Annotated in this window: 54 protein-coding genes (2 of these 54 only partly in view); 29 read left to right on the top strand and 25 right to left on the bottom strand. The window is 64.8% G+C overall.

The window, feature by feature from the left end:
• The 4 genes in view from SM757_RS01840 to SM757_RS01825 are tightly spaced (at most 3 nt apart) and all read left to right on the top strand, a layout consistent with a single transcriptional unit that may run on beyond the window.
• Positions 1-871, top strand: the 3' portion of a protein-coding gene (locus SM757_RS01840; RefSeq protein WP_322464001.1) for a hypothetical protein. 629 nt of this gene lie to the left of the window's left edge; only the last 871 of its 1500 coding nucleotides appear in the window; the start codon falls outside the window, past its left edge; its stop codon occupies positions 869-871.
• On the top strand, positions 868-1584 hold the full coding sequence (locus tag SM757_RS01835) for a hypothetical protein (RefSeq protein ID WP_322464000.1): 717 nt from the start codon (positions 868-870) through the stop codon (positions 1582-1584). The genes SM757_RS01840 and SM757_RS01835 overlap by 4 nt, the downstream gene beginning before the upstream one ends.
• A gap of 3 nt (positions 1585-1587) precedes the next feature.
• Entirely contained in the window at positions 1588-5985 is a 4398-nt protein-coding gene (locus SM757_RS01830; RefSeq protein ID WP_322463999.1) for a coiled-coil domain-containing protein, read from the top strand.
• A complete protein-coding gene (locus SM757_RS01825) occupies positions 5985-7010 on the top strand; it encodes a Wadjet anti-phage system protein JetD domain-containing protein (RefSeq protein ID WP_322463998.1) in 1026 nt (341 codons plus the stop codon). The genes SM757_RS01830 and SM757_RS01825 overlap by 1 nt, the downstream gene beginning before the upstream one ends.
• A gap of 218 nt (positions 7011-7228) precedes the next feature.
• Here the strand turns inward: SM757_RS01825 and SM757_RS01820 are convergent, their stop codons facing one another.
• The 3 genes from SM757_RS01820 to relB form a co-directional block, all read right to left on the bottom strand.
• Positions 7229-7654 (bottom strand): HigA family addiction module antitoxin, encoded by a 426-nt coding sequence (locus SM757_RS01820; RefSeq protein ID WP_322463997.1) that lies wholly within the window; start codon positions 7652-7654, stop codon positions 7229-7231.
• Positions 7564-7845 carry a type II toxin-antitoxin system RelE/ParE family toxin gene (locus tag SM757_RS01815; RefSeq protein WP_322463996.1) on the bottom strand — a complete coding sequence of 94 codons (282 nt, stop codon included), beginning with the start codon at positions 7843-7845 and terminating at the stop codon, positions 7564-7566. The genes SM757_RS01820 and SM757_RS01815 overlap by 91 nt, the downstream gene beginning before the upstream one ends.
• A 119-nt stretch (positions 7846-7964) precedes the next feature.
• A complete protein-coding gene (gene relB, locus SM757_RS01810; RefSeq protein ID WP_322463995.1) occupies positions 7965-8192 on the bottom strand; it encodes a type II toxin-antitoxin system RelB family antitoxin in 228 nt (75 codons plus the stop codon).
• A gap of 626 nt (positions 8193-8818) precedes the next feature.
• Between relB and SM757_RS01805 the strand changes: the two genes are divergently transcribed.
• Positions 8819-9205: a hypothetical protein gene (locus tag SM757_RS01805; protein WP_322463994.1), complete on the top strand. Its 387-nt coding sequence runs from the start codon at positions 8819-8821 to the stop codon at positions 9203-9205.
• A gap of 257 nt (positions 9206-9462) precedes the next feature.
• Here the strand turns inward: SM757_RS01805 and SM757_RS01800 are convergent, their stop codons facing one another.
• The 4 genes from SM757_RS01800 to SM757_RS01785 all read right to left on the bottom strand — a co-directional run bounded on the left by SM757_RS01800 (position 9463) and on the right by SM757_RS01785 (position 15806).
• On the bottom strand, positions 9463-11349 hold the full coding sequence (locus SM757_RS01800) for a LeoA/HP0731 family dynamin-like GTPase (RefSeq protein ID WP_322463993.1): 1887 nt from the start codon (positions 11347-11349) through the stop codon (positions 9463-9465).
• Positions 11350-11360: 11 nt separating this feature from the next.
• A complete protein-coding gene (locus SM757_RS01795) occupies positions 11361-13622 on the bottom strand; it encodes an AAA family ATPase (protein ID WP_322463992.1) in 2262 nt (753 codons plus the stop codon).
• A gap of 330 nt (positions 13623-13952) precedes the next feature.
• Complete coding sequence (locus tag SM757_RS01790) at positions 13953-14855, bottom strand: helix-turn-helix transcriptional regulator (RefSeq protein WP_322463991.1); 903 nt, start codon at positions 14853-14855, stop codon at positions 13953-13955.
• Positions 14856-15125: 270 nt separating this feature from the next.
• On the bottom strand, positions 15126-15806 hold the full coding sequence (locus SM757_RS01785; RefSeq protein ID WP_322463990.1) for a sensor histidine kinase: 681 nt from the start codon (positions 15804-15806) through the stop codon (positions 15126-15128).
• Between the two features lie 863 nt (positions 15807-16669).
• Between SM757_RS01785 and istA (SM757_RS01780) the strand changes: the two genes are divergently transcribed.
• The 4 genes from istA (SM757_RS01780) to SM757_RS01765 all read left to right on the top strand — a co-directional run bounded on the left by istA (SM757_RS01780) (position 16670) and on the right by SM757_RS01765 (position 19535).
• The gene (gene istA, locus SM757_RS01780) at positions 16670-18193 is read left to right on the top strand and encodes an IS21 family transposase (RefSeq protein ID WP_322463989.1); all 1524 of its coding nucleotides are present in this window, start codon (positions 16670-16672) and stop codon (positions 18191-18193) included.
• Positions 18147-18989 (top strand): IS21-like element helper ATPase IstB, encoded by an 843-nt coding sequence (gene istB / locus SM757_RS01775; protein ID WP_322463988.1) that lies wholly within the window; start codon positions 18147-18149, stop codon positions 18987-18989. Before istA (SM757_RS01780) ends, istB (SM757_RS01775) begins: the two co-directional genes overlap by 47 nt.
• Positions 18986-19195, top strand: coding sequence for a hypothetical protein (locus SM757_RS01770; protein ID WP_322463987.1), 210 nt, complete (start codon positions 18986-18988; stop codon positions 19193-19195). Before istB (SM757_RS01775) ends, SM757_RS01770 begins: the two co-directional genes overlap by 4 nt.
• Positions 19196-19322: 127 nt before the next feature.
• On the top strand, positions 19323-19535 hold the full coding sequence (locus tag SM757_RS01765; protein ID WP_322463986.1) for a hypothetical protein: 213 nt from the start codon (positions 19323-19325) through the stop codon (positions 19533-19535).
• On the opposite strand, the gene SM757_RS01760 is transcribed toward SM757_RS01765, so the two are convergent.
• From SM757_RS01760 to SM757_RS01750, 3 genes are all read right to left on the bottom strand, one after another.
• Positions 19501-20703, bottom strand: a complete 1203-nt coding sequence (locus SM757_RS01760; RefSeq protein ID WP_322463985.1) for a PDC sensor domain-containing protein — start codon at positions 20701-20703, stop codon at positions 19501-19503. The two genes, SM757_RS01765 and SM757_RS01760, sit on opposite strands and share 35 nt — an antisense overlap.
• A 168-nt stretch (positions 20704-20871) precedes the next feature.
• Positions 20872-21414, bottom strand: coding sequence for a hypothetical protein (locus SM757_RS01755; RefSeq protein WP_322463984.1), 543 nt, complete (start codon positions 21412-21414; stop codon positions 20872-20874).
• Between the two features lie 570 nt (positions 21415-21984).
• Entirely contained in the window at positions 21985-22509 is a 525-nt protein-coding gene (locus tag SM757_RS01750; RefSeq protein ID WP_322463983.1) for an HD-GYP domain-containing protein, read from the bottom strand.
• Positions 22510-22618: 109 nt separating this feature from the next.
• On the opposite strand from SM757_RS01750, the gene tnpA reads away from it, so the two are divergent.
• The 3 genes from tnpA to tnpC all read left to right on the top strand — a co-directional run bounded on the left by tnpA (position 22619) and on the right by tnpC (position 25099).
• Positions 22619-23053 carry an IS66-like element accessory protein TnpA gene (gene tnpA / locus SM757_RS01745; RefSeq protein WP_322463982.1) on the top strand — a complete coding sequence of 145 codons (435 nt, stop codon included), beginning with the start codon at positions 22619-22621 and terminating at the stop codon, positions 23051-23053.
• Positions 23029-23379: an IS66 family insertion sequence element accessory protein TnpB gene (gene tnpB, locus SM757_RS01740; RefSeq protein WP_322463981.1), complete on the top strand. Its 351-nt coding sequence runs from the start codon at positions 23029-23031 to the stop codon at positions 23377-23379. The genes tnpA and tnpB overlap by 25 nt, the downstream gene beginning before the upstream one ends.
• Positions 23380-23491: 112 nt before the next feature.
• Positions 23492-25099 carry an IS66 family transposase gene (gene tnpC, locus SM757_RS01735; RefSeq protein ID WP_322463980.1) on the top strand — a complete coding sequence of 536 codons (1608 nt, stop codon included), beginning with the start codon at positions 23492-23494 and terminating at the stop codon, positions 25097-25099.
• Here tnpC and SM757_RS01730 read toward each other — a convergent pair.
• Both SM757_RS01730 and SM757_RS01725 read right to left on the bottom strand, forming a co-directional pair.
• Positions 25054-25845, bottom strand: coding sequence for an HD-GYP domain-containing protein (locus SM757_RS01730; RefSeq protein WP_322463979.1), 792 nt, complete (start codon positions 25843-25845; stop codon positions 25054-25056). The two genes, tnpC and SM757_RS01730, sit on opposite strands and share 46 nt — an antisense overlap.
• 644 nt (positions 25846-26489) lie before the next feature.
• On the bottom strand, positions 26490-26663 hold the full coding sequence (locus SM757_RS01725) for a hypothetical protein (protein WP_322463978.1): 174 nt from the start codon (positions 26661-26663) through the stop codon (positions 26490-26492).
• A gap of 323 nt (positions 26664-26986) precedes the next feature.
• On the opposite strand from SM757_RS01725, the gene istA (SM757_RS01720) reads away from it, so the two are divergent.
• The 3 genes from istA (SM757_RS01720) to SM757_RS01710 all read left to right on the top strand — a co-directional run bounded on the left by istA (SM757_RS01720) (position 26987) and on the right by SM757_RS01710 (position 31067).
• On the top strand, positions 26987-28543 hold the full coding sequence (gene istA / locus SM757_RS01720) for an IS21 family transposase (RefSeq protein WP_322463977.1): 1557 nt from the start codon (positions 26987-26989) through the stop codon (positions 28541-28543).
• A gap of 25 nt (positions 28544-28568) precedes the next feature.
• Positions 28569-29315, top strand: a complete 747-nt coding sequence (istB, locus tag SM757_RS01715; protein ID WP_322463976.1) for an IS21-like element helper ATPase IstB — start codon at positions 28569-28571, stop codon at positions 29313-29315.
• A gap of 559 nt (positions 29316-29874) precedes the next feature.
• Positions 29875-31067, top strand: a protein-coding gene (locus SM757_RS01710; protein ID WP_322463975.1) for an IS3 family transposase whose coding sequence is annotated in 2 segments (ribosomal slippage) — positions 29875-30133 and positions 30133-31067 — 1194 coding nt in all. Because the reading frame shifts where the segments join, the coding sequence is not laid out codon by codon here.
• A gap of 36 nt (positions 31068-31103) precedes the next feature.
• Here SM757_RS01710 and SM757_RS01705 read toward each other — a convergent pair.
• The 5 genes from SM757_RS01705 to SM757_RS01685 all read right to left on the bottom strand — a co-directional run bounded on the left by SM757_RS01705 (position 31104) and on the right by SM757_RS01685 (position 34978).
• Positions 31104-31268 carry a hypothetical protein gene (locus SM757_RS01705; RefSeq protein WP_322463974.1) on the bottom strand — a complete coding sequence of 55 codons (165 nt, stop codon included), beginning with the start codon at positions 31266-31268 and terminating at the stop codon, positions 31104-31106.
• Entirely contained in the window at positions 31265-32062 is a 798-nt protein-coding gene (locus SM757_RS01700) for an NUDIX domain-containing protein (RefSeq protein WP_322463973.1), read from the bottom strand. The genes SM757_RS01705 and SM757_RS01700 overlap by 4 nt, the downstream gene beginning before the upstream one ends.
• Before the next feature lie 249 nt (positions 32063-32311).
• Positions 32312-32953 carry a hypothetical protein gene (locus SM757_RS01695; protein WP_322463972.1) on the bottom strand — a complete coding sequence of 214 codons (642 nt, stop codon included), beginning with the start codon at positions 32951-32953 and terminating at the stop codon, positions 32312-32314.
• 1087 nt (positions 32954-34040) lie between these two features.
• The gene (locus SM757_RS01690; protein ID WP_322463971.1) at positions 34041-34172 is read right to left on the bottom strand and encodes a hypothetical protein; all 132 of its coding nucleotides are present in this window, start codon (positions 34170-34172) and stop codon (positions 34041-34043) included.
• Entirely contained in the window at positions 34169-34978 is an 810-nt protein-coding gene (locus tag SM757_RS01685) for an ADP-ribosylglycohydrolase family protein (RefSeq protein ID WP_322463970.1), read from the bottom strand. The genes SM757_RS01690 and SM757_RS01685 overlap by 4 nt, the downstream gene beginning before the upstream one ends.
• A 190-nt stretch (positions 34979-35168) precedes the next feature.
• Here SM757_RS01685 and SM757_RS01680 point away from each other — a divergent pair, with 190 nt between their 5' ends.
• The 4 genes from SM757_RS01680 to SM757_RS01665 all read left to right on the top strand — a co-directional run bounded on the left by SM757_RS01680 (position 35169) and on the right by SM757_RS01665 (position 40981).
• A complete protein-coding gene (locus tag SM757_RS01680) occupies positions 35169-35615 on the top strand; it encodes a MerR family transcriptional regulator (protein WP_322463969.1) in 447 nt (148 codons plus the stop codon).
• 8 nt (positions 35616-35623) lie between these two features.
• Positions 35624-37990, top strand: coding sequence for a VIT and VWA domain-containing protein (locus tag SM757_RS01675; RefSeq protein ID WP_322463968.1), 2367 nt, complete (start codon positions 35624-35626; stop codon positions 37988-37990).
• A 527-nt stretch (positions 37991-38517) separates the two neighbouring features.
• Complete coding sequence (locus SM757_RS01670) at positions 38518-39540, top strand: hypothetical protein (protein WP_322463967.1); 1023 nt, start codon at positions 38518-38520, stop codon at positions 39538-39540.
• 427 nt (positions 39541-39967) lie between these two features.
• Positions 39968-40981, top strand: a complete 1014-nt coding sequence (locus tag SM757_RS01665; protein WP_322463966.1) for an IS701 family transposase — start codon at positions 39968-39970, stop codon at positions 40979-40981.
• A gap of 202 nt (positions 40982-41183) precedes the next feature.
• Here the strand turns inward: SM757_RS01665 and SM757_RS01660 are convergent, their stop codons facing one another.
• From SM757_RS01660 to SM757_RS01650, 3 genes are all read right to left on the bottom strand, one after another.
• Positions 41184-42104 carry a hypothetical protein gene (locus SM757_RS01660; RefSeq protein ID WP_322463965.1) on the bottom strand — a complete coding sequence of 307 codons (921 nt, stop codon included), beginning with the start codon at positions 42102-42104 and terminating at the stop codon, positions 41184-41186.
• 21 nt (positions 42105-42125) lie between these two features.
• On the bottom strand, positions 42126-43157 hold the full coding sequence (locus SM757_RS01655) for a helix-turn-helix transcriptional regulator (RefSeq protein WP_322463964.1): 1032 nt from the start codon (positions 43155-43157) through the stop codon (positions 42126-42128).
• 90 nt (positions 43158-43247) lie between these two features.
• Positions 43248-44249 (bottom strand): metallophosphoesterase, encoded by a 1002-nt coding sequence (locus SM757_RS01650; protein WP_322463963.1) that lies wholly within the window; start codon positions 44247-44249, stop codon positions 43248-43250.
• A 355-nt stretch (positions 44250-44604) separates the two neighbouring features.
• Between SM757_RS01650 and SM757_RS01645 the strand changes: the two genes are divergently transcribed.
• From SM757_RS01645 to SM757_RS01635, 3 genes are all read left to right on the top strand, one after another.
• On the top strand, positions 44605-45423 hold the full coding sequence (locus SM757_RS01645) for a hypothetical protein (RefSeq protein ID WP_322463962.1): 819 nt from the start codon (positions 44605-44607) through the stop codon (positions 45421-45423).
• 86 nt (positions 45424-45509) lie between these two features.
• Positions 45510-45773: a hypothetical protein gene (locus SM757_RS01640; RefSeq protein ID WP_322463961.1), complete on the top strand. Its 264-nt coding sequence runs from the start codon at positions 45510-45512 to the stop codon at positions 45771-45773.
• Positions 45774-45778: 5 nt separating this feature from the next.
• Complete coding sequence (locus tag SM757_RS01635) at positions 45779-46183, top strand: hypothetical protein (RefSeq protein WP_322463960.1); 405 nt, start codon at positions 45779-45781, stop codon at positions 46181-46183.
• Between the two features lie 117 nt (positions 46184-46300).
• Here the strand turns inward: SM757_RS01635 and SM757_RS01630 are convergent, their stop codons facing one another.
• On the bottom strand, positions 46301-46966 hold the full coding sequence (locus SM757_RS01630; protein ID WP_322463959.1) for an NUDIX hydrolase: 666 nt from the start codon (positions 46964-46966) through the stop codon (positions 46301-46303).
• Between the two features lie 152 nt (positions 46967-47118).
• Between SM757_RS01630 and SM757_RS01625 the strand changes: the two genes are divergently transcribed.
• The 6 genes from SM757_RS01625 to SM757_RS01600 all read left to right on the top strand — a co-directional run bounded on the left by SM757_RS01625 (position 47119) and on the right by SM757_RS01600 (position 52854).
• A complete protein-coding gene (locus tag SM757_RS01625) occupies positions 47119-48093 on the top strand; it encodes a hypothetical protein (protein ID WP_322463958.1) in 975 nt (324 codons plus the stop codon).
• Positions 48093-49250, top strand: a complete 1158-nt coding sequence (locus SM757_RS01620; protein ID WP_322463957.1) for an ADP-ribosylglycohydrolase family protein — start codon at positions 48093-48095, stop codon at positions 49248-49250. The genes SM757_RS01625 and SM757_RS01620 overlap by 1 nt, the downstream gene beginning before the upstream one ends.
• An 89-nt stretch (positions 49251-49339) precedes the next feature.
• Complete coding sequence (locus SM757_RS01615) at positions 49340-50605, top strand: MBL fold metallo-hydrolase (RefSeq protein WP_322463956.1); 1266 nt, start codon at positions 49340-49342, stop codon at positions 50603-50605.
• Complete coding sequence (locus SM757_RS01610) at positions 50602-51381, top strand: PP2C family protein-serine/threonine phosphatase (protein ID WP_322463955.1); 780 nt, start codon at positions 50602-50604, stop codon at positions 51379-51381. The genes SM757_RS01615 and SM757_RS01610 overlap by 4 nt, the downstream gene beginning before the upstream one ends.
• Before the next feature lie 61 nt (positions 51382-51442).
• On the top strand, positions 51443-52549 hold the full coding sequence (locus tag SM757_RS01605) for a metallophosphoesterase (protein ID WP_322463954.1): 1107 nt from the start codon (positions 51443-51445) through the stop codon (positions 52547-52549).
• Positions 52546-52854 (top strand): hypothetical protein, encoded by a 309-nt coding sequence (locus SM757_RS01600; protein ID WP_322463953.1) that lies wholly within the window; start codon positions 52546-52548, stop codon positions 52852-52854. Before SM757_RS01605 ends, SM757_RS01600 begins: the two co-directional genes overlap by 4 nt.
• Before the next feature lie 3 nt (positions 52855-52857).
• Here SM757_RS01600 and SM757_RS01595 read toward each other — a convergent pair whose 3' ends face one another.
• Positions 52858-53187 carry an ATP-binding domain-containing protein gene (locus SM757_RS01595; protein ID WP_322463952.1) on the bottom strand — a complete coding sequence of 110 codons (330 nt, stop codon included), beginning with the start codon at positions 53185-53187 and terminating at the stop codon, positions 52858-52860.
• Positions 53188-53446: 259 nt separating this feature from the next.
• Between SM757_RS01595 and SM757_RS01590 the strand changes: the two genes are divergently transcribed.
• Complete coding sequence (locus SM757_RS01590) at positions 53447-54196, top strand: hypothetical protein (RefSeq protein WP_322463951.1); 750 nt, start codon at positions 53447-53449, stop codon at positions 54194-54196.
• A gap of 220 nt (positions 54197-54416) precedes the next feature.
• Here the strand turns inward: SM757_RS01590 and SM757_RS01585 are convergent, their stop codons facing one another.
• From SM757_RS01585 to SM757_RS01575, 3 genes are all read right to left on the bottom strand, one after another.
• Positions 54417-54740 (bottom strand): HigA family addiction module antitoxin, encoded by a 324-nt coding sequence (locus tag SM757_RS01585; protein ID WP_322463950.1) that lies wholly within the window; start codon positions 54738-54740, stop codon positions 54417-54419.
• An 11-nt stretch (positions 54741-54751) separates the two neighbouring features.
• Complete coding sequence (locus SM757_RS01580; protein WP_322463949.1) at positions 54752-55033, bottom strand: type II toxin-antitoxin system RelE/ParE family toxin; 282 nt, start codon at positions 55031-55033, stop codon at positions 54752-54754.
• Positions 55034-55147: 114 nt separating this feature from the next.
• Positions 55148-56709, bottom strand: the 3' portion of a protein-coding gene (locus tag SM757_RS01575; RefSeq protein ID WP_322463948.1) for an ISL3 family transposase. 115 nt of this gene lie beyond the right edge of the window; 1562 of the gene's 1677 nt are visible here — the last part of the coding sequence; its start codon lies beyond the right edge, outside the window — the gene reads right to left on this strand; its stop codon occupies positions 55148-55150.

The following is a 56709-nucleotide window of genomic DNA, read 5'->3' as shown; positions in this document are numbered from 1 at the left end:
GATCGCCAGGCGGGCGCGCACGCTGTCCATCGAGTACCGCCAGCTCATCCGCGATCGGCTGCACCAGGCCTGCCGCGCCCCGGGCACCGTGCACTGGAGCCGCGACATGGCCCCGGGGCTGGACAAGGCGCGCGAGCACGTGCGCCAGCGCCAGTCGGAGGACCAGCGCATGGAGGAGGCGGTGCTGGAGGCGCTGCGCCAGGCCGAGGAGACGCGCTCGCGCGCCAACCTTGCCCAACTGCTCAAGACCTTGCAGGGGGCGAGCCTGCTGCGCTCGCAGCTGGTCAACGACATCAGCGGCGCCGGCGACCGCTTCCTGGTAGCGCAGCGCTCGGTGTTCCGGGCGCGCCGGCCGACAGCCCTGCCCGACCTGGAGGCGCGGCTGCTGCCCCAGCTCATCGAGCGCCCCGTGCAGGCGCTGGCCGAGGCGGCGGACGAAGCCCTGGGCGCCCTGCACCCGCCGGGCCGACCCGTCGTCCACGACCTCAACGCGCTGTTCTCGCTGCTGCTGGAGCAGCGCGCCCAGGACGTCGAGCCCGAGCCGGACGACGGCGAGATCGTGCCCTTCGTGCCGCCCGCGACGCCGTTCCCCAAGGAAACGATCGAAGCCGTGACGCACTGGCTGCAAACGAAGTTCGCGGCCGGCGCGGCGCTGCGCATCGACGAGCTGCTGGAGATGGCCGAGGACGAGGGGCTGGACCGCACGATGCGGCGCTGCCTGGTGCTCGTGCTGTTCCGCTCGTTCTCGGACACCGAGACGCCGTTGCGGCACGTCCGCTCCCGCACCCTGGACAGCGCGCTGGCGCAGTTCCGCGCCGACGTGGCCCAGGGCACCAACCTGCAGTTCACGCCTCGGGGAGACGCCGCATGAGCACCGTCCACGCCAGCGTGCGCAACGCCGCGCGCCTGGCCTACAAGGCACTGCACACCAGCCTCGCGCCCGCCAACGACCTGGAGTACCGCGAGCTGCTGGCGCTGTACCGCGCCGACCCCGGCTTCGCCGCGCAGGTGCAGGATGTCGCCGCCGGCCTGGAGCTCGTCATCCTGGACGCCAGCGAGCGCGGCCTGATCGTGGCGCCCGCGTCGCGCGAGAGCCGGTTCGCCGTGCGCATGACCGACATCCGGCTGGGCCTGAGCGCGGAGCAGAAGGCGGCCCTGCTGCTGGCGCACGTCGCCGTCGCCGCGGCCTTCTTCCCCACCACGGACGCCCTGGACGACGACGGCTATACGCCGGTGCCGGTCTCCGTGGGCGGCTGCCGCGACGCGCTGCACGCGCTGGCACGGCGCCTGAAGGAGGCAGCCCCGCCGGGGGCCGACGTGCCGCCCGAGCTGGCGCCGGGCTGGGAGATGCTGGCCGCGCTGCCGATCACAGTGCCGGCGAGCCAGCGCGCTTCACCAGGCTCGCTGGTGGGCGTCGTGCGGCTGGCGTTGGCGCACATGGAGCGTGGCGGCCTGGTGCGCCTGGACCGCGACGCCGAAGAGGAAGCCGCGATGACCTACACCGCGACGCACCGGCTGCGGGTCCAGCTGCGCGAGCTGGCCCTGCGCCGCCTCTACGAGATCGCGCAGGGCACGAGGGCCTGAACCATGCAAAAGATCTCCCGCATCTACCTGGGCAACTGCGGCTACCCCACCGCGTGGTACGACGGCCTGACCTTCGACCTGACCGATCCCGACACCGCGCTGCCGGCCGACGTCATCATCAACCTGGAAAACGGCGGCGGGAAAACGACGCTGCTGAGCCTGATCTTCTCCTGCTTCGAGCCGGGCCAGGACCGTTTCCTCAAGCGGCTGCAAAGCGGCAACAACCACTTCACGCAGTACTTCTCGCACGACGGCCTGCCCGGCTTCATCCTGGCGGAGTGGCTGATGCCGCCGCGCACGACGGGCGGGCCGCCCTGCACCCTGGTGGTTGGGCAGGTGGTGTCCATCCGGCCGGGCAACGACGTACCCGACTGCGACCGGCTGTTCTTCAGCTTCGAGGCGCGTCCGGGGCTGGAGCTGCACGACGTGCCGGCGCCCAAGCTCTCGGCGTCCCCGGCTGCCACCATGGCGGAGTTCCTGCGCTGGATCCACGAGGCGCAGCGACAGCACCCGGGCGACGTTTACATCACCCGCAAGCAGGCCGACTGGCAGCGCCACCTGCACGACGAGCGCCTCATCGACCTGGAGATGCTGCAGCTGCAGGTCAACTTCTCGGCCCAGGAAGGCGGCTTCGACACCGGCTTCCTCGACTTCCGGACCGAGGCGGAGTTCCTGCGCAAGTTCTTCGTCCTCACGCTTGACGCCCAGCGCGCCGCCGCCGTGCGCGAGGCGGTGGCCACCACCTGCGACAAGCTGCGGCGCAAGCCGCAATACCAGCGCCGCCTGGCCGAGCTCACGCGGCTGCAGGGCACGCTGGGCACCTTCGGCGAGGCGGCGTCGGCCTACCAGAAAGCGATGGCCGAGCAGGCCGCCGTGCTTGTAGACGGGGCGCGCATGGCCCGGGCGCTGCACGCACGCGTGGCCGACCACCGGCAGGCGCAGCAGCAGGCGCAGGCCCAGGCGCAGCAGCTGCACGAGGCCGCGGCAGCCGCCGGCGAGGCGGCCCACGCGCACTCGGACCGCGCCGGCACGCTCACGACGCTGTGGCACCGGTGCCGGGTCGAGCTGGCGCAGACGGCCCAGGGCGCAGCCCGGGACGCGCATGCCCAGGCCGAGCGGACCATCCTCCTGGTGAAGGCGGCCCGGCTGTGGGCCGAGGTCACCGCGGCGCAGGCCCGTGTCGACGCGCTCGAGGCCACGGCCGGCCAGGCCCGTGAGGGCCTGCGGCCCTTCCAGGCGCAGGCTGCGCGGCGCGGGGCCCTGCTGCGCCAGGCACTCCTGGTACAGGAGCAGGCCCTGCACGCCCAGCGGGACGAAGCCAAAGGGGCGCGCGCCGCACGACTGGCGGACATCGAGTCCTGCCGGGGCACCCTGCAGGTCGCCTTGGAGGGACTGCAGGCGGCCGGCAGCAAGCAAGCCGGGCTGCAAGCGCAGGAGGACGGCTGGCGGCGCGAGCGCCATCGGCTGCTGGAGCAGGAGGTGCTGGCCTCACCACAGGAAACCGCGCTTGAGGCCCTGGCGCGCTGGCAACGGCAGGCGGTGCACTGGCAGGACGAGCGATCCCGGCTGGAGGCCGAGCAGGCGGCGCACGAGCGCCGGGCCCGGGAGGCGCGCGAGGTCTCGGCCCGGGAAGGCCTGGCCGCCGCCCGGCTCGAAGGCGAGATCGCGGCGCAGGAGCGCTTCATCGCCGAGGGCCACGCGGAGCACGAGCGGCTGTCGCAGCTGCCCGCGCTGCTGCAGGCGGTGGAGTCTGACGTGGCCGATCCGGAGTCGCCAGCCCTGCCGCCGCTGCTGGAGCGCTGCGCCGCGTCCTCGGCGCGGGAGGTCGCGTCATGCGATGTCCGGCTGGCCGAGCTGCGGGCGACGCGGCAGGCTATCGAGGACACCGGCGTCGCCGGCCACAGCCCGGACGTCGAGCTGGTTGTTGCCCGGCTGCGCGCGGCGGGCATCCGCTCGGCACGCCCGTGCAACGGCTACGTCGCGGACGCCGTGCCCGACGCCGGCCGGGCGCGGGCGCTGGTGCTCAGCGATCCAGCCCGCTTCCTCGGCGTGAGCGTGGCGCCAGCCGAGATGGAGCGCGTGCGCGCCATGTCGTGGGACGCAGCGCTGCCGGCGCGCCCGGTGGTCGTGGCCCCGGTGGCGATGGACCCGCAAGGCACGCCCGCCGACCGCCTGGTCGTGCCGGCATCGAGCGACGCTGCCTACCACCGGCCGGCAGCGCTGGCGCTGGCCCAGGGCCTGGACGAGCGCATGCGGGCCGAGCAGGCACACCGCGCCGCCCATGCCGGCCGGCATGCCGCGCTGCTGGCGGCGCAGGAGGCGCTGCAGGCCTTCCTCAGGCGCTTCGGGGGCGGCCGCCGCGCCGCGGCGCAGGTTGAGGCCGAGCGCCTGCGGCACGAGCTCGAGATGGCCCAGGCGCGCGCCCGCGACGCTGTGGCGGGCGAGGAAGAGGCGGAGCAGGCGGCGCGGCAGTGCGCGCGCCGGGCGCATGAGCGTGCCGAGGACGCGCGCGGCTGCGCGCACCACGTCCAGGAGCTGCAGCGCCTGCTGCAGGATTTCGAGCACGAGCGGCCGCGACGGCTGCAGCGCCTGGAAGCGCTAGCGCGTGCGGTCCAGACGCTCAACGAACAGCGGGCCGCGGCGGCACGGGAGATCGCCGCGCTGGAGGCGGCGGCGCGTGAAGCGTTCGAAGCCGCGGTCCGGCTCGGCTCGCAGGCCGAGGCCCTGCAGGTCGAGCGCGACCGGGTCGAGGTCCACGACCTCGCCCTTCTCGTGGACGGCTCATCCCTGCCCGGCGCCGCCGACCTGCCCCTGCTGCGCACCAGCTACGCCGATGCGCTGCAGACCTTCCGGGCCCGGGCGCAGGACCAGCTTGGCGTGCTGGAGTCGCGACTGCAGGCCGCGCGCGAGGCCTGGCGCGCCAGGGCCGACGAGTTCACGCGCGACTTCCACGGGCTCGGCCCGGACGACCTGGGGCCGTATGCCGGGATGGACCATACGGCCCTGTTGCCCGGCCTGGAGCAAGCGCTGCAGCGCGCGCACGAGGCGCTCGTCGACGCCGGGGCCGCGCTGGAGCTGGCCAATCGCGAGGCCCGGCAGTGGCACCACGAGCACCCCAGCACGCTGGCGGCCGTGCCGCCGGACCTGGCGGCGCTAGACCCCGAGGCCCTGGACCGGGCGCGGCACGAGGCGCTGGCCATGGCGGCGCAGGCCGGGCAGCGCCACGAGGAGGCCCTGGCCGAGGCCGAGCAGGCGCGCCAGCGCGCCGCCGACCTCGGGCGGCTGGCCTCGGAGGAGGACCGGTTCGCCGCCCTGCTGTGCTCGTCGATGGCGCTGGGGGAGCGACCAGACCCCGAGCTGCTGGCGTTGCAACTGGCAAGTCTGGCGGGTGCCGGTGCGGGCCCCGCTCCCGACGCCGGGCAGGGCTTCGAGCTGGAGGCAGACGCGGCCGCCCAGGCCACGCGGCTGATCGACGCTTTCCAAGGCAAGGTGGGACGCCGCGAGCAGGCGCATGGCGCGGCGCGCAAGGCGTTCGACAAGCTCAAGGTCGCCGCGGCCGAGCCGCCACTGCAGCAGGTGGAGCCGGAGCTGGCGACCCAGCTGCTGGCCAACGGCTTCGAGGCCGCCTGTGCCGACGCCGCCCGGCTGCTGGAGGGACTCCAGGACCGCATCGGCACGACGCGCTCCAGCCTGGAGAAGATGCAGGCCGACTTCGACGCCTGCGTCGAGGAGTTGCTGGCGCTGTCGCGCACGGCGGTCTCGCTGCTGAACGCGGCCACCACCAAGCGCGTCCCGGCGGGCGCGCCCTACGTGGCGGGCAAGCCCGTGATCCGGATGCGGGCCCACCTGGCATCGGCCAGCGTGGACGCACGGCGCCAGGCCCTGCACCACTACCTGGACCACCTCATCGACACCAACGTCATCCCGGCCAGGGGCGCTGACCTGGTGGCCGAGGCCGTGCTGCGCATGCACGGCGGCAAGACCCTGGGCCTGCAGCTGCTCAAGATGGTGCCGGACGAGAGCCAGCAGTACGCCGCGCTGGACCGCATCACCAACTCCGGCGGCGAGGGCGTGGTGATGGCCATGTTCCTCTACCTTGTGGTGGCCCAGCTGCGCGCGCAGACGCAGGCTTCGCTGCACAAGGCCGGCGGCGGTCCGCTGATCCTGGACAACCCGTTCGCCAAGGCCACCTCGCCGACGATGTGGAAGGCGCAGCGGCTGCTGGCGACCTCGATCGGCGTGCAGCTGATCTTCGCCACGGCCATCCAGGACTACAACGCACTGGGCGAGTTCACCGGCTTCATCCGGCTGCGCCGGGCCGGGCAGAACAGCCGCACGCAGCGCTGGCACCTGGAGGCCGCGCGCTTCAAGCTCCACGAGGCCGCCGCGGACGATCGCTAATGTCGGCGTTCCTCACCCAGCTCGCGGCCTGGCCGCGGCGCCGCATCGTGCTGGAGGAGCTCAAGCGACTCTTCTACACCTCGCATCCCGAGTTTCAAAACAGCCCGGACCGCGGTGCCCAGTTGCTACTGGCGCTGCGGGAGCTGCAGGCCCAGGGCCGCATCGCCCTGCCTGCTGCCGGCAGTTGGGAGCGCACCGGCGCGCCGCCGCTGCCCCGGTGGGTCCTGCTGGCCCGCGACGAGGCGCCCGCCCCGGCGGCCGAGGACTACGCACGCGTGCCCTGGGTCCCGGAGCTGGGCTTCTGGACCGAGCTCAAGCCCGCCCAGCTGCCCGCGGCCAGGGCCCTCAACGACTTCCTGCTGCGCCGCCGCGCCAGCCTGGTGCGGGTGCCGGTCAAGGAGCGGTCGCTGGAAATCTTCGGCGACGAGAAGCGGCTGGACGCACTGCGCAGCGGTGACCACCTCTTCGGTGGTCGGCTGTCGCTGCACACGCTGGGCGCATTCGTGGTGCCGCCTCCCCTGCCCTACCGGCCGGCCGCGGCGCCGGGACGCCCGGTGCTGGTCGTCGAGAACCACGACAGCTTCTGGAGTTTCGGCGAGTGGAACCAGCACGCCAGGCGCTACGCCGCCGTGGTCTACGGCGCCGGCGAGGCGTTTCGCAGCAGCGGCGCCGCGCTGGGGCAGGTGCTGCGCGAGGTCCGGGCCAGCGGCGCCGAGTACCTCGGGGATCTCGACCCGAAAGGCCTGCGCATTCCCATGGAGTTCAACCGCGCAGCGCTGCCCGCAGGACCTCAGGTCGCGCCGGCGCTGCCAGCCTACCGCTGGTTGCTTGACCACGGTCGCACGCGAGACAAGGCCCAATGTGCCGACGCGGATGTCGACGTGGCGTGCCGGTGGTTGGACCCGGATCTCGGGCAACGGCTGGCCGCGCTCTGGCGAGCCGGACAGTGGATTCCGCAGGAGGCCTTGGGCTACGAGCAGCTCATGGCCGGATTCATGACACCGCCCTGCTCCATCCCGGGCTGAACACTCGCAAATGGAGTGTGGCCAATATCTATCGGCTTTCGCTCAGCTTCCACCACCGACTGCTGGCATCAGGGACTCGATGCATGGTGAACGTTCTGACCGCCGACTTCCTGCAGCAGCGCGACGCGGCACAAGAGGAACCTCGACATGAGCAACACCGAGTTGGCTCACATGCGCTTTGATGTACGCTCCAAAGTCCAGGCGACCCAGACGCTGGCTCAGGCCACCGGGCCCTGAGGCCGGGGCGCCGGCCGCACGTTCAGCGGCACCTCCTTGACATGCTGCTCAGCCTGCCAGTGGTCATAGGCGGATTGCACGGCCAGCCACACGGTGGCATCGCCGCCGCGGTCCTTGCCCAGCCAGGCTTCGATGCGCAAGGCCATCTCGGGCGAAATGCCAGCGCGGCCGTTGAGCACCCGCGACAGCGTGGTGCGGTCCACGCCAAGCTGAGCGGCGGCCTCGGTCACGGTCAGACCAAGAGCGGGCAGCACGTCATCGCGCAGCGTCAGGCCAGGGTGAGGGGGATTGAACATGCGACCCATGGTGTCAGTCCTCAGTGGTAGTCCTGGTAATCGACCAGTACCGCATCGGTGCCGTCGAAGGTGAAGGTCAGCCGCCAGTTGCCGCTGACCGAAACAGCCCAATGGCCGGCAAGCGAGCCCTTGAGCGGGTGCAGCTTCCAGCCGGGCAGGTTCATGTCCTGAGGGGCTTTGGCTGCGTTCAGGAACGTCAGCATGGTGCCCAGTCGGGGCGCGTGCTGGGCCTGGATGCCCGCTGTGCTGCCAGTCTCGAAAAACCGTTTCACGCCCTTGTGCAGGAAGCTCTTGATGGCCATACGGCAATTGTAGCGTGCGGCGCCTCACGCCACAGCAAAGAGAAGTAGCAAGCTGCGCTGTCCTGCGTTCATTAGGCTCCAGTCGTCAATAGTTGGCGTCGGGCGTCCGGGGCCGGCTCTCAACCGTCCAGGCCATACCGTTTAATCACCTCTTCCAGCGACACGGTTTGGGTTTTGCCTGCACGAATGTCACTCAGGCGTTGCTCCGCGAGGTACAGGTCTTCCAAATCGTCAAGGTGCTCGCGCACTGCCTCGATGATCAAGAAAGTCTTGGTGCGCCCGGTGAGCGCGGCCAAATGGTTCAACCGAGCCTCCACGTCTTCTGGCAAGCGGATGGACAGCGCCATGGCACCCCTCCTTACGCGATACACGCAGGGCATTTTCGTGTTGTCGTCTGCCGGTTGCCAACAGCAAACGCGTAAACACAGCAGCACATGGAATTTTCTCTCATCCTACGACTCGCAATACTTCACAGCCAGAGTTTAGTTTTAGAGCACGTGGCCAAACGCAGGATGGGGCTCCTTTCACATTACTCTTTACAGACCTGAATTTAGCATCGGCTTTTATGTCAAATTGAGTGAGTACCCAAAGTTCACCCCGGACGCTTCTGTTAGCTTCAGCAATCATGTCTTTACTGCGTAGTGCACGCTGAAGCCAGTTCGAGTAAGCGCGTTTGTTCATTGCTCCTACCGGAAGAAGCAGATTATCTGGCTGAAGGACTAGCGACAAAAATTCTAAAACTATGTGACATTTTAACGCCTTGCCAAGCTAACAGAAGGCTGCTTGCATCGTTGCTGCTTCAGTGCAGACATTGTCTAGGTCGCCACGTGCAAACTACGACGTATGCACATCCTTTCCCATCAATCAACATAGGCTGATTTCTGGTTGAAGCCCAACTACTCGTTAGGCGGAGAACCATGCTCTAGCAATCCACTCCAGAACGAAAATGCAGAATAGAAGGATTTTATCTATTGTGGCTTTAGCGAGCGTTGTCACCGGTTGTGCAACGTCTGGCCAAGCGCTCCAAGAACGGAAGCCGTTGAATGTTTTTGTCTCGCCAGGAACGATCAAGCAGACTGCGCTGACGATATCAGAAATGAGCGGATACTGCAGCCGAAATTTATATGACATGGAATATAATGAATATCCAGCCCTAAAGAAGATCACTATTGATTATAAAGGCAAAAATCGGGGCGATCAGCATAATTACTACAGAAGAATTGATATTGATGAAACCGGCATCAATCAATCCAAAGTCACCATCTATAACTCCATGGATATCGAGCTTAACCGAATAGCTGCATCGCAAATCGAAAAATGGGTCAACAGCAACTCCCGCGAATGCGTGTGGGGGTTTTAAGAGCCTGTTTCTCATGACCTGCCCCCCGTAGGCGTACCAACAATTCGACTGTTGAGTCCGAGGCTGCGCCCAAGCAGGGGACGAAGCAACGTGCCACCTAGGACTCAACTTCCCAATGCCTGGTACATCGGCGGGGGCAGGTCAAAAAACGACGCCGTTTACTAATGTGTGTTAGCAGCAACCAACGCCGCTCGGCAAAGGTCGCTGCGTGCCTTACAGGCCAGGCGATCCGCGCGTCGACGCGCGTTCATTTAAGCTCAGGAAAACAACCTCTGCCACAGGCTTTTCTTGGCTGGCCTTGTTTCGACGTCGATCATGTCACGCCTGGGATCGACTCCAGCAGGCGAAGCTGCGGTTGAGATCGCCTCCATGAAGTCACGTTCTGCAGTCGCCTGCACAGGTCGGGAAGGGGCGGCCTCTGGAGCCAGCGGAGGCAGCTTTCCGCCCACCTCGCGAAACTCCACGTCGATGCTTTCTCCGAATGTGTACCACTGCTTGAATCGCTCGTGCCTGCGCGACAGGTGCTCTAGCTCGCGCTGCAGCGTCTGCAATTGGCCTTCGAGTTGGGCCAGCGCTGGGAAGAACGTGTTGGGGAAATTTTGGCTATCAATGAGTTCGACAATCTCCTGGCACTGGCGCGATAGGTTATCTCGCAGTTGCTTCTTCGCTTCTTCGAACCTGCGCCTGCGCTCCTCCTGCTGATATGAGTCCCACGCCTCCAACGCCAGTCCCAGCACGGACAGTGCACCATTGAGTCCGTTGGCAAACTTGGTAGCACCCCACGGCTTGAACTTGAGCAGCCCCCCTAGATCAAGTCCTATCGCCTTGGCTGCTGCACCGATGCCGTCACGCACCATCAGCACACTTTGGTTATTGATGACGTTACCTTTGACCAGATAGTCCAGGCCCTGCTTGCCCATTGACAGGACTACGTTGTTGAAGTGGGCCAGTTCTGAGTCCACCTTCAGTTGGATACGGCTCAGGTCCTGAGTAATGCTGCTGACCTCATCGGAGAAAATTTCTTGCACGCGCTGGTTGATCAGCCGGCCTTCCGTGCCGATTTCCCGATGGAAGAAGTCATTGAAGGTCTCCAGGCTTACGCCGAGGCTCTGCAAGAGCAGGTCCTCGAAGTAACGGATCACACGACCACGCAGGCTGATGCGTGCCTCGCTGATCTTCCTTGACACCTTGCCAAGCTCGTACTCCTGGTCGCAGCGCATGGCTCCCATGCGCTGCGATTCCTCGTGCAACGTCTCGAAGCCCTCCCTCGCAACGGGCAGTTGCTTCTGGATGATGTCAGAGATGATGCTTCTCTTGACCTCGTGCGCCAGTGCCAGCGCACCTCCGCTTTGCTGGATTCTGGCCTCGGTCGCCTCCTGGAGACTGCCAATATGCGACAGGCGCTTGAACTCGTCCAGATTGGCAAGCCAGTGCTTCGTTCCCAGATCAAATGGATTGGCAGCCACCGCCACGATGGATAGTCCCGATTTCTCCTCCGGGCTCAAGCCAAGCACATCATCTAAACGTTGCGCAATGGACGACTTCTTGACGAGAAACTTCTCTAAATAGTCTGCTTCATCCGCCACGTCCGCGACCTCGTCGAAGCGGCTGAGCACGAATACCGTCCGGGGCAGCAGATTGAGCGAGCGGAACAGCCACTTGAGGTCATCGGCATGGCTCTCCTTGATCGAGTTCGTGGAGTTCATCACGTACAGCACGAGATGAGCCTCGCTCACATACCGCTTGGTGATGTCCTTGTATTTCTCGATCGCCATCGTGTCCGTATTGACCTGCTCCTTAAAACCGAACAGGCCAGGAGTGTCGATGAGCTGCAGCCGCCCCTCCACGTCATAGACCTTCACTTCGTTGGAAGACTCTTGGTGGCTTATCTTCATGCTGGCCTCGTCCAGCCTTTCCATCCATGCGGCAGCAATCGACGTCTTGCCTTCCGAGAAGCCGCCGATCAGCGCAACACGCAGCTTTTCGTCTTTCACTGCATCAAGCCCGTTGCGCACCTTCTGCACCAGTTCCGGGTGGAGGTTCATGCCCAGCTCCGCTCCCTGGCGGACAAATTCGGCAAGCTTTTTAAGGATGCCCAGCGCCTGCTGCTTCTGCTGGCTGAAGTAATTAATGGCGTTGCTCATGTCCGTCCCTCTTATGCAATCTTGCTTTCGATGTGAGCCATGTCCTTGCTCGCAGTCTGAAGCGCCTGAATTACAGCCATCACAGAGTGCAGCGGCGCAGACAACTGCTGCTTGAGCTTATCGATGGTCTGTTTCATCTCACCGGCGGCCTCGGCCAGCCGTTCGTCAAGCATGTCCTCAATCTTGTCGAAAACCTTGGCTAGGTTCTCATCAGCCGATTTTCGCTGCTGCTCCATTTTGTATGACGTGCTGAAGAAACTCCGCACCGACTTGTAGAGACTGAAGATCAAGGTCACTGCCCCCAGTGCGGCCGCCAGCGTCCATCCCAGCGGATTGGATGAGAAAAAGGCCGCCCAGATCATCGCCGTTGCTCCACCAAGCGACGACAGCAGCCCAAACGTATTAATGCCGTTGTCTATCTTAAACTCAAGCGCGAAGTGCCCTGGTCCTGCGCCGAAGTGGCGATTGATATTGAGCTCCAATATCTCGTCAGCATTCTTTTTGAAGCGCGTCACCACTTCCTTGATCTCTGCTTCGAAGACCTCGACTTCGGCATGCAGTGCTTCTTGAAGATCTTCTACCAGCTCGGTCTTCAACGCATCGATGGTGGACTCAAGCATTAGCTTGAAGTCGTCGTTACTCAGGTCATCCTCGATATGGCAGTAGATGGCTTGGCGCTTCTTGGTCTTGGCTTCTGCAAGTCGGTCTCGGCAGCGGCTCTTGATCCGGCGCGCGATGGCATCCTCAAGGTTGTCGAGTTCCCGCGTGGTTGACTTGTGCTGTTTGCTCAGGTTCTGCCTTGCGGTGGAGAAAGTCTTAAACATCTCATCCAGCATCCTCTGCCCATCCTGGACACCGACCTGGATCTTGCGTACGTTTGATCTATGAATTTTTTCCTTGTAACCGCGGCATATCTCTTGACTGATAAAGCGCACAAATGACGAGAAATTGCTCTTCTCGAGCAGCGCCTCCGCGTCCATTCCTGCCAGAAACTTCTGCCGGTTTTTGTAGTGCGAGTTGGTAGGAAGCAGGCAGTCCGTGGCGGAGTAGAAGGCCGGCAATGAGCTCAAGCTGATGCAGCCTTGGTAGCTGTCGCCGAGCTGTGCCCGAAGCTCTTTCTCGAGGTCCTGAAGGCTAGCGGACTCCCCGTCATTGAGCAGTTGGGGCCCTCGCAGCGCCATGGGGTTGGTGATGCCTTTGTTGTAGACAGCCCAGACTTCGGTCTGGCTGCCCAGGTGCTGTCGTATCTTTTCCAGGGTGCCAAGCTGGTTTCCCTCGCCCTTGTTCGGCGGGGATGGCTTGCGCGTGATGTAAAGGACGGCATGCGACTTCTTTACCGCGCCATTGATGGCTTCGCTTACCTTGCTTTCTTCGCCCTCGATGCCAGGCACGTCGAGCAGGGTAATTTTTTGGCCCTGCACATCGAAATGGTAGCTTTGAGACTCCAGCGTGAAATCGGAATGCCCGTTACCGATAATGGAACCGTCCTGAAGGGGGGCCAACTGTGCCAAGCTGTCCTGGATGCAGGCCAATTCTTGCTTATGGCGTTGAGCCTGCGCTCCAGCGTCGTCGATACGAGCTTGATATTCGTGCTCGGAGGCTCGGTGCTGCGCCTGCAGATGCTGCAGATTCCTGGCTTCATCGGCCAGTTGTTTTTCTTCTTCGAGCTTCTTGAATAAATGGAAAATCTTCTGCCAAAGGCTGAGCGCGCTGCGCTTATGCTGGGCGTCGGACTTCAACTGCTTCAGCCTCTGCTGCAAGCCATCCTCTGCACCTGAATGCCTCAAGCGCAAGGCCTGCAAATCCTGCTCACTGAGTTGCTTTTGCGCGGCAGCTGCTTTCAGCCGGTCTTGCAACGTCGCGATGTGCTCGCCGTTGAACTGGACGCGTTGGGCAATGCTGCGGAACTTTGCTTGAGTTTCCCGCTTGCTAGGTTCGCCCAGCAGGATGCGCAAGGTCTCAATGATGGTGGACTTGCCAGCGTTGGTTTCACCATACATCGAGATGGTGAACACGTCCCATTCCGCCAAGCTGCGCAGTTCCTCAAGCGCTCCCGAAATTTTGAGCTTGTAATCGTTCAGCAGCGCAAGCGCCTTTTCTTTCTCATGCGCCACGCTTTCGTGGTCAAGCCGTGGCGAAGGCGACTGAGTAATGCGGTCGATCGACTCCTGGACGGAAGCAATGATCTCATCATATATATAGGCCGGATTGTTATTCTGTGTCTTTCTAGGCAGATCGAGACTTTGAACCTGCGACGTCCGTTGCGCTAACATCTTTATTCCTTTTTGCTTTATACATTGAAGAGTGATGCTTGATTGGATGTGTCCATCAGGTCGATCTACTCACTGGCCGCCGATCAGCTGAACGGCTGCGTTCGTGTGAGGACACGCACGACCTCCGAGCGCCGGTGTCTGCACCGAACGGGGATTGATCCGGCATTCTGGTTAAGCGCGACACGAGGTCGAGCAGCAGCGCGATTGAAAAATCAGCGATTTTTGAGCTGGCCCCGGCACGTGGCGCTGCGACGGCGCGTCTGGAGTAATGGCCTTGATCCCGCAGTGCCAGTGCCCCGAGCATTTTGGTAAACGCTTTGATAACTTGCGTCAGCCCGATGCCGTGTAAGCCAACAGTTGGCGGTTGAGGTCCGCCTGCATGCCCTCAGGGCTGATGACCTGTACGTTCGGGATCCAGTACCGCACGATGGGCAGGATCTGATCGGCATGCGCGATCCGGCCGGAGACGATGATCCCGCCGTCCTGAAGCTCCTTTTCCAGCACCTGCCCCGCGATGAGCTTACGGCGCCTAAAGTACTCGGCTGCTTCCTTCGACACCTTGAGCACCACCTCCGACTTGTTCTCGTTAAGCCAGATGCTGTCCTCGTCGACGAGCATTTGATCGATGTGCGCAGCGCGCTCGAACGTGGTGCCCAGCGGCAGCAGCCGGTCGATTTTGGCGAAAGTGAAGGCTTTGAGCCGGTCGCCGTCCATGCCGGCGAGGTACCACACCCCGGTGTGGTTGATCAGACGGTAGGGCTCGAAGTTATCGTAGGTCTTTGTTCCCGAACCCTTGTGATAGATGAAGCTGATGCGCTCGCGGCGAAGAATGACCTGCTCCAGTTGCTTGAACAGCGGTGTACGTTCGCCCACGTCTTCGTAGTTATGTCCCTTGATTAGCAAAGCCGACTCCAGGCGCCCTTCGAGCAAGCCGCGGAGGAAGTCTCGCGTGAGTGCCGGGTAGAGTCTTTGGATGCCGGCCAGGCAGGCGAAGCGTTCGACATCGGGGTAGCTGAGCTTGCCCAGGTAGCTTTGCGCCAACGTATAGCCCGCAGCCGTCTTCTCTAGTGGCAGGAACGCGAACCGCTCGTTCAGGTCGCGCTGGATGGTGCGCAAGTTGACACCGAACTCCTGGGACAGCGCATGCGGCTCCAATGACTCGCCCTCGTTGAGACGTCGCAAGATTTGCGTGAGTCGGATGGGCAGCTTGTCGTGTTCTTCTGGCGAGGGCATGGGTGAGCAGATCGGGCAGACTCGGTACCGCCAGCGCCCAAACCCGGCTGGTGCGGCAGTGTTAGTAACTCAATGTACATTGGCCTCGCGACAGGGCGTGTCGTATTGCTCACTGGCTGGGACACGAAAGTGACATCTGCGTGTTGGATTGCGCAGGCCAGCCGCATCACTGGGATGCTACGCACTGGCAGGCCAACGAAGGTGGGCGGTCGCCCCGTCGACAAGGCGTCGCGCTGTACGGCGGATACGACCAGGCCAGACACTCCTTCCTCAGTGCGCGCCACTGGCTGTCTCCAGCAGCAGGCTCACGCTGAACGTACTGCCCTGGCCAGGAGTGCTCGTAAGCTCAAGGTGCCCGCCCATCATCGTCACCAGTCGCTGCACGATGGACAAGCCCAGCCCGGCACCTCCAAAGCGCCGCGTGGGAGTGCCGTCAAGCTGCGTGAAGGCGTTGAAGATGTGTGACTGCACCTCGGGTGCGATACCGATGCCGCTGTCCTTGACCTCCAGGCGCAGCGTGGTACGCAGGTCTCCGTGTGCGCTCGCTGTAGCGGCCAGGGTGACGCTGCCCGCCGGCGTGAACTTCACGGCGTTGGACAGCAGGTGAACCAGCACCTGTTTGAGCCGCAAGGCATCCCCAATGACCTGACCGGGCAGGTCCGAGGCAAGGTCAAGCCGCAGGGCCAGGCCCTTGGCAGCGGCCTGGGGCTGGGTCTCGTCGCATGCTGCCTGGAGCAGCACCCCAAGCTCGAACGGCGCCTGCTGCAGTTGCACCTCGCCGTCTTCGATTTGGGCGAAGTCCAGCACGTCCTCGATCAGCGCCAGCAGTTGTCTGCCAGCTTGCTGGATGTGCCCGACGTGTTCACCAGCCTTGCCGGGCAGCGGCGTCTGTGCCAGCACGTCACTGAAGCCGATCACGGCGTTGAGCGGCGTGCGCAACTCGTGGCTCATGGTGGAGAGAAAGCGCGACTTGGCCTGGTGTGAACGGCGCTTAGGAAGCGCGCAATTCCGGTGGTGAGGTCGCGCTTTTTGAGCAGCAAGGCTCCTGTAGCGCTTGCATGAGAGAGCCCGCCCGGCAGGCCGCCCTGCAGGGCGGCCTGCCGGGCGAAGTTGCGTCGTTCAGGCAGGGGGTATCGGCGCCAAGAACGCTGTAAGCAGCGCGGCGAGCACCATGCGAGGGGGCTACAACGGCAGTACTCGCCGAAGGCATTAAGGCGGACACGGCAGCGGCCAACTTCGTGGCAGAGGCATGCCGCGCCGTGTCCCACACCACGGTCGTCACGACAGTGAGTGCAGCACCAGTGTTGCACCGAGCACGTCAGGGCGTCCAGCACTTCGGCTGCCAATGCCGAGGTGCCGTGCCGCAGTGGAGCGATCTCCCCGCTTGTTCCTGTGCAGCCGCTGCCGCGCGCAGGTGCTGCTGTGCAGCCACTGCGATCGCGGCCAGCACTATTGCGGGCGCGAGTGCTCCAGTGCAGCACGGCGTGAACGCCGCCGTGAGGCTGCCCAGCGCTACCAGCAAAGCCGCCGCGGCCGTCTGTTGCATGCCGCGCGCTCACAGCGCTGGCGTGCGCGCCAGGCCGCACGTGGCGACGCCGCGGCCAAGGTGGCCAGCCCCAACATCGTGACGCATCAGGGTTGCCCCACACTGGCAGCGGCGGCTCCACTGGCCGCATGTGCCAGCACCACCGTCATCGCAGTTCCCAAGGCATCGACGCCTGCGCCCGGCATACCGCTGCCGTGGCAGTGCCGACACTGCCGGCAACCACTGCTGCCTCATGTGCGCCAGGACTTCCTGCGCAGGAGGCACGGTCGTGACCATCTCCCCTGATCTGGGCGCCGAGATCCTGCGGCTGCACCACGCCGAGCTCTGGCCGGTGGGCACCATTGCGTACCAACTGGGCGTGCACCACAGTACCGTGCGGCGCGTGCTCGCCGCCGAAGGCCTCACGCCACACGCGTACACGCCTGTGCCGCGCCCGAGCCGAGTCGACCCGTACCGCGCCTTCATTGCCGAGACGCTGACCAAGTACCCGACGCTCACGGCCAGCCGGCTGTACGTGATGGTGTGCGAGCGCGGCTACGCGGGCTGCCAGCGTCACTTCCGGGAACTGGTGGCCGGGATGCGGCCACGGCCCGCGGCACAGGCTTACCTGCGGCTGCGCACGCTGCCTGGCGAGCAGGCTCAGGTGGACTGGGCTCACATGGGCCATATCGAGGTCGGCCGGGCGCGGCGGCCGCTCATGGCCTTCGTGATGGTGCTGAGCTACTCGCGCCGGATCTTCCTGCGATTCTGCATGGACGCACGCATGGACAGCTTCCTGCGCGGTCACGTCGAAGCCTTTACGGCACATGGCGGTTGCGCTCGCATCTTGTTGTACGACAACCTCAAGAGTGCTGTGCTGGAGCGCGTGGGCGATGCCATCCGGTTCAACCCCACGCTGCTGCGCCTGGCGTCGCACTACCGCTTCGAGCCCCGGCCCGTGGCCGTGGCGCGCGGGAACGAGAAGGGCCGCGTGGAGAGAGCCATCAACTACATCCGTACCAACTTCTTCGCCGCCCGCAGCTTCACCGACTTGGCCGACCTTAACGACCAGGCCCGGCGCTGGTGCGATGGTGCCGCGTGCGAGCGGCCCTGGCCCGAGGATCAGCGCATGACGGTCGGCGCCGCGTTCGAGGCTGAGCGTGCTCATCTGCTGCCACTGCCTTCGTACGACTGGGTACTGGGCGAGCGCGTGGCCGTCGCGGTGGGCAAGACGCCTTACGTGCGCTTCGACCTCAACGACTACTCGGTGCCTCACACCCACGTGCAGCGCACCCTGGCAGTGCTGGCCGACGAGCAACGCGTGCGCATCTTCGACGGGCCCGCCGAGCTGGCCTGCCACGCGCGTTGCTGGGACCGTGGCCAGCAGATCGAGGACCCGGCGCATGTGCAAGACCTGGTCGCGCACAAGCGCCAAGCGCGACAGAACCGCGGCTACGACCAGCTGGCCCAAGCCGCACCGGCCAGCGCGCAGCTGCTGCAAATGGCCGCCGCGCGCGGTCACAACCTCGGAGCCATCACTTCCGCGCTGCTGCGGCTGCTGCAGCGCTACGGTGCGCAGCCGCTGCAGGACGCCATCCTCGACGCCATCGGCCGCGGCGTGCCGCATCCCAACGCCGTGAGCTTGGCACTGGAGCGTGCCCGGGAGGCTGCCGGACTGCCGCCGCCCATCCCGCTGATCCTGCCTGAGCACGTCGCCCGCCGCGACGCGCCGGTGCGTCCTCACCCGCTGGAGATCTATGACCGCCATGGCTGCCGTCCCGAACACCCTGCCCAAGACCAAGCCGAGGACTGACGCCACCTTCACGCTGGCGGAACTGCGCGAGCAGGCCAAGGCGTTGCGTCTGCACGGGCTACTGGCGCACTGGAGCGAGATCACCGCCGACCCCGAGTCACAGCGCCGCGTGCACCAGTGGCTGCAGTGGGAGTTGGCCGAGCGGGCTGACCGCAGCCTGGAACGTCGGTTGCGCGACGCGCACCTGGGGCAGTTCAAGCCACTGGCCGACTTCGACTGGAACTGGCCACGCGAGGTCGACCGCGCCGCCATCGAGGAGCTCATGGGGCTGCAGTTCCTGCAGGACGCCACCAACGTCGTGCTGGTCGGTCCCAACGGCGTGGGCAAGTCCATGTGCGCGGCCAACCTCGGCTACCAAGCCGTGCTGGCCGGTCACACCGTGCTCTTCACCACCGCCGGCCAGATGCTCAGCGAACTCGCGGCACTGGACAGCGACTCGGCACTGCGCCGGCGGCTGCAGCGCTACGCCACACCTGACGTCCTCTTGATTGACGAGGTCGGCTACCTCTCCTACTCCGATCGCCACGCCGACCTGCTGTTCGAGCTCGTGAGCCGGCGCTACCTGAGCAAAAGCACGGTGGTCACTACGAATAAGAAGTTCGCCGAATGGAACCAGGTCTTCCCGAGCGCCGCCTGCGTCGTCTCGCTGGTGGACCGCCTGATGCACCGGGCAGAGGTGGTGCGCATCGACGGCGAGTCGTACCGGCAGAAGGAAGCCGAGGAGCGGGCCGCGCAGCGTGCGGCTGCCCGCACCGCCGCCACGCGCGCGCGCTCAACCGCAAAGGCCCGTGCATGAGTACCACTGCCGGATCCGAGACGGCGTGGTGCATCGAACTGCCCACCCACTGGACGCCGGAGCAGGCACTGGCGGTCTTCGAGGCCGTGGACTTGTTGCGCGACCACCTCTGGGCTGCCTACGGGCCCGAGATCCAGCGCGCGCTGCGCGACGACCGTGTGACGCAGCAGTGCTCGCTGCCCTTGGACCCGGATGAGCCGTTCTGACGGCTGCTGCGCCTCTTCATGGCCTTGAAGCTCCGGCACCCCTCCCGGGGTCTCTGGGAAGCGAACTGGATCTTCGCCGGGGCACGCCCGGTCCGCCCGGCGCACGCCTGCTGCAAAACTGCCGTGCATGGACACGGACGATCACGCGCACTTGCACGCCCACCGCACTCGGCTGGAGCACGAGCTGCTGGCCATCGAGCGGGCAATTGAGAGTCACATGCTCGCCGCTGGCGACGCTGAGCGGCTGCAGCTGACCGCCCGCCAAGAAAGCCACCTCGCTGAACTTGGCGCGGTCAACGCCCGGCTCAGCGCGCTGCGCAGCTCTGCCGCTCCGACATAGCCCCCGCCTTCACCAGCACAGCCGCCGCCTCAGCCGCACGTCGTCCAAGGCCGCGGCAGCCCATCGCCGCCACCGATCCGCCGCGTACAGCTGATGCCCAGCCGGCGCGCAGATGGCCGCCGCAAAAGCGCGTCGACACCGCCGAAAAGCGCGACCTCACCACCGAATACACGCGCTTCCTGACCGCCGCCAACACCTGGCTGGCGCTCTCAGCCTCGGCGCGTGCGGCGTCAAGCTGTCGCAGCGCGGTGCGGCGCTGGACCTTCAGGCGGTGAGCGTGCAACGCCATGGCGGCAATCAGCAGATCCACCAGCACCGTGCCAACACTGACGAACCAGGCCATGCGCCGCCAACTGGCCAGGACCAGTGAATCACTGGCCGAGACGCTCGCCATCAGCGGAAAGCCGGTGACGGCGTACACGGCCGACATTTGCGGCGTCCCGTGCGCGGACTCCTGCATGCGCACGACTGCAGCGCTGCGTCCCTCGGCCCACGCCTTGGCCGCCGCCTGGACGGACGGCTCGCCGCCGTAAGGCAAGCCCAGGGCTTCGGGACGCGGGGGATGCCGTGCCAACAGCGAGGCGTCACGGCTGAGCAGCAGGATGGCCGAGTCGCCATGGCCGAGGCTGACCGACCGGTAGAAGCGTTTGAAGTGGCGGGTCTCGATGCCGGCCAGTGCCAGTCCGATCACGCGGCCAGAGGCCGTACGGATCTTGCGTACCAGGCAGAAAGCTTCGCTACCCGCGGTGCAACCTCGCGGCGGAATCAGAAGGTCGACGTCCCGGGCCGAATCAGCGATGAAGGCCCGAACTCGCATTTGGCTCGGCTCATCCAGCGTCGGCATCGGCAGACTGGCACTGAGGATACGCCCCTCCACGTCGGCAACTGCGACGAACCCAATGGCAGGGTGCCGGGCAGCCCGGTCACGCAGCAGATCCTGAAAGGGCGTGGAAATCGACAGCCGCCGCAGCGCTTCCTCGCTGTCGGGCCCGTGCACCTTGACCTGCTCCATCACGTTCTTCAGCACGGCATCGGCGGATTGCAGCGTCTGCGTCGCATGTCCGGCCACGGCGGCCGAGAAACTGCCCAGGAACTGTTCCCAGGTGGCCAGGGCGTCGTCGCGGCTGCGCCAGAGCAGGGCCAGCGCGGTGGCGCTCAGCAGCACCATCAGGAGCGCGCCAACGAGCAAGGTGCTGGCGTCGCGCCAGGATGGAGCAGACAGGGCCGGTCGTGGTCCGGCAGCAAGACGGTCGTTGTGCATAGATTGTGCGAGCAACACCGGTCCCCACCGCCTCATTGGGCGGTGTGCCGACCGGGGTAGATGAACGATCGGCTGTCAGCCGGTAGCGCGTGCCGTCAGCAGCCGCCTTGTGGCCATGCCGTCCGGTGGAGCGACCGCCAGGAGCCGCTCGGCATCGCAGGGCAGCGGGGTGGCAACTGCAGCGAGAAAGCTCGCTCGACCATCAGGAGGAACAGCAGCGACGGCACGAGCAAGCAACCCGGCACTCAGCACCGCCGGGGCGCCTGCGTGCCAGGACGCCGGCCGCTGCCTCAGGCAGCACAGGCCCATGACCAGAGATGCTGCCAAGTAGAGGAACATCTCGTACGGCAACGACCACGCCACGACGGTGACCGGCGTGATGAGCAGGAGAGCGGGGAGCCGCAGCACATTGGTGAGCAGGTACGCCGACAGGCCCCTGTCGAACAGCTTGCCCGGCGCCGGCATGGCCGCGGCCACCACCAGGTAGACAGTGAAAGCCGCCGGGAAGGCCAGGTGGATACAACGCACGCGGCGCGCCAAGCAGGCCCACCAGGGCTGCGCCCGGCGCATGAGCGTGACGTAGACGAGCATCCCAGTGACTAGGGAGAACAGGTCCACGCCCGCAGGGTGCATGGAATGCACGGCGCGCACTACATCCCCCCACCACGCCGACTCCATCCAACCACGGCTGTGCCAGCGTGGCGAAGTGAACGACGAACACCAGTGACACAGCCAGTCCGCACAGGCTCTCCAACGGTGGCATCGCCTGCTCGCCACCGCGAGAAAGCTTCAGGCATTCGACGAGCCCCCTGTCCCAGCCGCACGGGCCGAGATCTCGGCCACTTCCTACGGGTGTCTTCTGTCGCGCTTCTAGCCATTTCCCTTCTTGTCTCCCTCGTGCCGGCCGCTCTGGTATCGCCGGCCAGACCCCCGGCTGCTCAGTACGCAGCGCAGTGATCTGCACCGACAGAAGTGTTGGCCTGGCTCCCCTTTGGTGAGCGCTCAGGCAACAGCATGCAGTGTGAGCATCGAGTGCGACAGGTGGTGTCGCAGCCGCATTGGTCATCATCGAAAAACTGCCTGCCCCACAGGAAAAACCGGTCACGACGGCAACGGCCCCGGTGCGGACGACCCCATTCCTTCAAGCCATGAATGGCACGTGCGTCCTTGCACCAAGGCCTTCGCTGATCAAGCGTGCCGTGCCGCCTTTTGCATGCTGGTCCATGCAGCGGCCGAGGGCTCCACCGGCACTTGATCCGGCCGCACCGCCTTGCGCACGGCGCAGCCCAGCTGGGCCGTGTCGCGCAACCGTGGCTCGAGCAGCGGCTCGCCCTGCGCGTTGACAAGCACGGCCACCAGCGGCTGGTCGGCACGCGCTCCACGCGAGAACACCACGGCCAGCTCGCGGCTGACGAGCTCGACGAAACTGCCTGGCGGATACAGGCCGGTGGTCCTAAGCAGCGCGGCACCGACAAGGTCCGGGCGTCCGTCGGCTCCCAGGCACACCTTGCGTGCCGCCTCCATCGGCGTCAGCGCCGCCCGTGCGGTCCGGCGGCTGAGCACGGCGGCGTAGATGTCGACCCGGCGCAGCAGCAGCGCCAGCCGCTGCCCCGGCGTCAGCTGCTCCAGCGGTCGGTTTTCGACGCTGGCGTCATGGTGCAGCCGCACGGTCTCCAGCCACACCAGGTCGTCCACACCGCCTTGAACCAGCAACTCGGCGCCGCACGCGGGATGGCTTGCGGTATGCGCGCAATTAACCACGCCTTGAGGTCCGCGGCGGCTGTTGAGAAGGTACGTGCCCACGTAGGCAGATGGGCACGTAATGTCAGACAGTCATCTTTCCGAGTTGGCGCAGCGGCTGGTCGTAGGCCGCAAGCGCGACGGGCGCAGCATCTACGACGAGAAGGCCAAGCACGAGCTGATCATGGCGTGCCGCGAGCCGGGCGCATCGCTGGCCAAGGTCGCCCGCGCATGCGGCGTCAATGCCAACCAGCTCGCCAGCTGGGTACGGCAGTACGAGCGCTCAGTGGCACAGAACACCCCACTCAGCGGCGAGGTCGTGGAGGCCCAGGCATCGGACTTTGTGCCGGTGCGCATCGAGCCCACCGAACCGGCCGCGGCTGAGCCCGTGGTGAACCTGCAGGCCCGGCTGCCCAACGGCGTCGTGCTGGACCTGCGCGGCTGCGACCTGGGCCAGGCGTGCAGCGTGATCGAGGCGCTGGGGAGGGTGCGGTGTTCCGCTTCGACGAAGGGCTGAAGGTCTACCTGCACCGCCCGGCGGTGGACTTCCGCATGGGCATCAACGGCCTGGCGCTGCTGGTGGAGAAGTCGCTGGGGCTCAACCCGTTCGCCGAGTGCGTGTACGTGTTCCGCAACCAGCGGCGCACCCGAGTAAAAATCCTGGGTTGGGACCGCAACGGGTTCTGGCTCCTTCTCAAGCGGCTTGAGGCCGACAAGTTCGTCTGGCCCGACGAGGCGGCGGTGCCGACGCTGACGGTGGAGCAACTGCACTGGCTGCTGGAGGGCATCAACGTGGCCGCCGTGAGGCGGCATCCGCAGCGGGTGTACGAGCACGTCGGCTGACGCAAGGTGACCAACACGGCCGTGGCGCTCAAGCGTCACCGGCCGCGGCGAAGTTCTCGCACAATGGGGCGTCCCACCGGCCCAGCCCGACGCCACGAGAACAACGCCGCCGATGCAGCAGATGCCCAGCGCCGAAGAGTTCCAGGCCCTGCAGAAGGCGCTGGCCGAGGCTGCCCGCCGCAACGAGGCGTTGGCTGGCGAACTGCGCGTCGTGCGCACCGAGCGTGACCTGCTGCAGGAGCAGCTCAACAGGTTCAAGCGGCAGCTCTTCGCCGCCAAGAGCGAGGTCCGAGGCACCGAGCAGAAGGACCTGTTCTTCAACGAGGCCGAGGAGCTCGGCGCCGGCGCCGCCCCAGCCGCTGAAGAGGGCTGTGCGCAGGACGGGGACAGCGTCGACGTGCCGGCGCACAAGCGTGCCAAGCGCGGCCGCAAGCCGCTGGACCCGGCCCTGCCGCGGGAAGTCGTGCGCCACGAACTGCCCGAGTCCGAGCGGGTGTGCCCGCATGACGGCGCCGCGCTGCAGGAGATCGGCGTGGAGGCCAGCGAGCAGCTCGACATCATCCCGCAGCAGGTGCGCGTCATCCGCCACGAGCGGGTGAAGTACGCGTGCCCTTGCTGTGACGGTGGGCTGCGCCTGGCGCCCAAGCCCGCGCAAGTCATCCCCAAGGGGCTGTTCACCGAGGGGCTGCTGTCCTGGGTCATCACCTCCAAGTACCTCGACGGCCTGCCGCTGTACCGCCAGGCGGCGCTGCTGGGGCGCTTCGGCGGCACGGACATGTCCCGCAACACGATGGCCGCCGGCGTCGTGCGGGTGGGACAGGCGGTGCAGCCCCTGATCAACCTCATGCGCGACCGGCTGCTGGAGGCGCCGCTGATCTACGGCGACGAGACCGAGATCCAGGTACTCAAGGAGCCCGGGCGCAAGGCACAGACCAAGAGCTACATGTGGGTGCAGATGACCGAGGGCTCGGGGGCCGACGGCACCGGACCGCCGATCCGGCTCTTCGCCTACTCACCATCACGCAGTGCGCAGACAGCGCTGGACCTCTACGCCGGCGTGCATGCGGGCAGCGTGCTGATGAGCGATGGCTACGACCCCTACGACAATGTCGCTGCGGCCAACAAGCTGGTGCACTTGGCATGCTGGGCGCACTGTCGCAGGCGCTTCCATGAGGCCGTACAGGCGCTGGCCAAGGACAAGCGTGGCCCCGACCAGGTGGCTGTGCAGTCCATGGACCTCATCGGCCGGCTGTACCACGTCGAGTCGGTGGCCAGGAAGGACGAGCTCAGTACCAGCGCACTGAAGCAGCGGCGTCAGCAGCAGAGCGTGCCGATCCTCGACGAGATCGAGCGGCTGCTGCTGGCCAAGCTCCACACAGTGATGCCGAAGTCGCTGCTGGGCAAGGCGCTGCACTATGCCCATGGACAGTGGGCCAAGCTCAAGCGCTATGTTGATGATGGCAACTATGTCATCGACAACAATGTGTGCGAGAACGCAATTCGTCCGTTCGTGGTCGGCAGACGGGCATGGTTGTTCAGTGACACAGTGGCCGGTGCCAACGCCAGCGCGAACCTGTACTCGCTGCTGCAGACCTGCATCGCCAACGGCATCGACGGCTACTGGTACCTGCGCCGGCTGCTGACCGAGTTGCCCAAGGCCAAAACCGTGGACGACTACGAGGCGCTGCTGCCCTGGAACCTCGGGGCGGTGGCGAGCTGACCGCCGCTGCCACTTGGCAGTAAGCACATCTCGCAGTCATCCGCCAGTACGGGGAACATTGTGCGTTTACGGCTTGCGAGCTGCTCGCGCAAATCCTTGTCGATTTCCGCGGCCGGATGCAGAGCCAGGCAGTCCTGCAGCCGGCGCATGGCCACGTTCATGGTCAGCGCCGCCTTCTCCACCACCTCAATGTGCGCGGCATCCCAACCCAGTGTGCGCGCTACGGCGCCGGCCACGAGCATGCAGCGGAGTGCCTGGCGGCTGCTGTAGTCAGCAGCGTGCCGCGCTCCCTGATAGAACAGGTGGAACAGCCCTTCGTCCAGGCGCTGCAGTGCAAGGCTGTGCGCATGGGCGTGCACCTCCAGCACCCGCTTCAGCCATGGGCTGCCCGGTTCGGCTTGAGCCAGCGCGGCGTCGAGCCTGTGCACAAGCGCGTTCCACTCCGTACGCGGCTCCGCGTCTTCGGAAAATGCCTTCGGCGCCTTTGGAACGACCCGGGCGATGCGCGTCAGCGGCTCGTTGCGTCGCACCAATTCATCGGCAGCTTGCATCAGCCGACAACGCCAGGCCTGCACGCCTTGGGCCTCTGCAAAGACCGCACCGCGCAGCCGCAGTCGTTGCCTTACAGATGGATTGTCCAGCGGCTCGTTGGCTGCTACCAGCAGCTGCCCATTCGCATCGAAGAGGTCAAACGGAAACTTCTTCTGCGAATCGACATGCTCGGTAGACAGGGGGACCAGCTTCATAGATACGACGGATGGAACTATCTGCGTGCCTGCTCTGCGTGCAGGCCATGGGGCGTCCCACGGCGTTGGCCGGTGAGGACTCAACTGATGGCGCAGCATGGAGCCAGTCAATGCTTGTGGCCTTCGTGCAGACGCGAAGAAATGGCCTTGTCAAGGGCGTGATACCGACGGGGTAGCACCCGCCGACCACCTGTTCGTTCGCTTTGCGCGGCTCGCTGCTGATGCTTTTGTGTGCATTCTGGGCAGCCTGCGCGACAAGATGTGTCGCCATTGTGTACGTCACGCGGCGCCAAGCGGCCGGCCTGACATAGGTCCTCCAGTGCCCATGCCGTGTGCGTGCTACGCACATCTGCCGTCCGGCTCTGGCAGGCGATTCGGACCACAGATCAAGAATGGCTTGGCGCCAACGCCAGGTTTTCGAGCACGGTCCCTGGTGCAGGCGAAATCACGGCGCAGCGGATGTGCTGCGCGAGTGCTTGGGCGGGCGAATCGCTCGCAAGCAGCCACGGCGCGGAACGAGCCGCTGCGCTGGTGCCGTGGAATGCACCCGCAACCGACGAGAATTGGTCGAGCCTGGCCTCGAATTGACAGTTGCCGCCCGGAGTGGTGGGGCTTGCTGCGGTGACGACGATCGTTTCAGGCAGTCAGCTCCGAGGGTTGCTGCCGAGCTGCACGACGAAGCCGACCGCGGCAGCCAGGGCCAGTGCCGCGCCGCCAGTCGCGGCCAGCCATGGCATGAGATCGCCCGACAGTACCGCTGAAGCGATACCGGCACTTGCGTAGACCAGCAGAAGCAATACGGCGATGACCTTGACCATGGCGGCCCTTCCAGGTTGGTTGTTGGCGAGCCGATCCGATGCACTTGACAGTGCTCGCATTGGATGGACGAACAGCGCCCTGGCACGAAACCGCGGTGTTTCGGGCCTCCCCATCTGTCTCTTGCTGTCCGGCATGCCCAGGTGCGTATTTCAGACCAACGTGGACGGCATTTCAGGATGATCGTGGACGCTGTTTCAGCGTGATCGTGGACGGCGTTTCAAGCTGATCGTGGACGCCGTTTCAGCGCCATCGTGGACGATGGGGGACGCGCAGGTGACCTTCTGACCGGGCTCATGCTCGCCGCTTTTTGCGGTCCGAGCCGATGCCCACCAAGAGAGTCCCGATGCGACGAATACGAGAAGCGCTGCGCCTGCACCTGCAGGCCGGACTGAGCTACACCGAGGTAGGCCGCGCGCTGAAGATTTCCAAGAGCGGAGTTGGCAAGTTCGTGTCGCTGGCCCGTGTGGCCGGCCTGGACTGGGAGGGCGTCCAGGCGCTGAGCGACGAGGAACTGGAGGCCCGGCTGTACCGCCCGCCGCTGCCACGCAGCAGCCACCAGCTCGAACCCGACTTCGGCTACGTCCACCAGGAGCTCAAGCGCCCGGGCGTGACGCTGATGCTGCTGTGGGAGGAGTACACCCGGGCCATGGCCGATGCCGGGCAGCCGGCGTACAAGTACACGAGCTTCTGTGTGAAGTACCGGGCCTTTGCCCAGTGCCAGAAGCGCTCGATGCGCCAGGTGCACATCGGCGGCGAGAAGCTGTTCGTCGACTACGCCGGCGCCACCGTGCCGATCGTCGACCCGCTCACCGGCGAGATCAGCGCCGCGCAGATCTTCGTGGCCACGCTGGGCGCGTCGAGCTACACCTTCGCCTGCGCAACGCCACGGCAGACGACGGCCGACTGGATCGGTGCCCAGGTGCGCGCGCTGGAGTATTTCGGCGGAGTGCCCAAGCTGATCGTGCCGGACCAGACTCGGTCGTTGATCAAGCATCCCGACCGCTACGACCCAGTACCCAACCGGCTCTACGAGGAGTTCGCCCAACACTACAGCACGGCCATTTTGGCAGCCCGCCCAGCTCACCCGAAGGACAAGCCGAAGGTCGAGGCCGCGGTGCTCCTGGTCGAGAGATGGATCTTGGCGCGGCTGCGCAACCGGCGCTTCTTCAGCCTTGGCGAGCTCAATGGCGCCATCGCCGAGCTGCTGGAGGAGTTGAACCAGCGCCCGTTCAAGAAGCTGCCCGGCTGCCGGCGCAGCGCCTTCGAGCACCTCGACGCCCCGCTGCTGCAGCCACTGCCGCCCCGGCGCTTCGTCATCAGCCGCTGGAAGCAGGTCAAGGTCAACATCGACTACCACGTCGAGTTCGAAGGCCACTATTACAGCGTCCCCCACCGCTTCGTCGGCCAGCGGCTGGAGCTGCGCGCCACCGATGCGCTGCTGGAGTGCTTCGCAGCCAACCAGCGCGTGGCCTGCCACACCGTCAGCCCCGTGCGCGGCGGCTTCACGACGGAGGCCGACCACATGCCGGCGTCGCACCGGGCGCACCGCGAGTGGACGCCGGCCAAGCTCATTACTTGGGGCAAGCGCATCGGCGCGAGCACCGCCGCGGTGGTGTCGTGGCAGCTCAAGCACCGCCCGCATCCCGAGCAGGGCTACCGCGCCTGCCTGGGGATGATGGCCCTGGCGCGCCGCTACACGGACGAGCGGCTGGAGGCCGCGTGCGAGCGCGCCATGGCCATCCGCGCGCCCACGCTGCGCAGCGTCACCAACATCCTCAGAAGCGGCCTGGACCGCCAGGGTGCCTTGCTCACCGCCTCGGCCTGCGCCCACCCCGTCATCGAGCACGAGAACGTGCGCGGCCCCGACTACTACCACTGACCCCCACGGAAGGAAGACCCTGACCATGCTCACCGAACACACCCTGGAGCAACTGCGCACCCTACGCCTGGACGGCATGCTGCGCGCCATCGAGGAGCAGTCCACCAGCACGGCCGCCGCCGAGCTGTCGTTCGAGGACCGGCTCACGATGCTTGTGCAGCGCGAGATCGCCTGGCGCGACAACCGCCGCGTCGCGCGGCTGCTCAAGGCCGCCAAGCTCAAGGTCAGCGCTGCGTGCATCGAGGACATCGACTGGCGCACCAGCCGCGGCCTGGACCGGGCGCTCGTCACCGCGCTGGCCGGCGGCGACTGGATCCGCCACGGGCGCAATTTGCTCATCACGGGCGCCACGGGCTGCGGCAAGACATGGCTGGCGTGCGCCCTGGCGCACCAAGCCGTGCGCGGCGGCTTCTCGGCGCTGTACGTGCGCGCCGCGCGGCTGTTCGAGGAGTTGAAGGTGGCGCACGGCGATGGCAGCTTCACCCGGCGGCTGACCCAGCTGGCCAAGCTCGACGTGCTCGTGATCGACGACTTCGCGCTGTCTCCCATCGGCGCGGCCGAGCGCAATGACCTGCTGGAGTTGCTTGACGACCGGGTCGGCACGCGCTCCACCATCGTCACCAGCCAGGTTCCCGTGCGCGCTTGGCACACGTACCTGAACGATCCCACCCTGGCCGACGCGATCCTGGACCGCGTCGTTCACTCCAGCCACAAGATCGAGCTTAAGGTCGGCAAGTCCATGCGCGACAACGACGGCGCGGCCAAGGCATGAGGAGAGAGCCGCGGTCGGCTATTTCACGCTGATCGTGGACGATTGAGTACCATCCAACCTACACCTCGCGCGCTTCCCCAGCGCGCCACCGACGGCGCCTGATTCGCCGTCCACGATCAGCCTGAAACGGGCGTCCACGATCGCTGAAATCCGCACCCAGGCGACTTCAGCGAGTCCCGGTCAACTCCGCGTGGTCATGATCCAAGGGCTCCGAGCTCTCCCTGCCTGCAGTGGCACTGCCCGGCGGCGCGCACGTCGCGCACAGCACTGCGAACTCCCGGTCTTCGTGCATGCGGGCACTGGCGAACCAAGGCTTGGAGGTGTCCTCGATGTCGTACACGTGGAGCGTCACGTGAGGCACGGAGCGGTCCACCGATCGGCCACAGGCGCAGCAACTGGCGTGCAGGTGGAATGGTGGCCACGTCGCCTTGAGGCCGAAGACTTGCGCCATCTGCGGTTCCTTGTGCTCCCAGCACGGCAGGCCGCAGAAGTCCAGTGACCTTGCCCCCGAAAAACGTAGTTCTTGCCTGATGGTCCAATCAGAGCAAGGAGCTACTGGATGAAAGAGAAGCAGACCCGCGCCAGGTACACGCTGGAGTTCAAGCTGGAGGCGGTCAGGCTGGTCAATGACGGGCAGTCGGTAGGCGTGACGGCGAAGGTCCTGGGCATACCCAAGGCGACTTTGAGCAACTGGGTGCGTGACGCGGCCAAGGGGACGCTGCAAGGCGCTGGCGACAAGGTCGTGAAGCCCGAGCAGATGGAGATCGCGCGGCTGCGTGCCGAGCTTGCGCGCGTGAAGATGGAGCGCGACATCCTGGAAAAAGCGACGGCGTACTTCGCGAAGGCGCGGGGGTGAAGTACGCCTGGATCGAGCGTCAGGGCCAGCAATGGCCGCTGTCGCTGGCCTGCGAGGTGCTGCGCGTAAGCGTCAGCGGGTACCTGGAACATCGACGCCGGCGCGACGCACGCAAGCCCAGCCGGCCGGGGTCGGGCAGGCTCAGCGACGAGGTGCTGCTGGTGCACATGCGAGCCATCCATGCCGAGGTTCGTCAGGAGTACGGCTGGCCGCGGATGTGGAAGGAGTTGCTGGGGCGGGGTCACCGCGTGGGCAAGGAACGTGTGCGCCGCCTCATGAGCCAGCACGGCATCCGGGCCCGCGGCAGGCGCAAGTTCGTCGTCACCACCGACAGTCGGCATAACTTGCCAGTGGCACCGGACCTGCTGCAGCGCAACTTCAGCCCCGCGGCTCCCAACCAGGTCTGGAGCAGCGACATCACCTGCATCCCGACCGACGAAGGTTGGCTGTACTTGGCTGCCGTGCTGGACCTGCACAGCCGCCAGCTGGTGGGCTGGAGCATGAAACCTTACATGCAAACCAGCTTGGTCACGGACGCGCTGCGCATGGCCTGGTTCCGGCGCCAGCCCGAGCCCGGGCTCGTCTTCCACTCCGACAGGGGCAGTCAATACTGCAGTCACGAGTTCCAAAGAGTCTTGCGTGGCTATGGCATGCGTTCCTCGATGAGCCGCAAGGGAAACTGTTGGGATAACACCCCGACGGAAAGCTTGTGGGGGCACCTCAAGGTTGGCAGACTGCACGGTCGCAAGTTCGCAACGCTGCGCCAGGCGATGGACGAGGTCGTTGCTTGGATGACCTTCTACAACCATCGCCGACTGCATTCCTCGCTGGGCTACCTGAGCCCTATGCAGTACGAGCAACGCTGGCATGCGGCGCAGCACAAGAACGCCGCATAGAACGAGGGCTAAGAACTACGGGAAACAGGGGCAAGGTCACAGCAGCACCTGACTGGCCAGCATGTGGATGGCCTTCCCCGGCTTGCCCGTCACCGCATCCGGCCCGACGCACTGCGTGCGCCGCGACAGCTCCATGTGGCGCAAGAACACGGTTTCGCCACAAGTGCCGCAGTGCCGCCCCGCCAGCAGTGCTCCACTCATTGCGCCAGCAGCTGTTCGGCAGCCGCCAGCACCGCCAGGTCGCGCTCCCGGCCAACGGCGATCTTCGTCATCCCGATCAGCTCGCGGGCGCGGGCGAAGTCGGCCCAGCAGGTACGCACTGTTTCGTCGCAGAAGGCACCCTGCCCGCCCAGCGGCTGCATCAGGAAGAACGCCGTGCCGGTGGTGGAGCCTTTGAAGAGTTTGGGCAGGAAGCCCGTGACGCGGCAGGCATAACCGGTCTCCTCCAGCACCTCGCGCAGGGCCGCCTGCTCCGGCGTCTCGCCTGGATCGGGACGCCCCTTGGGGAACGTCCAGACGTAGCCGCCATAGTGGCCCGCAGGCTCGCGCAGCAGCACGCGGGCTTGGCTGTCGAGCACCACGCCTCCGTAGGCGTCGGCCCTCGGTATCGTCGCAGGCATGCGCCGGCGCTTGATGGCACCCACTGCCTCATACGCCGGGTCGTCTTGCAGCCGATACAGCACCGACCAAACGTCCTGGTAGAGGTCCGAGCGCCGGCGTCCCTGGCGAGCAGCCACCTCGGACTTGAAGTTGGCGTAGTCAATATCCGAGGCGAGCCTGGCCAAGGCCGCCTGGACCTGCTCACGCGGTGCGCTGGCGCGCCAGGCGTAATCAGTGCCCTGCCCTCCCATAATCGGCCCGAGCGTCGGTAGCGCAGTCTCGCGCAGCGCCTCCAGATCGCTGCGTACCCTGGCGCGCACGGTCAGCGTGCCGGCGGCCTCGTCGCCGTTCTTGCACACGATGCTGAAGAACCCCAGCGGCGTGATGATCCACATGGCCTTTGCCTCCTGTACTTGGACTTGGTGTTGTTGGTGCTGGATGGCCAGATGCGCATGCAGCGTGAGCGGCCCCAGGCCGCCGCGGATGAAATTGTCGTTGGCCAGAGGCTCATGGCGTGAGCCTGTGGCCCCAGCTCACGCTGATAGCTTTACAGCCCTTCTCACACGCCGGTCGGCATGCTTAAGACGCATCGAGCGACCATCTTCGCCGTGTACCTGGGTAGCAATAGCGGCGGCGCTTGCGACTTACCACTCCTCTTGCGCCATCGCAAAAGCCAACGGGTCCAGCGCCAGGTTGTCTGCAAGCCATTCCCGTACCATCGAGTCCGGTACCAGCGTCACGCAAACCCCGCCGGTCTTGCCGGCGGGTACACGGGGCGGCCAGTCCAGCATTTCCAGATCCATGCCGTCGAAATACTGCGCAAGTGGCTCCTCAGCTGCCTGGCCGAAGAGATCGCACCACTGCCCCAGGTCGGCAACGGCCAGCAAACCGACCGTGTTCGCACGGGCGTGAGCTACGGTGCTCACCGCTGCGCGCAGCTGCGACAACCCTGACTTCAAGGCATTCCGGCTGGCACTGGCCTTGACCTCCAGCAGTACGGTCGTGCGCCGCTCGTGCTGGAACACGCCGTCGAGCTCGCGAAACCGCTGGACGTAGCGGTTGTCCGGGCTTCGCTGCTCCCAGCGCAACACCCTCCAAGGCGTGACGGCATGGTGGCACTGCATTTGCGCGCGAACCCGGTCTTCCACGAGCCGGGTGAGCTCATGCCGCGGGTCGCGCACCTTCTCTGCCGAATTGGCCTTGGCCATGCAGGCGTGAAGAGCCATGTGCCGCCTGTAGCTGGTCGCATCTGGCGGCAGCAGCATCACGCCCTTGATCGATGACATCCGACTCCCCCTCGCACGTTGAACTTGTCGGGATGGACGATCGCGTCATGGCTTCGTCCCATAGCAGCAGATTGCCAGCCGCGAGGCTCACCACGTGAGCCTGCAAGCAAGCCGCTGAAGAAAAATTTGAGGGTCGGATTTCTCGTGAAGGTTCGTGTGTGGGGCCAAGGACTCGTTGCATGCCGACGGCCTTGTGCAAGAGACGTGGCAACAGCCGGTATACCGTTGAGAAAAGGCCTGCCTCAGAGCGAACAAGCCATTGGCATGGCTGTCCTTCAAGCAGCCCATGCTGAGCTGAACGATTGACGAAGGCCGTCCTCGGTGAACCCGGCGAACCTGTGAGTCCGTGCGGGGCTGTTGATCTGGCTGGCCGGAATGGCCAGCCCGGATCAGGTCGCAACAGGTATCGCGCAAGCGGCTCACCCCGCACGGCAAGTGCCGCCGCCTGGTTGCCTCGCAGCAGCTCAACCTTGGCGCGCACAAGCTGCCACTGGGCGGCGTCGATATCACATGCGCCGACCTCGTACTCGTGCCACTGAGAACGGGAGCTTGAATGCGCCAAGTCGGCCATGGCTTGCAGCGACAGGCCGGTGGCCTTACCCAATGCTCCGGCCCTGCTCAGCCGTAGCCACGATTTCCGCGCGGGGCAGCTTGCCGCTGAATCAGTCGCGGTAGCCAGCCAAGCTCTGCAGCCACCAAGTGCCTTTCGGCAGCGGGCTGGGTGGTCATGGCCACGCACTGGATCATGCTGCTTGGCCGAGGGCCGCGCGGCGCAGCAGCAGATTCGCTACGCCGGATGCGCTGGAGTTCGGCCAATGCCGCGGCATCGTTATCCGAAGAGCCAGCCGCACGCCCAACTCATCGAGCCGCCTCATTGTTTCGCGCAAGCCCTGACACCTGGACTGCAGCTGCAGCCACCGCGCATCGGGACCGGCAAGCAGGGCCTCGAACGCCAGCCAGACTCCGTCGGCCTGCGGCTCCTAGACTGGCAGTATCGTCAGACCCTCGGTCCGTTCGTCCAGGCCGGCCGCTCGTCGGGTTCAACTTCCACCAGCCGCCGCACGGCAACGGCGCAGGGGAACGCTGCTCACCTCGGCGCATCGAGCAGCATGCTTTCCACGCTTTCGTAGACCAGCCGCGCAAGCACCGTGCCAGGCAGCACCTCGCGCAGTAACTTCTGCACATCGTCGGGGATCGCCGTGACATGGACCTTGCTCACGCGTCGCCTCCATCAGGCTTGGGCGCCCGCAGCGGCTGGACATGCAGGGCATAGAGCTGGGCGAGGACCCGGCGCATGTCGTCGGGCAGCCGTGACCATGCCTCCTTTGCGATAGCTTCCGGCATGCCAAAACGTGCCTCGGCGATGGAGCCCGCCATCGCCGCCAGCGTGTCGCTGTCGCCGCCAATGGAGATGGCGTTGCGGATGGCGTCCTCGAAGCCCGTGGCCTCCAAGGCGCACACCAGGGCCTGCGGCACCGAGCGCTGGCAGCTCTCGTCGTGGCGGTAGGTCGGCCGGATGCTGTCCACCGTCATGGACAGGTCGTAGCCAAAGCGGGTCGTGATCTCGCGTCGGATCTCGTCCGGCGCGGCGTCCTGCCGTGCCAGCCAGATGGCCGCCGCGGTGGCCGCCGCACCCTTGAGCCCCTCAGGATGGTCATGTGTCACGCGCGTGACGTGGTCCGAGAGCGCCAAAGCTTCCTCCAGTGACGTGGCCAGCAGCGCCGCTGGCGCCACACGCATCGCGGCCCCGTTGCCCCAGCTCCCATAGGGCTTGGGGCCGTCATCGGCCAGCCACAGCGCGAAGCGCTGTCCCCAGCCGCCGTTGTCCCAGTAGCGCCGACCCCAGTCCTGCAGCGCCCGGACCGGATCGCGCTCGTTGACCAGCGCATCGGCCACTGCCACGGTGCACACGGTGTCGTCGGTGAAGCGCGATCGTTCATGGAAAAGCGGACCGAAGTCCTTGGTGCGTCGGTTGGCGAACTCGTAGACGGAGCCGGCGATGTCGCCGGCAACAGTGCCAAGCATGTGTAGAGCTCCGAGGGCAATGTGGTTGATAGATAGACGATCTTTTCGCCGCGCCGGTCGCGCTGGCTTACGCCATGAGCCGCTCACCTGCCGGGGTGGCGAGCCATGGGGATGGGCTTGGGTGCCAGACGGCTGGAAAGGATAATTTTCATCACTTGTTTACGACATCATACTGTCATATATTGCAGCCATGAGCACACAAGCCCAGGCCGAACTTGAGCGCTACTCGCTGGACGAGCTCGCCGCACTCGCCGGCGTGACGGCCCGCACGGTGCGCTACTACATCGCGCAGGGCTTGGTGGACCGGCCGCATGGGGAAAAGCGTGGCGCGTACTACCTGCGCCGCCATCTGGAGCAGCTGTTGGTGGTGCGGCGCTGGAGCGACGCGGGCTTGAGCCTCGAGCGCATCCGCGAGCTGCTGGCCGGAGCACCCGAGGACCCGCCACCCCGGGCCGTGCGGCCAGGGACGGTGGAGGTATGGAGCCGCGTGACGCTTGCCGATGGGCTGGAGTTGCACGTCGAGCCTTCGCGCGCGGGAATGGATCCGCAGCAGTTGCGAGATCTGGTGCGCGAGGTGACGAAGCTCTACCGCGCGCTGCGTACGCCCCCTGGCGAAGGCGGCGACACCGAGGACTGAAAAACCGCTTGCGGCAGCCGGCCCAAGAACAGGAGGAGCCGATGAAAGTGCAGTCAACCCATCCCGCCGCATCCGAAGCCGTGGCGTCCCCCTTCCTGTTGCGCGCGCATGCCGCCGCGCGCATCGAAGGAGCGCTGTTCGAGACGGTCCTGACGCAGACCTACGCCAACACCGGCCAGACGCCGCTGGAACTGATCTATACGTTCCCCCTGCCCTCGCAGGCGGTGTTCCTGGGCCTGGAGACACAGCTGGGCAACGACCTTGCCAAAGGCGTGATCCTGCCGCGCCGCCAAGCGGAGCAGCGGTACGATGTCGCGCTGCAGGAAGGGGACACGCCGGTGATGCTGGAGCGCGCAGAGGACGGGCTGCTCACCGCCAACCTGGGCAACCTGGCGCCGGGCGAGGAGCTGGACGTCACGCTGAGATGGGGGCAATGGCTGCAGGTCGAGCAAGGGCGCATCCGTGCCGTGATTCCGACCGTGGTGGCGCCGCGCTTCGGCACGCCCACGGTAGAGCCACAGCAGGCCACTGCAGCGTCGCTGCAGGCCGAGTACCCGCTGCAGGTGACGCTTGACGTGCTGGGTGAGCTGGCGAGCGCCGAGGTGGCGTGCCAGACGCACCGTGCCTCCATGCGGCTGCAGGCGGGAGCGCTGCGTCTGACGCTGCAAGGCGATGCGGCCCTTGACCGCGACGTGGTGTTCACGCTGCAGCTCGCGCCCGAACAAGCGCTGGGTCGAGCGCTGCACGGACGTGACGAGGTGGCCGGCAGCGATCACCATGTGGCGCTGGCGGCGCTGACGCTGCCTGAAGCGAGCGAGCGCGGGGCCATCGCGCTGCGCCTGGTTGTGGACTGCTCGGGCTCGATGGGTGGCGACGGTATCGCCTCGGCACGTCGAGCCTTGCTGCGCGTGGCCCGGTGGCTGCGCCCCGGTGACCGCGTGAGCTACAGCCGATTCGGTTCGACGGTGGCACACGACATCGCGGGGCTGCAGGTCTGCGACGAGAGGGAACTTGCACGGCTGGCACGCCACATTGAGGCCACCGATGCTGACCTGGGCGGCACGGAGATGGAGCAGGCACTGCATTCAGTGTTTGGCCTTGGCGGCGCGGACGCCGGCGAAGAAGCGGACGTGCTGCTCATCACCGATGGTCAGGTGTGGCAAGCCGAGCCTCTTGTCGAGGCCGCCCGACGCAGCCGGCACCGGGTATTTGCCATCGGCGTGGGTTCGGCCCCGCGTGAGGGTCTGCTGCAGCAACTGGTCGAGGCCACGGGCGGCGCCTGCGAGTTCGCCACCCCTGGAGAGAGTTTGGAGGAGGCGGCGGACCGCAGCCTGCGTCGCATCCGGCAGCAGCCATGGCATGCCCTGCGCATTGAGTGGGATGTACGGCCGCAGACTGAGGACCCGCTGCCCGCGACGGCCTTTGGCGGCGACACGCTGCTGCTGCAGGCGCTTTTCGCCGGCACGCCGGCGCGGCAGGTACAGCTTCTGGCACGGGACACCCGGGGGAGCGAGGTCCGGTTGGCCTCAGTGGAACTGCAGCAGTCGACTCAACCCGAAATCCTTAGTCGCTCGCTCGCGGCGCGGCGGCTGAGTAGGTTGCAACAGAACGCCGAGGCCGCCGTGTCACTGGCGCTGGCCTACCGGCTGCTCACGGCTCACACCTGCTGCGTGCTCGTGCATGAGCGGGCCGTGGACGGCAAAGTGCTTGATCCGGCTGAACTGCAAGCCGTACCGCCCATGATGGCTGCGGGTTGGGGCGCCACGAGCAGCGTGCTGGCCAGCGACGCCGCCGTATGCATCCGCGCTTGCCAGACGTTCCGGGACCCGATTGCCGCTGCGTACTACGCCGTACCGCCCGTGTGGCGCAGTGGGCGCTCGGCTGCAAATCCAGGAACCAACATGCCCGACCAGTTGCGTGCTGGGTCGCAGGACTTTGAAATCCCGGCCTACCTGCGCAAGCAGGTGCCGACTTCGCCGCAGACCGTCAGCGCGACATGGCTGTGCGACAGCGTCCAGCGCTTTCTTGACGCCCTGGCAGCGGGCGCTGGCACCACCGCGGCGCTGGAGGCAGCCGAACTGGGCGGCGTACCGACTGAACTGGAGCAGGTTCTGCAACAACTGCAGTCGGAGAGTTTCTCGCGCCTCGATGCCTGGCTGGCGCTGGCCACCTGGCTGATGGATCAGCCAAACGTGACTACACCGAGATGGAGCGGAGCGTCGCTGCCTGGGATGCTGTCGAAACAGGGTCAGGCCCGGATGGAACGGCTGCTCGAAGTCGTCGACCAGCATGTCCGCTTGATGCCCACGGCTGCGGAAGCGACCACGACGATGGGCGGACGCTTGAAGCGATTCTTGAGCGCCCGTCACATGTAGTCCGGTGGAGCCTTGGCACGCCTGCCTGGTAAGGCGGGCCGGAATTTGTGCTCGCCACCGAACTATGAGTAAGAGCAGTGGACGGTAACCGGAGGGCCCAAACACCGTGCCCCGGGCCGGTGGGAGCGCACCGTGTCCACGGGCATCATGACTTGCTTCGGGCCGTCGACTTCCATCGCCGAAGAACCCGACGTCGGGGCCAGCGCACGATTCGCATCAAGAGTCCGTCCATGCAGGGAAAGGTGGCCCTTTTTGTGCTGGATGCGAGGCTCGACACCGCAGAAAACTGCCGCAGTTGCCATTTGAGTGGTTCAGGGCTGCCAGGCCTCGCGCGGCGGATTTTAGACCGGCCTTGCAGTATTTAGACCAGCTATACACTAATTCGCTGCGCAAAACATTTCACTCTAATCGCACGCCGCCCAAGTTCCGCTTGTCAAGCCCCGCACCCGAAGTAAGTCACTTCAGGGATATTCGCTTTTAAACGCCTGCCCACACTGCCCCGGTCAACAACAACACGCGGTCGGTTTATGAAGCACACTTTTCCGATAGGGCTGGCACTTGTCCTGGCGGCTTTCGCAAGCCATGCGCAGCAGTACGACATTTATGACCTTGGACCTGTGGGCGGCTCGATTTCAACGGTGGTCAATGGGATGAACAACAAATCCACTGTAGTCGGCAGCGCATCGTTTGATATTTTTGGTGGCAGTCGTCCCGCTATATTTAAAACAGGGATGCTTCCTGAGCCGATATACACTCCATCGTATGGCGAGGCAACTGCGATAAATGATCGCGGAGAAGTGGTTGGCTTTTACATCGAAAACTCAACGACTTACGGCTTTGTCACAAGCAAGGACATTGTCAAGACGATCCCATCCATTGAGGGCAAGGATATGCTGCCACTCGCAATTAACAATAAAGGAGAAATAGTAGGTATTAGCCGCGGGTGCTGTGATGGTCTGACAGGGGCATGGGTCTACCGAGATGGGAAAATGATTGACATGGGTGCCTTGGGTGGCATCTCGGCGGCATTCACGTCAATCAATAATCGCGGCGACATCATAGGGACTCGCTCCACTGTTGACGGCGGAGATGCATTCATCCTCAGCAATGGCAAGATGAAAAGCATTCTGCCAATACTAAAAACAAGCGGCGCAGCGCCAAAGTCAATCAATAATCGAGGCGATGTTGTTGGGTATATGAGCAGCGGGGTCGGTACCGTCATAGGTTTTGCGATCGTTAACGACAAGCCATATAGGATTGAATTTGGGCAGCACGTAAGCGGGAATGCGATATCAATCAATGATAACGGTCAAGTGGTTGGGTGGCATTACAGTAGAAGCTCAGTTAATTTGGCGGGCTTCATCTGGGAAAAAGGAAGGATAACGGACATCCAAGACTTGCCGGACGTTCAGGTTGCTGGTTGGAAGGTTATTTGGGATGCTCGCGCGGTCAACAATGAAGGTGTGGTTTTCGGGACTGGATATCGCGATTTCAACAAGTGGCATGGATACATGCTAGTGCCGCGCAAAGAGTATTCTCAGCAGCAATAAAACGCCGCGTTTTCCTGCCGCGTGCCTGCACTCACGGCAGAACTACCTTTTAGAGGATGTACAACCGCGTGCGGACGCCACGCTGATCATACCTAGTGAGGCTGGGCAGCCCGTGCTGCTCAGGAATCATGACGGCGCGTCATCGGGTAGCGGTGGTTATTCCGTTTATTGGCGTATACAAGCGCCAATATTCAACGATACTTTCCGTTAAGCCAGATAGCGCAGGCGATGGCCTTCCAACGCTTGGAATATTTGATTTTCCTTTAATTATCTCGCCGACCAAACTATCCAGCAACAGGTCTAGTAGCCCCATGAAACCACATTTTCTTTAGAAAAATAGGACTTACGCAAAAGAAACTCCATAATATTTTTCGAGTTGGTTATCTGGTCGAGTAAAATAGGGGCCCACTCATGCGCGAGGAACTCTGTGAAGCCAACTCGTCGTGATTACTGTCAGTTCATTCTGTCCAGTCAGATCAATTACACGCAAACGTATTTTGCAGACCATCATCCGCACTTCTCGCACGATGCCATCAACCGCTATTTGCAGGACGACAACGTAACCCCCGAGGAGCTGTGGAATAGCGTCAAAGACGTCATTGAATATGACGATGACGCTTGCTTGATTTTTGATGACAGCGTCCTGGACAAAAACCACGCCCACAAGATCGATTTGGTGCGTCTGCAGTACAGCGGCAACGCTCATCGGCTGATCAAAGGCATCGGCCTGGTCAACTGTCTGTACGTCAATTTGAGGACGGGGCGCTATTGGGTTATCGACTGGCGCGTTTACGCACCCGACGAAGATCACAAGACCAAGTTGGCCCATGCCAAAGAGATGTTCGATAACGCCATCCACAGCAAGAAGCTGCGCTTTCGCACCGTGCTGATGGACTCGTGGTACGCCACCAAGGAGCTGATGAAGCACCTCCATGCCTCGGCCAAGCTCTTCTACTGCCCGCTCAAGAGCAACCGCAAGGTCGATGACAGCGGCGGCGAAGAGCCCTACAAGGCAGTGAGCGAATTGCAATGGACGTCAGAGCAAGCCGCGCACGGCAAATTGGTCAAGGTGCATGGATTCCCGGGGGACTTCAAGCTCAAACTGTTTCGGGTCGCGGTTGAAAACAGCCGCACGGAATGGATTGTGACGAACGATTTTTCTCAGGATTCAACTGACGGCACCCGAGAAATGTGCGCCGTGCGTTGGAAGATTGAGCAATATCACCGGGAAGTCAAGCAAGCATTAGGCATCGAGAAATGCCAGTGCCGATCAGCACGCGCTCAGAGAAACCACATTGGTTGTGCAATGCTGGTTTGGGTGCATTTGTCTGACTTGGCTCGAAAGCTGAAGAAGAACATCTGCAGAATCAAAAAGGAGATGCTATCGAGCTACATGAAGCAAGAACTGAAGAATCCATCAGTCCGAATGGCGCACGTCTGAAGTAGCGCCGAAAACCGGGACTTCGGCGCTAGCTGAAGGCGTTCTGCGTAAGTCCTAAAAAAAGACAGGTTGACAGCTGCACGCATACTTGACAAGGTAAAAAAATCACAACTCAGTGATTGCGTGAATATTTCACAATTCTTAGCCGCAGCCGATCAATATGCGTGCTTAGGGAACATCGACACGCTAAAGCAATATAATGCTATGGCCGCGATGCCGACACACCGTCTTGGACAAGATAAAATAAGCTTGTCTCCAGAGTCCCAACGTTACTAATCACACTAACGCCGTGACTAGATTGAAGTCTAGCAAACTCACAACAAAGAAGGTCGTAGTCGGAAAAACTTATATTAATTCCAAATCCTTTAGAAAGTACAGCATCAAGCACAACATATACGTTTGGATCAAGCATTCGCAGTAGTTTCGAGCCAAATGCAATGCCCATGTAATCCACTCCACTTACCAGATGATTCAATACATCCCCCGGCGTCAAGGTGGGGGCACGACCAAAATACAGACCTAGCCCACCCATAACTTTTGCGCCGATATTAACACCTGCTCTTGCAGCCGCATTCATCATAGTTTTGTGCAGTTTGTACCCGCCACCCCAATAATAGACGGCTTCGATAAAGCGAGCTGCGTTTGAATTGGTGCGATTGGAATCGAAGTACCGACCCATAAGTTCCGTATCTAGCGGGCCAGGACGCAGTGCCCCGATAAAATTGTCTTTGCAATATTTGCCAGCAACGGGGTCAAAAAACAAGTCGCCTACAGTTGGCACGAAAGTCCCAGAACCGCATATTCTTGGTCTCCGATATTGAACTTGATGCGCCATTCGCAGCGCATTGACCGTAAATTCAAAACCAAAAATATTCAAAATGGGACTGCTTGTAGGGAAATCTTTGCTGCAACGCACAACGTTGTCATTGCAAAAAATAGGCAAGTCTTGCGGCAGAGTGGCTCCGACACACTGGGTACATACCCACCTCCTGCCTTTAACCTTTGGGCCCTTGTTTTTTGCTAACCTCTTATGTGTAGCGGCATTGACCCAGGCGTCAAGCTGATGAGCGCAGTTATGGTGAGCCAATTTAGGCATGTCGGACAGAATATCCAAGTTGCGCATAAATTTTCCTTATTTATTGCTTTAGTTTGGAAGGTCAGTTGCACTCAACTGACACACTTTGTTGATCTCATAGCGGTCGGCGGTTCGCTGCACCTCACGTGCAAGTTCATCACGCAACTCGATTGGCTCGACTACCTCTACCCGAGGCCCAAGTCCAAGCAGCCAGCGCCTCAACTGTACGGTTTCCATCACAGTGGACTTCAGTAGATAGACACCTGCATACTCGTTTACAAGTGTTTGATCCAAAGATAATGGCGATTCCTGTACCCACTCTGCCGCGCCATCGAACAAGCGGACTACGAGGTGAATGAGCTTATTGCCTCCGAATCCCATAGCCCCCGATTCAATCCAAGCACTCAAATCAAAATTTTCAATACCTGAGGGGCGATCAAGCATTTCTGCGCGCTGTACTCGATGCATTTTTACAGTGCGTACATCCACGTGGCCGTCAAAGCGCACCGGCAAATATAAACACTGGCCGAACTGCACCAACCCCAGCGGCGAAACTGCGTACTGCTTGCCTTTTTCCTGACCGAAACGCTGATATGTAATGCGAACCTGCCGACCCAACAGTACGGCTTCAGTAAGCGTGGCATGGACGGATTTGGAAACCTTAGGGGGAATTCCCGCCGGCCCTGGCGCAACGATGCGCACCCGTTCCGGCCACCGGCGCAGCGGCAGGTCGTGAAAATGCTGCTCCAGCTTGCTGCGAGCCTCGCTCACGTAAGGCTGCAAAGATTCCATTACGCTGGGCGGCAATACGCCGTCTAGGTAAGTGGCCAGCATCTGAAAGCTCACCGCTTCGGCCCAGTCCATGCCCGACAGCGACAAGCGCGGCGAGCCCGCACGCCAGCTCCAGCCATATGGGCGGCTGCGAGCGTCGCACTCAATGGGGTAGGCCTGCGCCAGTTCTTCGAGGTCGCGCTGCACCGTGCGAGCCGTCACCTCGTAGCCGCGGGCCACGAGCCGTTCACGCAACTGTGACGTCGAAAGTCGACCCGTGCGCGGCAATAGCAGCAACAGGTCCAGCAAGCGCTTGAAATTGCGGTCCATCAGGCTTGAGGGACGCCGCCTCGTCCTAGGCCTACATCAATCGGCAGCGAGTTTTGGGCCATGTCTCTCAACTCCTCGTACAGCAAGCGGTCAGGCGCTGAAACCGCCACGCAAGTCAACATGCGGCACACCACGGTCCAGGCAGGCCTGGGGCCGGGTATGAAGGTCCCAGTCCTTATCGGCCAATTCCTGTCGGTGTTGAGCGTCAGCGTGCAACTCAACCCGAGATCTCGGAAAAAGCGAGCTGATGGCCCGCGCAACTTTTCCGTGCTCCAGCAACGCCAATCGCCACGAGGACCCGGCTGCGTCGGCATAGACAGCGCCGCGGTCGATGAACAGGCGGGACCGGTGCAGGCGCAACGCTGGCGTCGGGGTGTGGCCGACGTAGGTCAGCGCCAGCCCGGCTTCGTAGGGCGTGTCAGAGACCATCAAGTGGTCACCGGCCAGGCGGGCTGGCGGGCACTGCGCGCAGCACCTGTCCGCCTCGTAGGCGAGCTTGCGGCTCCACAGTGCGGCATCGGCACGGGTGCAGGGCAGCGGGCCGAGCCGGCCAAGGCTCGCCTGCAGCGATTGCGGGGTGCCGTCTGCGGCTCGCAGCTTGCGCAGCAGCGGGAACAGGTCCGTGTGCGCAACGTTGAAGGGCATGTCCGTGTCGTCAACCATGAGCACCAGCGGCAATTGCTCAACAAGCGTGGCCAGTTCTGCAAATTCCTCCAGGTCGCGCCGCGTGGCCGACTCCAGCAGCGCCTCGGCCCAGGCACCACCGTTGTCCGTGAACTCCTGGGCGTCGTGCCAGTCGCTCTCGCGGCGGCCGAGCCAGGTCAGCAGCATGGCCTCGTGGTTGCCAAGGCACGCATACACCCAGGGCTCGCGCAGCAGCCGCAGGCACTCCAGGCTTTGCGCGCCGCGGTCTATGAGGTCGCCGGCCAGCAGCAGCCGGTCGCCGGTGGCGGGGTCGAAGCGCACGGCATCCAGGGCCCGCACAAGGGCGCCGTGGCAGCCGTGAAGGTCGCTGGCGACGAAATCGCGGCCACGCGGGTTGGCCGCAAGATGCCGAACCGCGGGCACCGCGGCGGAGTCAGGGCTCGTCATGTGCAATCGGCAACTCCAGAAGATGCGAGGGCCGGCATGATCGAGCCGCCCTGCGACAACATCTGTCGCATGCAGGCCACAGAAGCCACAAGCCTGCAAGCGACAGGATGCGTCGCAAGCGACGCGCAGCATGGCGGCCTTCTGAACAGCACCGGGAGTGCGCGATGGCATTGTGTCAAGGCAAGTACATGGGCAGGACGCACCAGGCCCCTATCTACCGCTGCGCTCACTGCGGTGCCCACGGTTGCAACCGCGACGGCTGCACCAACCAGCGATTTGCGTGGGAGAACGGCCGCTGCCTGGCCTGCGCGTCCTTCAACACGAAGAAGCCGGCCTGAGCCGGGGATGTTGCGCAATGGATGACACGGACATCGGGACGGCCCGCGGGCAGCGCGAACGTCTGGTCTTGAGCGCCGGCCCCAAGCTGTGCTGGACCCGGTACGTGGATGCGCAGGACGGATCGCAGGCCGGCTGGGTCACCTCCGACACGACGCCCGCAGCCCACACGCGGCTGTTCGACTCCGTCGAGCTCGATGCGGCGCTGACGCTGCGCGACGTGTTCTTGCTGGTGGGCGACAACCCCGTGCTGCGCGCCGTGCTGCACCGCCAGTGGATTGACGACCTGATGGCGCGCGCTGCGCCTGCCCTGGCAAGGCCGAGGCGTTCCGCTGGCGACTATGCGCCCCGTGGAATCGAGTTTCTGGAACTGTTTCGTGCACTGGACAGCCACAGGACGCGCAACGCGGTCGGGGGCTTCAGCCGGCTGCACCTGCACGGCGTAGGCTTTGAGCTCCGCGAGGACTTGCTCCTGGAAGGAGAGGTGCTGGGCGCGCGCGGTACGCGCATCTGCTGGGGCGTGGGATGCGCTTCGCTGGACGAACTGATGGACTTGCCGCTGCGCCTGGCGCAAGAGGTGGTCGTTGTCGAGGACGACGCGGCATGTGACGAGTGCGGTCGCGAGGTGACCCGGTTTCGATGCAGCGATGCAACGTTGGGGGAAGTGCTGCATGGCGTGTTCTGGGGACTGTCCTTCTTTGGCGGACAGGCCGAGATCGACGAACTGCTGGAGATGCTGACGTTCGACGACGAAACGCCGGACCGCATTGACGTCCCAACGCTGCTGCGGCGCATCGGCCAAAGCGCGACGCCGCGGCACGGAGGCTGCCCCACGTGAGCACGCAAACAGGACAGGATGCACCCGCGATGCCGAGCGAGCCGCCTTTGGCTGATCGCTGCACGCCGTCGGACGCCATTGAAGCCTTGCAAGCTGAGAACGAGCGCCTCTCCCGCCTGGCCGACATCGCGCTGGACTTGGTGGAGCGGGCCTGCCGTGAGGGCGATCCGCAGGCCACCGTGATGAAAGTGCAGTTGCGGCTGCGGCTGGGATTTGGCGCGGCCCTGGCAGCCTTGCAGGAACTCGACCGGCGGGGCCGGCTGCAGGGGTTGGTCAAATCTCCGCACCTGCAGTGCTGCAATCCAGCGGGTGAAAAACCCCAAGCCGATGCCTCCCAGGGCGAAGGATAGAAACCATGCCTCGGCTTCTCGAACACATCGATGCCATCGCCCGCAAGCAGCGACGTGACGTCCTGTACGTGGAATTCCACGACACGGATGGGTGCGCTGTTGACTTCAGCGCCCTGCCCTTGCGCCGGCAGATCACCGAATGGCTGGACAGCCAAGGAATCAGGTGGCAACCCTGCGGTGGCGTCGCCAGCGAACACCGCCTCAGCGCCTACGCGGGGCAGATCTACATCGACCTGCCTTTTGACCCGGAGGACCCCGGCTTTCGCAAGGTGCAGGCGTACCTGGAACACCCGGACGGCACCATGAAGTTTCATGGCGCCACCTTCTATGCACTGCCGCTTCAGGTTGCGATGCGCAATGCGCATCACGACGAGCCAGGCTTTTGGGAGCGCTGGGCAGACAGGTTTTGACTGCTGGATGCATGCACTGCTGCACGGGAACAACTGTCAATACGGCCAGCCCCCCATGGCCGATAACGGCAGAAGTCTGAGGGTTAAGGTAGCCACAAGCAATGGCCGTCTCACTCGTCAAAAGTAGAACTCTTGCGTCGCCCGGTAGCACTGCGCCGGGCGCTGGCGTCCACGCTTTTCCTCGCCCTCGACGGCCTCGAAATCAATGCCTTCACGCTCCTTGAGGCGGCGGCGGAACGCGGCCTTGTCCATGGTCGTGTCCAGCACGGCTTCGCAGGCGCGCTGAAGCTCCGTCAACGTGAACAGCGGGCTTAGCAAGTGCAGCGGCAGCTTGCGGTCACGCACCTTGGCTCGCAGTGCCTGCAGTGCAGCCTGCACCATGCTGGCGTGGTCGAACGCCAACTCCACGTCCGGTGAATTGGGGTCTATCCACGCCACGGCGTCAGTCTTGTGCATGGCGACGGCTGGCACCTGGTCCTTGGGCAGCAGTGCCAGGTAGAGCACGCTCAGCGACCAACCACGCTCGTCACGGCGATCTCCGGAAAATACGCGCACCTGCTCCAGTGGCACGGCGTCCAGCCCCACCTTTTCACGCAGCACCCGCCGCGCCGTGTCTTCCATCGAACTGTCCTGGCTCGGCTTGAGCAGTCCGCCCGGCAGTGCCCAGTTCCCTTGCGCGGGCGCCAGGGCGCGCTGCGTCACCAGCAAACGCAACCGCTGCTCTTCATCAAGACAGAACAGGGCCACATCTGCCATCACCAGCGGAAAAAGCTGTTTTGACATATTGACTCAATGCAACTATATGTGCACACTTATGTGCACATTGACAATAAGTGTAGCCCAACGAGGTTGCACGCACAGCGATGACAGGGCGCTTCCAGCACCCTGCCTCGCAGCACCGCTGCTGACCTTTTGCATCACGAGGGAGCCCGACCATGAACCCGACACATCCGATCTCCGACGCGTTCTTCAACGACCTGCGTGAAGGCTGTCTGCAACCTTTGCTGGCGGCGATCAAGTCCGACGACACGCTGCTGCTGGGTTTGCGCGGCAGCTACGTCTCGATCTACTACCGCGGCGGCGAGTTGCTGACCGTGCGGCCCGCGGCGCACGGCTACCGCGCCCGCTTCAACAAGGATTACGACCGCGAAGGCTTCCTGCCGCAGCGGCTGCAGCCCTACGGCGGCGAGGTGCTGCTGGAGAAGCCCATCAGCAGCTCGGCGGGAGCACAGGCCCTGGTCAACGTGTTGCACGAGCTCAAGCGGCTCATGGACGTGCATCCCAAGATCCAGTCCGCACACGAGCGCGAGTTCCAGCAGCTTATTGCGCGCGAGAACAACCGCACCCGCGCTGCCGGCGAGACGCCCTACTTCATCACCGACATCGAGCATGCCAACGGGGATGCGCGCTTTGACATGCTGGGCGTGCGTTGGCTTGCCAGCGACCGCAAGCACAGCGACCGGCTGCTGCCGGTGCTCGTCGAAGTGAAGTACGGTGCCGCAGCGCTTGAGGGCCCTTCTGGCCTGGTAGCTCACCTGGAAGACCTGCGCAAGCGGCTGTCCGACGCCGCCTTCCTCCAAGCGCTGCACGCCAATATCGCCGGGCAGTTCAACCAGTTGGCTGAACTGGGCCTGCTGCGCTTCAATCGCAGCGAGGCCATAGAGAGCTTCACGGTCAACGAAAAAGCGTTCGAGCGGCTGCAGGTGGTGCTCGTCCTGGCCGGCTACAACCCGCGCTCCAGCAAGCTGGGCAAGGTATTGGAGGAGATCAAGGCTTTTGCCAGCGATGACATGCCCTTCGAGCTGTGCTTTTTCCAAGCCACCTTTGCCGGCTACGCCATGCACGACTGCGCCATGCTGTCGCTGCAGGAGTTCCGCACATTAGTCGCTGCGCTGGGAGCCAAGCACTGATGGAACGCCTGGACACGCACGCTGCGCCCGGGCCGGGCACGTTGCCCTCGCCTGCCAATGTTTCGCGCTTCCAGGGCTGCCTGCTCGGCGGCGCGGTGGGCGACGCGCTGGGAGCCCCGGTGGAGTTCAAGAGCCGTGAGCAGATTCTCAAGCGCTTCGGACCGGCGGGCATCACGGCACTGAAACCCGCCTTTGGCGGCATCGGCCGCATTACCGACGACACGCAGATGACCCTGTTCACGGCCGAGGGCCTGCTGCGCGGCTGGGTCAGGGGTTGCCTCAAGGGCATGGCGTCCTATCCGGCCGTGGTTTCCCACGCCTATCTGCGCTGGCTCAGTACGCAAGGGCTGCAACCGTCTTGCACGACTGTCGACGTCACCTACCCCGACGGCGACGCCGGCTGGCTGCTGCAGCAGCCCGCGTTGCACAGCGCCCGCGCTCCGGGCCGCACTTGCCTCATGGCGCTGCAATCCATGAAGCAGCTGGGCGAGCCGGCGCGCAACACCAGCAAGGGCTGTGGCGGCGTGATGCGCGTGGCCCCTGCCGGGCTGTTCGTCTGGAGTGAGGAGCGCGGCGAGAACCCGCGCAAGGCCTTCGAACTGGGCAACGAGCTGGCAGTGCTCACCCACGGCCACCCCACCGGATCGTTGACGGCTGGCGTGCTGGCCGTGCTGGTCCAGCAACTGGCCGATGGGCGCTCGCTCATCGAGTCACTGGACACGGCGCTGGCCTGCCTGCGCCAGCATCCCGGGCACGAGGAAACGTTGCAGGCACTGCAGGAGGCCCGCTCGCTGGCTCGCTCCAGGCTTCCGGCCGAGAAGGCCGTCTTCTGCCTGGGCGAAGGCTGGGTCGCCGAGGAGGCACTGGCCGTGGCGGTCTATTGCGCCCTGGTGGCGCAGGACTTCCGCCATGGCGTGTTGCTGGCCGTCAACCACGACGGCGACTCCGACTCCACCGGCGCCATTGCCGGCCACCTGCTGGGCACGCTGCTGGGCGTCGGCGCCATTCCACCGGAGTGGCTCGGCCCGCTGGAGCTGCGCGAGGTGGTCACCGAGGTGGCGCAGGACCTGCACGACTACCCGGGCTGGCGCATCGGCGAAGGCTGTGAAGACACAGAAGACAGCCGTCGCATCTGGAGCCGCTACCCGGGGTTTTGATCCCGGGGAATTCACACTCCCGGGGAACGGCGCGCCGCTGCGGCTCGCCATGCCCCGCCACGCCAACGAACGCCACGAGGGACGAACGCATGCGCGCATGCATACACCGCGGAAGCCAACAGATCGGCGGCAGCTGCGTCGAGGTCGAGCACGAGGGCAGCCGGCTGCTGCTGGACTTGGGGCTGCCGCTCGATGCGCCAGCCAACACGCCCGCCGCGCTGCCCGCCGGCTTGGCGCTCCCGGGAGATTGCGGCGAATCCGGGTTGCTGGGCATTCTCATCTCCCATCCGCACCTGGACCACTATGGGCTGCTGGCGCATGTCCCGCCGGCGATTCCAGTGGGCATGGGTGCCGCGGCGCGCCGCATCCTGCAAGCCGCAGCGCCTTTCCTGCCCGGCCAGCCGCCGCTGCCCGCACCGGGCTGGGACTACCAGTCAGGTCAAGCCCTGCACATCGGTCCCTTCACGGTCACACCCTACCTGGTAGACCACTCGGCCTACGACGCCTACGCGCTGTTGATCGAGGCCGGCGGCGAGCGGCTGCTCTACAGCGGCGACTTTCGTGCGCATGGGCGCAAGGCGCAGCTCTTCGAGCGCATGGTGGACAGGCCCCCCAGGCACATCGATGCACTGCTGCTGGAAGGCTCGTCGCTGGGCAGGCTGACCGACGACGCGCAGTTCCCCAGCGAAAGCGACATCGAGGCGCAGCTGGTCACGGAGTTCAAGGCCACGCCCGGCATGGCGCTGGTGCACACCTCGGCGCAGAACATCGACCGCGTGGTGTCCGTTTTCCGGGCCTGCAGGCGCACACAGCGGCGACTGGTGATAGACCTCTACGCCGCGGCGATTCTGCAAGCCACGGCCAACCCCAGGCTGCCCCAGTCGCACTGGCAGGACGTGGCGCTGTTCGTCCCGCATTCACAGCGCGTGAAGATCAAGAAGGAAGGCTGGTTCGAGCAACTGCAGGCCCACGCCGCGCATCGCATCTACCCGGAACAGCTGGCCGGCCTCGCTGGCGAGCTCACGCTGCTGTTTCGTCCACTGCACCAGCGCGACCTGGCCGATGCGGGGTGCCTGGCCGGCGCACGCTACATCTACTCGCAGTGGGAGGGCTACTGGGAGCAAGGCAGCTACGACGATGTGCGCGAGTGGCTGGACCAGCACGGCATTGCCCGCGTCCCGCTACACACCTCCGGCCACGCCAGCCCGGTGGACCTGCGGCGCTTCGTGCAGGCCCTGGCGCCGGGCAAGGTGGTGCCCATCCACAGTTTCCGTGCGGATCGCTATCCGGAATTGTTCCCGCGGGTCGAGCCGCATGCCGATGGCCAATGGTGGCCGGTGAAAGGGGCGGCGTGAGCACAGCCGCTGCGCTGCACGCCGCCGCCGTGACCGATGCGGGTTGGCGCTGGCGCGTCAACCAGGATGCCGTGTTGCTGGCAGGCGAGGTCTGGAGCGATCCCGGCCCGCGCACGGCTTGCTGCGAGCTGCGCGCCGGGATGCTGGCGGGCGTGGCCGACGGCGCCGCCATCGCGCCCTGTGCCTCGCGGGCCAGCCGCACGGTGTTGGAACTGCTGAGGGTGCAGGTGCAAGCCGCGCAAGGCCTGAGCGCGGCAACGGCCCGCACCATCCAGCGCCTCATGACCGACCGGGCCGCCGGCACGCGCTGCGAGGGCACGTCCTCCACCCTGGCCACCATGCGCTTTGCGGGTGGACAGGTTCAGCTACTGTGCGTGGGTGACTCCCGCGTGTACCTCTGGCGTGACGGCCAGCTGCGCCAGATATCGGAGGACCACACGGTTGCGCGCCGCATGCTCATCGAAGGCGAGATCACGGCCGAGGAGGCCGCGCAAGCGGCCAGCCTCTATGGCGACCTCGACAGCGCGTTGACCGCCTCCGAGCTGGAAGATCGGTTCGACGTCTTCTTCGAAACCCATGCGCTGCGGCCTGGCGATGCGTGGCTGTGCTGCACCGACGGGCTCACGGCGGCACTGACGCAGGCGCAACTGTGGCAGTGCCTCGCCACGTCAGGCACAAACGACGTTGGTCAAACGGCGAACACCTTGCTGCAGGCAGCCAGGAACCAACGCTGCAGCGACGACAACATTAGCCTTGTCCTGGCCGCCGTGCTTTGAGCTGTTGCCATTCAACGATCGGCTCTCCACCAAAATCTTCATCCAGCAATAGACGTATCACATGGCCTTGATCGCAACCCTTCCTGGCGCTCCCTTGGACATCATTGGCGACGTGCACGGTGAGTACGCCGCGCTGGCCACTCTGCTGCACCGCCTGGGCTACGACGATCGTGGGCGGCATGGCGGTGGACGCCGCCTCGTGTTCGTAGGCGACCTGTGCGACCGGGGCCCCGACAGTCCGGCCGTGGTCGACTTCGTGCAGCGCGTGGTGCAGGAGGGCCGCGGCCACGCCGTCATCGGCAACCACGAACTCAACTTGCTGCGCGGCGAACGTCGGGAAGGCAACGACTGGTTCTGGGGCGAAGGATCGCACCACGACCGCAAGTTCGGTGATTTCGTCAGCGTGCCCGCCGCTCGCCGCGCCGAGATCGCCTCCTTCCTGGGCAGTCTCCCGCTGGTGCTCGAGCGCGAGGATCTGCGCGTGGTCCATGCCGCGTGGTACGTGCCCGCGGTGGCTCACCTGCGCAACGCACCGTCCGAGGCGACGCTTGCGGCGCAGTTCGACCACTGGGAACGCGTGTCCGACGCGGCCATCAGCGACGCGGCGTTGCGCCGGCTCGTCGCCGAGGAGATGCAGCACTGGGGCGCCTTGCTGCACGACCCCAACGCCGAAATGCCGATGCTGCATGGATGCGCCCGCAGCGACGCCTTGTGGCAGATGGGCAATCCGCTGCGCGCACTGACCTCCGGCATCGAGCGCGAGGCGCAGCAGCCATTTTTCAGCGGCGGCAAGTGGCGTTTCGTGGACCGGGTGCGCTGGTGGGAGGAATACACTGACACGGTACCGGTCGTCTTTGGACACTACTGGCGCCGCCCGCAAGGCTCGGCGATCAAGGCCGGTCCGGACCTGTTCGGCCCGATCGATGCCACGGCGTGGCACGGGCCGCGCGGCAACGTATTCTGCGTGGACTTCTCGGTTGGGGCGCGCTTCCTGGAGCGCAAGCCTACGGGCGTGCCGGGGCAGGCCACCAAGCTTGCCGCGCTGCGCTGGCCAGAGCGCACCCTGATTTTTGACACCGGAGAAATGCACCACGCGCCGGCTGACCAAGATCAGCCACTGCGCCCTGTCCTGGACATCTCACGTTGGAAAGGCAACCCACGAACATGACAACTCGCGAAGTGAATGCGTGGCGGGCAGGTGTGCGGTCTTCGGTTCACCGCCCACTGGACGGCACCTGTCCCTATCCTCGGTCTTCAGCGGAAGAAGCGGCGTGGCTGAACGGGCGTGCCGAAGGCAAGGCCTATGCGGACGGCCTTGCGGTTCGCCCAGAGGTTCGTGAGGTCGCCGGCATTGCCGAGCTCACTGCGTCATGGGGGCAGTCGATGCGGGCTTCCGAGAAGGAACTCGCCAGCCTGTATCCTGAATTGTCGCTGCAAGACATTGCCTGGCTCGAAGGGCATGATGACAGGTAACCCTTAGGGTCCCTTACCCTGCAGCTGCGTCGCCAACGCACCGGCCGCCGCGGGCGTCAGCCCCAGCTCGACGTGCATGCGTGCGCGCGTCAGCGCCACAAAGAGCAGGTTGCGGCGCAGCTCGTTCAACTCCTCGAAGTCCACTTCCGTGACCACCACGGCGTCGGCCGACTGGCTCTTGAAGCGGCGCACGGTCTCGATGCGCAGCTCACCGTCGCTCCACACCGGGCGGCCCTGCTCGTCGTAGCCGCCTTCGAAGCGCGCAAGCCGCCAGTCGGCCAGCCGCTCCTGCGCCAGCAGTCGGGACTTGTCGCGCCCGCGCCAGCTCAGCACAGTGATGTCGGCCAGCGCGAATCCCTTGTCGGGGTTGACGTACTTTTTGTGGAATCTGGTGCGCCCTGGGCTAAAAAAGCAAAGAAAATCAACAGGTTACGCGTCATCCCCTACCCGCAACCTGACGGCTTCGCCAAGTGCTTGTCATCAAAGGGAAAAGCCACCAGCGGCGCACCAAATTCCACAAAAAGTACGTCAACCCCGGGTTCTGCTGGCCTGCGACGAGGCGCCCGCCCCGGCGGCCGAGGACTACGCTCGAGTGCCCTGGGTCCCGGAGCTGGGCTTCTGGACTGAGCTCAAGCCCGCCCAGCTGCCCGCGGCCAAGGTCCTCAACGATTTCCTGCTGCGCCGCCGCACCAGCCTGGTACGGGTGCCGGTCAAGGAGCGGTCGCTGGAAATCTTCGGCAACGAGAAGCGGCTGGACGCACTGCGCAGCGGCGACCACCTCTTCGGCGGTCGGCTGTCGCTGCAGACGTTAGGCACCTTCGTGGTGCCGCCACCCCTGCCCTACCGGCCGGCCGCGGCGCCGGGACGCCCGGTGCTGGTCGTCGAGAACCACAACAGCTTCTGGAGTTTCGGGGAGTGGAACCAGCTCGCCAAGCGCTACGCCGCCGTGGTCTACGGCGCCGGCGAGGCGTTTCGCTGCAGCGGCGCCGCGCTGGGGCAGGTGCTGCGCGAGGTCCGGGCCAGCGGCGCCGAGTACCTCCGGGATCTCGACCCGAGAGGCCTGCGCATCCCCATGGAGTTCAACCGCGCAGCGCTGCCCGCAGGACCTCTGGTCGCGCCGGCGCTGCCGGCCTACCGCTGGTTGCTTGACCACGGTCGCACGAGAGACAAGGCCCAATGTGCCGACGCGGATGTCGACGTGGCGTGCCGGTGGTTGGACCCGGACCTCGGGCAACGGCTGGCCGCGCTCTGGCGAGCCGGACAGTGGATTGCGCAGGAGGCCTTGGGCTACGAGCAGCTCATGGCCGGATTCATGACACCGCCCTGCTCCATCCCGGGGTGAACACTTGCAAATAAAGCATGGCCAATAGCTATCGGCTTTCGCTCGGCTTCCACCCCCGACTGCTGGCATCAGAGATCTCGATGCGTGATCAACGCTCTGACCGCCGACTTCCTGCAGCAGCGCGACGCGGCACAAGAGGAACCTCGACATGAGCAACACCGAGATGGCTCACATGCGCTTCGATGTACGGTTCCAAAGTCCAGGCGACCCAGACGCTGGCTCAGGCCACCGGGCCCTGAGGCCGGGGCGCCGGCCGTACGTTCAGCGGCACCTCCTTGACATGCTGCTCAGCCTGCCAGTGGTCATAGGCGGATTGCACAGCCAGCCACACGGTGGCATCGCCACCGCGGTCCTTGCCCAGCCAGGCCTCGATGCGCAAGGCCATCTCGGGCGAAATGCCGGCGCGGCCGTTGAGCACTCGCGACAGCGTGGTGCGATCCACGCCAAGCTGAGCAGCGGCCTCGGTCACGGTCAGGCCAAGAGCCGGCAGCACGTCATCGCGCAGCGTCAGGCCAGGGTGAGGGGGGTTGAACATGCGACCCATGGTGTCAGTCCTCAGTGGTAGTCCTGGTAATCGACCAGTACCGCATCAGTGCCGTCGAAGGTAAAGGTCAGCCGCCAGTTGCCGCTGACCGAGACAGCCCAATGGCCGGCAAGCGAGCCCTTGAGCGAGTGCAGCTTCCAGCCGGGCAGGTTCATGTCCTGGGGGGCTTTGGCTGCGTTCAGGAACGTCAGCATGGTGCCCAGTCGGGGCGCGTGCTGCGCCTGGATGCCCGCTGTGCTACCGGTCTCGAAGAACCGTTTCACGCCCTTGTGCAGGAAGCTCTTGATGGCCATACGACAATTGTAGCGCGAGGCGCCTCACGCCACAACACAGAGGTTGCGTGCTGTGCCGTCTTGCGTGTCAACGCCGAAGTAATCCTGGCTCTTCCTCAATCTCTGTGACGGGGGTCAGTTCGGGTGCAGGACGCGGATTCTCATCAGGTCAAGCTTGGCCCTCCCGTACATCTGCCGCTTGAGGTACTTCAGCCGGTTGATCTGCCCCTCAACCTGCCCGCTGCTCCATGGAGAACTGAACGCGGCTCGCACGGCTGAGAGATCAACCTCGAGCCCGGCCGCGAAGCGCTGCAGGTCTGGCATCGGACAGGTGCGCGCCTGGGACAGCCAACGATCGAATCCGTCGGGGTCGCGACTGCGCGCGAGGCCGAACAACCGGAGCGCCAGCTCACGTGCCGCGGCAACCGTCGGCTCGATGCGGCAGAGAGTTTCGACGAAGCGTTCCCGGTCGCTGCGCTCGGTCTGCGTGAGCGGGCCCTCCTGCCAGCCCAGCAGCCAGGCACAGGCGCGACGTGCAGACGGCGCAGAGATCGTGCGCACGGCAGCCGCGACGGAATGCAGCTTGCCGCCCTCAGGTGCAGCGCTGCGCAACTGCGCGAAGGCATCACGCACGATGCTGCGCCCGCCGGTGAAGCCGCGAGCGCGCAGCTCGCGCCAGACCTGCATGGCATTGCGGCAGCCTTCAGCGGCGCGTGTGGCCATGTACTGGCGATGGGCGTCGAGCAAGCTCAAAGCGGGAGCACGCTGCGCCCGCTCGGGGAACGCATCGGCGTGCACGAAGCTCCGCACGGTGCGACGGTCGAGGTTCATAGTCTGACCAATTGCCCTGATCGATTCGCCGGCCCTGTGGCGACGTACCGCCTCTTCGTAACGGGCCAGCCGACATTCCCGGCGTGCGTTGCTCTGACGTTGCCAAGCCTTGAGAGGTAGCTCGGTCGGCACGACATCCGCGGGCTCGGTGGGCGCCTCGGCCGGGATGGCTTCAAGCTGCAGCGTCTCGCTCGCCTGCCGGGCTGCCTCCTTCAACTTGCCCGGGCAGCGCAGCAGCACCCGTTCAAAGGCATCGCGCAGGTTGGCCAGCAGGTGCCAGCGGTCGGCCACCTGTTGAGCGCCGGGGGCGGCCGTACGCGCTGCATCGGCGTAAGCGCCGCCCCGGTCGCGGGCGATGACCTCGACGGCAGGTTGCTCCTTCAGCCAGGCGACGACAGTGGCTGCGTCGCGTCCGGCCAGCAGTTCGATCGGGCGGTGCTTCTCCAAGTCGACGACGATCGTGCCGTAGCGGTGGCCGCGGGCCAGCGCCCAGTCGTCGATGCCGATGACCACAGGAACCGCCGTCGGCGGCGGACATCCGGCGCGACGCAGGTCACGCAGCACCGTCGGCCCGCTGACGCGCATGCCCAGGCGTGCGGCCAGCCGGGCGGCCGCCTCGCCGCCAAGGGCGTAGCCCAGCGAGCGCACTGCCTCAACCAGCCGCAGCGTGCGTCGTTGGCCGGCGGCCACCAGCGTCTCGACCCGCTCGGAAAACGTCCGCCGCGGGCAGCCGGGGTTGACGCACTTGAACCGCCGCACCTCGACGGCGAGCGTCACGGGCTGGCCAAAGGTTGGGCAGTCAGCTATCCATCGCCGGTAACGGCCGTGCAGACGCGTACTGCTGCAGGTGCAGCGGGGACAGGCTG

The organism is Azohydromonas lata (assembly GCF_034427735.1).
GTDB classification, from domain to species: domain Bacteria; phylum Pseudomonadota; class Gammaproteobacteria; order Burkholderiales; family Burkholderiaceae_C; genus Azohydromonas; species Azohydromonas lata.
Note: the sequence above shows the minus strand (reverse complement) of the source record. Positions and strands in the feature narration are given on the sequence as shown.

Bases quoted from the DNA above. Each gene is read 5' to 3' on its own strand.
- istB (WP_322463988.1), top strand. From the start codon at position 18,147: ATGGCTGCCGTCCCGAACACCCTGCCCAAGACCAAGCCGAGGACTGAC.
- SM757_RS01800 (WP_322463993.1), bottom strand. From the start codon at position 11,349: ATGAGCAACGCCATTAATTACTTCAGCCAGCAGAAGCAGCAGGCGCTG.
- SM757_RS01825 (WP_322463998.1), top strand. From the start codon at position 5,985: ATGTCGGCGTTCCTCACCCAGCTCGCGGCCTGGCCGCGGCGCCGCATC.
- SM757_RS01585 (WP_322463950.1), bottom strand. From the start codon at position 54,740: ATGGGTCGCATGTTCAACCCCCCTCACCCTGGCCTGACGCTGCGCGAT.
- SM757_RS01770 (WP_322463987.1), top strand. From the start codon at position 18,986: ATGAGTACCACTGCCGGATCCGAGACGGCGTGGTGCATCGAACTGCCC.
- SM757_RS01655 (WP_322463964.1), bottom strand. From the start codon at position 43,157: ATGGACCGCAATTTCAAGCGCTTGCTGGACCTGTTGCTGCTATTGCCG.
- SM757_RS01785 (WP_322463990.1), bottom strand. From the start codon at position 15,806: ATGAGCCACGAGTTGCGCACGCCGCTCAACGCCGTGATCGGCTTCAGT.
- SM757_RS01625 (WP_322463958.1), top strand. From the start codon at position 47,119: ATGAACCCGACACATCCGATCTCCGACGCGTTCTTCAACGACCTGCGT.
- SM757_RS01760 (WP_322463985.1), bottom strand. From the start codon at position 20,703: ATGGTGCTGCTGAGCGCCACCGCGCTGGCCCTGCTCTGGCGCAGCCGC.
- SM757_RS01630 (WP_322463959.1), bottom strand. From the start codon at position 46,966: ATGTCAAAACAGCTTTTTCCGCTGGTGATGGCAGATGTGGCCCTGTTC.
- SM757_RS01830 (WP_322463999.1), top strand. From the start codon at position 1,588: ATGCAAAAGATCTCCCGCATCTACCTGGGCAACTGCGGCTACCCCACC.
- SM757_RS01580 (WP_322463949.1), bottom strand. From the start codon at position 55,033: ATGGCCATCAAGAGCTTCCTGCACAAGGGCGTGAAACGGTTCTTCGAG.
- SM757_RS01705 (WP_322463974.1), bottom strand. From the start codon at position 31,268: ATGAGTGGAGCACTGCTGGCGGGGCGGCACTGCGGCACTTGTGGCGAA.
- istA (WP_322463977.1), top strand. From the start codon at position 26,987: ATGCCCACCAAGAGAGTCCCGATGCGACGAATACGAGAAGCGCTGCGC.
- relB (WP_322463995.1), bottom strand. From the start codon at position 8,192: ATGGCGCTGTCCATCCGCTTGCCAGAAGACGTGGAGGCTCGGTTGAAC.
- SM757_RS01605 (WP_322463954.1), top strand. From the start codon at position 51,443: ATGGCCTTGATCGCAACCCTTCCTGGCGCTCCCTTGGACATCATTGGC.
- SM757_RS01815 (WP_322463996.1), bottom strand. From the start codon at position 7,845: ATGGCCATCAAGAGCTTCCTGCACAAGGGCGTGAAACGGTTTTTCGAG.
- tnpC (WP_322463980.1), top strand. From the start codon at position 23,492: ATGCAGCAGATGCCCAGCGCCGAAGAGTTCCAGGCCCTGCAGAAGGCG.
- SM757_RS01600 (WP_322463953.1), top strand. From the start codon at position 52,546: ATGACAACTCGCGAAGTGAATGCGTGGCGGGCAGGTGTGCGGTCTTCG.
- tnpA (WP_322463982.1), top strand. From the start codon at position 22,619: ATGTCAGACAGTCATCTTTCCGAGTTGGCGCAGCGGCTGGTCGTAGGC.
- SM757_RS01730 (WP_322463979.1), bottom strand. From the start codon at position 25,845: ATGAAGCTGGTCCCCCTGTCTACCGAGCATGTCGATTCGCAGAAGAAG.
- SM757_RS01685 (WP_322463970.1), bottom strand. From the start codon at position 34,978: ATGCTTGGCACTGTTGCCGGCGACATCGCCGGCTCCGTCTACGAGTTC.
- SM757_RS01835 (WP_322464000.1), top strand. From the start codon at position 868: ATGAGCACCGTCCACGCCAGCGTGCGCAACGCCGCGCGCCTGGCCTAC.
- SM757_RS01635 (WP_322463960.1), top strand. From the start codon at position 45,779: ATGCCTCGGCTTCTCGAACACATCGATGCCATCGCCCGCAAGCAGCGA.
- SM757_RS01700 (WP_322463973.1), bottom strand. From the start codon at position 32,062: ATGTGGATCATCACGCCGCTGGGGTTCTTCAGCATCGTGTGCAAGAAC.
- SM757_RS01660 (WP_322463965.1), bottom strand. From the start codon at position 42,104: ATGCGCAACTTGGATATTCTGTCCGACATGCCTAAATTGGCTCACCAT.
- SM757_RS01670 (WP_322463967.1), top strand. From the start codon at position 38,518: ATGAAGCACACTTTTCCGATAGGGCTGGCACTTGTCCTGGCGGCTTTC.
- SM757_RS01680 (WP_322463969.1), top strand. From the start codon at position 35,169: ATGAGCACACAAGCCCAGGCCGAACTTGAGCGCTACTCGCTGGACGAG.
- istB (WP_322463976.1), top strand. From the start codon at position 28,569: ATGCTCACCGAACACACCCTGGAGCAACTGCGCACCCTACGCCTGGAC.
- SM757_RS01725 (WP_322463978.1), bottom strand. From the start codon at position 26,663: ATGGTCAAGGTCATCGCCGTATTGCTTCTGCTGGTCTACGCAAGTGCC.
- SM757_RS01620 (WP_322463957.1), top strand. From the start codon at position 48,093: ATGGAACGCCTGGACACGCACGCTGCGCCCGGGCCGGGCACGTTGCCC.
- SM757_RS01650 (WP_322463963.1), bottom strand. From the start codon at position 44,249: ATGACGAGCCCTGACTCCGCCGCGGTGCCCGCGGTTCGGCATCTTGCG.
- SM757_RS01795 (WP_322463992.1), bottom strand. From the start codon at position 13,622: ATGTTAGCGCAACGGACGTCGCAGGTTCAAAGTCTCGATCTGCCTAGA.
- SM757_RS01695 (WP_322463972.1), bottom strand. From the start codon at position 32,953: ATGTCATCGATCAAGGGCGTGATGCTGCTGCCGCCAGATGCGACCAGC.
- SM757_RS01765 (WP_322463986.1), top strand. From the start codon at position 19,323: ATGGACACGGACGATCACGCGCACTTGCACGCCCACCGCACTCGGCTG.
- SM757_RS01615 (WP_322463956.1), top strand. From the start codon at position 49,340: ATGCGCGCATGCATACACCGCGGAAGCCAACAGATCGGCGGCAGCTGC.
- SM757_RS01790 (WP_322463991.1), bottom strand. From the start codon at position 14,855: ATGCCCTCGCCAGAAGAACACGACAAGCTGCCCATCCGACTCACGCAA.
- SM757_RS01645 (WP_322463962.1), top strand. From the start codon at position 44,605: ATGGATGACACGGACATCGGGACGGCCCGCGGGCAGCGCGAACGTCTG.